This is a genomic window from Streptomyces sp. NPDC029169, from assembly GCF_055563935.1.
The window spans coordinates 147,159-204,829 of the sequence record NZ_JBVHXA010000009.1; the positions used below are offsets into that span (position 1 = coordinate 147,159).

The following is a 57,671-nucleotide window of genomic DNA, read 5'->3' on the forward strand; positions in this document are numbered from 1 at the left end:
TCGATCTGATGACCAAGGCGCCCATTTGGGGGGCGTGCGGGCATTTCCCCACACGCACTGCGCGTAGTGCGCGGGTGGTGTGCCCCATCGAGCCGGTGACGGCAGGAACAGCCTTCGGTAGTCATAGCCCGTTGGAAGATCGGATTCCGTGGAGGGTGAATGTTCGACAGGCACGGCGCGGCAGCGGCGCTGGGTTCCCTGGTCCTTGTGGGCTCGTCGATGGTGTGGGCTCCAGCTGGTCAGGCCCATGAGCCCGTGCACAGAGAGAACGTTCTGTGCACGGGCTCCAGCACCAGCACGTACAACCCGCCCTTGACTCTGCTGCCCCGCCAGACCCGCGTGCAGACACATGCCAGTTACACGTGCACGGTCGCTCCCGGCCGGACGGTGCCGGCCACCGGCTACCTGGAAGGGAAGTCACCCGCGGCGTCCTGCGTCACGGTGAACAGCCCGCGAGTCGGGGAAGTCGTCCACTACGGCGACGGGAAACGGTCGTCGATCGCGTACGAGAGCAGCACCAGCATTCGTGTCGCCGGCGTCCTCGTGGTCAGGCTGTCGGGCCGGGTCGTCGAGGGCCGCGGCGAAGGGCTGGCGGCGCATCGGACCGTTGCCGCGCTCCCCGGTGAGCTGCCCACGAAGTGCCTCTTGTCCGGGCTCAGGGGCAGCAACGGTGGGGCACAGCTGGAGATCGGGCCGTGACCCGGTTCGCGGCGGGGATTCCCACCGAACCGATCGGCAGCATCCCGAGGCCCGCCGAGCTGCTCGCCGCCATGGCGGACCATACCGCGGGCCGGATCGGCGACGAGGAACTCGCCGACGCCCAGGACCGCGCGGTCTCCGACACCGTCCGCCGCCTGGAGGAGATCGGCTCCCCGGTCGTCACCGACGGCGAACAGGCCAAGCCCAGCTTCGCCACCTACCCCCTGACCGGCCTGAACCGGCTGGCACCCGACGGCGTCGTCATCCCGTTCGCCGACGGACACCAGCGGCAGCTGCCCCGCCTGACGGCCGGACCACTGCGTTACGGCGTCCACGCCGACCGCTACCTGCACGCAGCGCTCAGGCACGCGGCCGTGCCGGTGAAGCAGGCCGTCATCGCGCCGTCGGCCCTCAGCCTGCTCTACCCACCTGACGGCATCGACGGATACCCCCGCGAAGCCTTCCTCGACGACCTCACCGCCGAGGCCGAAGCGGACATCCGCCGGTGTCTGGACGCCGGTGCGCACCGCGTCCAGCTCGACTTCACCGAGGCCCGTCTCGCGCTGAAGCTCGACCCGAGCGGGAGCCTGCTGGATCAGTTCATCGCCCTCAACAACCGCGTCCTGGAACGCTTCTCCACCGCCGAACAGGCCAGGATCGGGATCCACACCTGCCCCGGCGGCGATCAGGACTCCACCCACAGCCTGGACGTCGACTACGCGGCTCTGCTGCCCACACTGCTCCGGCTCAAGGCCGGCGCCTTCTACGTCCAGCTTTCCAGCGAGCCGGAACCGGAGAGGGTCCTCGCCGTCCTCGCTGAACATCTCCCTGACCAGGCCCAGGTGTTCATCGGGGTCACCGACCCGATCGACCCACGTGTCGAGACGCCCGAGCAGGTACGCGACCGCGTCCTGACCGCCGCCCGTCACCTGCCCCTCGACCGTCTGGGCACCTGCGACGACTGTGGCTTCTCCCCCTTCGCCGACGACACCTCCACCTCCCGCGACACCGCCTTCGCCAAGATCAGCGCCCGCATCGAAGGCACCGCCCTGGCCACCCGCGAACTGGTCGGCTGAGCGAAAGGCCCGAACGGTCGCCGGACGCTGCCGGTAGATCCGGGGCCAGCGCGACGACGGCCTGTGCGACCCGTTGGGGTTGTGCAGGCCGTCGTCGTCTTCAGGTGCGGCGGTTGTTCAAGGCGTGTTCCCGCTCTGCCTTGACGCCACCTAGGACGCCTGTCCTAGAGTGTGGTGTCAAGCGCTAGGACGCTCGTCCTAGCGAGGGGTGAGGGCTGTGGGGTTACGTGGTGGCGGAGAGCGCGGGTACGCGGGCGCAGATCGTCGATGCTGCGAACCGGCTTTTCTACGTGAAGGGTTTCGAGCACACGTCGTTCGCGGCGATCGCCCAGACGGTGGGCATCTCGCGGGGCAACTTCTACCACCACTTCAAGAGCAAGGACGAGATCCTCGTCGCGGTCATCGAGGCCCGGCTCCAGAGCACGCGCGCGATGCTCGCGGAGTGGGATCGGGACGAGCCAGGTCCCGCTGAGCGGGTGCGACGGTTCGTGGAGATCGTCGTCACCAACGGCGCGGACATCCAGAACTTCGGCTGCCCGGTCGGGACTCTGACGAACGAGCTCGCCAAACTCGGTCACCCCGCACGGCCCCAGGCCGTCGCCGTCTTCGACTTGTTCCGGACGTGGCTCCGGGCACAGTTCGAGGAGCTCGGCTTCGCCGTCGAGGCAGACGATCTCGCGATGCACGTCTTGGCCTTCAGTCAGGGCGTGGCGACCCTGTCCAACGCCTTCCACGACGGACGGTTCGTGCAGCGGGAGGTCGACCGTCTCCACGCCTGGCTCGACGAGCGCCTCGCGCACGGCCCGACACCGCGCTCCACGCACTGAACCCGACCTCGTCCACCGTCCAGCAATCGAAGGAGATTTCCGTGTTCGTCGTCCTGCTCCGCTTCGCGGCCAACAAGAGCCAGGCTCCGCAGCACATGGCAGACCATCAGGAGTGGATCCGGCAAGGCGTGGAGGACGGGGTCTTCCTGCTGGTCGGAAGCCTTCAGACCGGCCAGGGCGGTGCCGTGCTGGCCCACCGCACGACCCTCGACGAACTGCGGGACCGGGTCGAGGCGGATCCGTTTGTCGCCCACGACGTGGTCTCGGCCGAGATCATCGAGATCGCGCCGAACACGACCGATCCCCGGCTCGCGTTCCTTACGGCCTGACCATGGCCGTGTTCATCGCCCCCGACGCGCCCGGCCAGGTGGCGGCCACGGCTCTGTCGGGCCGATGCGGTGGTGCCCCTCCGGATGTCCACCGCATCGGTCCTCAGCCGCCGCCCCTCAGCTCAGCTGGTCGAGTGCGGCCAGGATGTCGGCCGGTTCGGCGCGGGTGGTGTAGTCCGTGTTCACGAAGGCCCAGCGGATCGTGCCGTCGCGGTCGATGACGTAGGTCGCCGGCAGGGGCAGGGTGCGTGGGTGGCCGGCGTTCGAGCGGTCCAGGTCGATGCCGAAGCCGGCGTAGACGGCGGCGAGATCGTCCGGCAGATCGAAGGCGAGGCCGAACTGCTTGGCGGTGTCGGAGCCGAGGTCGCTGAGCACGTCGAAAGTCAGCTCGTTCTTCTCGGCGTACGACAGGGACTCGTCGGGTACCTGGGGCGAGACGGCGACCAGCCGGGCGCCGCGGGCGGTGATGGCGTCGTGGTGCTGCTGCAGGGAGCGCAGGGCGATGTTGCAGTAGGGGCACCAGGCGCCGCGGTGGAAGGTCAGCACCACCGGGCCGTCGGCGAGCAGTTCGGCCAGGTCGACGGTCCGGCCGGTGGCCGAGGGCAGGGCGAAGGACGGCGCCTTGGCGCCGACGGCCAGGGCCTGATCCGCCTGGCCGGAGTCAGCGAGTTCTCGGGCTGCCCGCTGCATCACGGCGCGGACGTCGGCGGGGATCTGCTGGACGGCTGTCGAAGAGGGCATGGCGGACGTCAAGCACTTCGATCCGGACGCGACGCTGGACAGGGTGGTGCGGCTGTTCTGGCGGCAAGGCGTGGCCACCACCGGCATCCAGGACATCGTCAACGCCACCGGGCTCAACCGCTCCAGCCTGTACGCGACCTTCGGCGGCAAGCAGGAGTTGTACCGCGCCGCCCTCGAACGGTACGTCCAGGACCGGTCACGGCTCGGCCGGCTTGAGGAGGACGACCGCGGACTGCCGGCCATCACCGAGTTCTTCACCGGGCTGATCGAGACCCGCTGTACCGGCGAGTTCGCCCAATGGGGCTGCATGATCTCCAACGCCCACGCGGGCACCGAGAACGGCGACCCCGCCGTCCGCGCCATCCTCGACCGGCAGCACCAGCACCTGCGCACCGCCCTCCACACCGCGCTCCTGTCGGCACAGCGGCAGCGACAACTCGCCGAGGATGCCCACCCGGACTCCGCGGCCGATGTCCTGGCCCTCCTGGCGCACGGTGTGAACCTGCGCTCCCGTGCCGGAGCGGACGCCCAGCAGTTGCACAGAACCATCGCGGCGGCGATCGCCGCTGTGGCTCGCAGAGCCTGATCCCCTTGAGGGTCCTGCCCTGCCGGTCAGGCCGTGCTGTTCTCCGTGCGGGCGGGGAGCCGCCCTGCCGCTTCGAGCCGGGACAGCCGCCGGTGTTCCCGGTCGGCCCAGCGTCGGACCCGGTGGGGGTCCAGTGGGGTGCCGTGGCCGACGTGGAGTCTGGTCGGGTTCAGGGCGAGCATCTTCCGCAGGCTGGCGAGGTTGTGCAGCGGGTCGTCGTGGAAGGGAGGGTTGGCGGGTCGGCCGCGCACGAGACCGAAGAGGGAGTTGGCGATCAGGTCGCCGGCGACGAGGTCTCCCTGGTCGGTGAGGACGGAGACCGATCCGGCGGTGTGTCCGGGGGTGGGCATGATGCGCGCGGTGATCCCGTAGTCCTCCAGGTCGGTCTCGCCGGTCACGAGGACGTCGGGTTCGAGCGGCTCCACCTGGATGTGCAGGTTCTTGTTCATGGCCATGAGTCGGCCCGTCAGTCCGGTGGGCAGGTAGGGCTCGCGGGCCCGGCCGGAGCGGTAGGGGCCGAGGTCGGCGATGTGTCCTGCTACGGGAGCTCCGGTCAGGCGGTGCAGTTCGCCGGCGGAGCCGAAGTGGTCGATGTGGCCGTGGGTGATGACGATCAGTGACACGTCGGTGGGGTCCACCCCATGGGCGGCGACCTGCTCGTAGATCCTTCGGCCGCTGCCGGGCGTTCCCGCGTCGACGATGACGGGCCGGCGGCCCAGCAGCAGGTACGCGTTGATGTTGTGCCGGCCCATGACCGGGATGGGGACGACCTTGGTTCGGGACACGGTTCGCTCCTTGGGCATGGCTGTCTTCCGCCGCGCGGTGGTTCGCGGGCGGTCGGGGATGGAGGGTGTTGGGCTTATTGGAAGCGGCGCCGGTATTGGGCGGGGGTGGTGCCGAGACGGCGTCGGAAGGAACGGTGCAGGCTCTCCACTGAACCGAGGCCGCTGAGGGCGGCGATCTCGGGCAGGCCGTGGGTGCTGTCCTGGAGCAGCCGGCGGGCGGCCTCCAGCCGGACGGACTCGACGTACGCGGCCGGGGTGGTGCCGGTGCGCTCGCGGAACAGCCGGGAGAAGTGGCGCGCGCTCAGGTGCAGCCGCGCGGCCAAGGCGTCGGCGGAGAGGTCCGCGGTGAGGTGCTCTCCGATCCACATGCGCAGGTCGTCCAGCCGGTCGCCGGGCGCCGCAGGAGGCGCGAGCGGGGCACTGAACTGGCTCTGACCGCCGGCGCGTTTGACGTACATGACCATCGTCCGGGCGGTGGCCAGGGCGCGTTCGGGCCCGTGGTCCTCGGTGACCATGGCCAGTGCCATGTCCATTCCCGAGGCGATGCCTGCGCAGGTCCACAGACGGCCTTCCCGGATGAAGATCGGGTCCGGGTCGACGGTGACGAGCGGGTGGTCGGCGGCCAGCCGTGCGGCCGTACGCCAGTGGGTCGTGGCGGAATGGCCGTCCAGCAGGCCCGCCGCGGCCAGCAGGTGCGCGCCCGAGCAGATGGAGCCCAGCCGGTGGGTCCCGGGTGCCGCTTCACGCAGCCAATCGATGACCTCGCCGTCGAGAACCGGCTCCACCTCGTGGTGGTGCACACGGACGGCACCCGATACGAGCAAGGTGTCCACGTTGCCGTTCACCTCGTCCAGGGTCAGGTCGGCCATCAGCCGGATCCCACTGGAGGTGGTCACCGGCTCGCCCTGGGCTGTCGCGATGCGGACGGTGTAGCCGGGTCGGCCGGTGCCGGCGACCCGTGTGGCGACCGAGAACACCTCGGCCGGACCCGTGACGTTGAGCAGTTCGACGCCCGGGAAGGCCGCGATGACGACTCTGTGCGGTGGGAGCATGTGCCGATCATTTCGCCCCGCCACGAGGGCCGCAATGACCATGTTCTGTCAGATCCGGACATGACGTTGCCCAGGGCGCAGGTGTCCGCAGAGGGCAAGGCGGCGGCCGCGGTCGGCAAGGGCGCGGACCTTCGTCCGACGCCCACGCTGCGTGCCCGTCGGATCCGCGCCTGTGCGGTGTTCTGCGTGTCGCATCCTTGACCCCCGGTCGACGCTCCACGATGCTGTGTTGCGGCAAGTGAAGTGTGTGCCGTAATGAGCAACAGAACTCAGAGCTCGTACTAGCCGAGGAGTGGCCATGACTCACCAGGTCCGTGCTGTCGTCGCGCGGGGCAAGGGCGCCCCCGTCAGCCTGGAAACGATCATCGTGCCCGATCCCGGCCCGGGGGAGGCGCTGGTGAAGATCGAAGCCTCCGGGGTCTGCCACACGGATCTGCACTATCGGGAGGGCGGCATCAACGACGACTTCCCCTTCCTGCTCGGTCACGAGGCCGCGGGTGTCGTGGAGGCGGTGGGGGAGGGCGTCACCGATGTCGCGCCCGGCGACTTCGTCATCCTCAACTGGCGGGCGGTGTGCGGCCAGTGCCGCGCCTGCCTGCGCGGACGGCCCTGGTACTGCTTCAACACCCACAACGCCAAGCAGAAGATGACCCTCGCCTCGACCGGGCAGGAGCTGTCCCCGGCGCTGGGTATCGGTGCATTCGCGGAGAAGACGCTGGTGGCGGCCGGACAGTGCACGAAGGTCGACCGGGCCGCGTCGGCGGCCGCCGCCGGACTGCTCGGCTGCGGGTTGATGGCGGGCATCGGTGCCGCCATCAACACCGGCAACGTCGGACGCGGGGACAGTGTGGCCGTCATCGGCTGCGGCGGCGTTGGGGGCGCGGCGGTCGTCGGGTCGCACCTGGCGGGCGCGGCGAAGATCATCGCGGTGGACATCGACGACCGGAAGCTGGCCACGGCCAGGAAGCTGGGTGCGACCCACACCGTCAACTCCAAGGAGTCCGACCCCGTCGAGGCGATCCGCGAGCTGACCGGCGGATTCGGTGCCGACGTCGTCATCGAGGCGGTGGGCCGCCCGGAGACGTACAAGCAGGCCTTCTACGCCCGCGACCTCGCCGGCACGGTCGTCCTGGTCGGCGTGCCGACCCCGGAGATGAAGCTCGAGCTGCCGCTGCTGGACGTCTTCGGCCGCGGCGGCGCGCTGAAGTCGTCCTGGTACGGGGACTGCCTGCCCTCCCGCGACTTCCCCATGCTCATCGACCTCTATCTGCAGGGTCGGCTGGATCTGGACGCCTTCGTCACGGAGACCATCGGACTGGACGAGGTCGAGAAGGCCTTCGACCGGATGCACGGCGGCGAGGTCCTGCGCTCGGTGGTGATCCTCTGATGGCCGGCGCCCGCATCGAACACCTCGTCACCTCGGGGACGTTCTCGTTGGACGGCGGCACCTGGGACGTCGACAACAATGTGTGGGTCATCGGTGATGACGACGAGGTGATCGTCGTCGACGCCGCGCACGACGCCGAGGCCATCGCCGCTGCTCTCGGCGGGCGCACGCTACGGGCCATCGTGTGCACCCACGCCCACAACGATCACATCGATGCAGCGCCCGAACTCGCGGCGCGCACCGGGGCGCCGGTCCTGCTCCACCCGGACGATCTGCCGCTGTGGAAGCAGACCCACCCGGACCGGGCACCCGACGGCGAACTGGCCGACGGTCAGGTGCTCGCGGTGGCCGGTGTCGAGCTGACCGTGCTGCACACCCCGGGGCACGCCCCTGGCGCGGTCTGTCTGTACGCGCCGGCCCTGACGGCGCTCTTCAGCGGTGACACGCTCTTCGCGGGCGGTCCGGGGGCGACGGGAAGGTCGTACAGCCACTTCCCCACCATCGTCGACTCGATCAAGGGCCGGCTGCTCACGCTGCCCGCAGACACCGTCGTGTACACCGGGCACGGGGAGGCGACCACCGTCGCCGCCGAGGCTCCGCACCTTCAGGAGTGGATCGACCGGGGTTTCTGACCGCCCGGTATGCAGAGGGCGACGCGCCCGCTTCTTCGTCCCTGGCGGGCGAGGAGGCGGGCCGCCTTCATGTGCCCGAAAGGGTGGAGGCAGTCCGATGTGTTTCCTATTCCCTATGGCGCACATCGTTGCTCTCAGCGCAACGCCTTACGTCGACCTGTCCGGTCGGTGAATGCCTTGACAAGGGTTCGGGGCCGACTTCAGACTGGCGTTGCGCTTTCCGCAATCCGTTTCGTTATACGCACCGAGGTGTCATGAAGATTCCCGCGTGCCGACTCGCGGATCTCCCGCGAGGTGAGGCCTTCCGGCTCGACATCGATCCGCCGGTCTCGGTGTTCCATACCGACGACGGCGAGATCTTCGCCATCGATGACACCTGCACCCACCAGGACGCCTCGCTCGCCGACGGCTGGCTGGAGGGCTGCGAGGTGGAATGCCCCCTGCATGCCTCGAAGTTCGACCTGAGGACCGGCGCCGTCGATGCTCCGCCGGCCAAGCTCCCGGTCCGTACGCACGAGGTCGTCGTCGAGGACGGCGTGATCCATGTCCGGGTGTCGACGGACGCCCCCAACCTGCCGCCCTGTGTCGCGGCCCGGCTCGCTGGAGGTTCCGCGTGAGGACCGTGGCCGTGGTGGGCGCCTCGCTCGCCGGACTGTCGGCGGCGCGCTCGCTGCGCGCGCGGGGCTACGACGGGCGGCTGGTCGTCATCGGTGACGAGCTCCATCGCCCGTACGACAGGCCGCCGCTGTCCAAGGAGTTCCTGGTCGGCACCGTCGACGAAGCAGATCTCGCGCTGGAGACGGACGCCGAGGACCTGCGGGCGGAGTGGCTGCTCGGCACCCGCGCCACCGGGCTCGACCGCACGGATCGCGCCGTACGGCTCGCCGACGGACGGGAGGTCCGCGTCGACGGCCTCGTCATCGCGACCGGCGCCGCCGCGCGCAGGCTCCCCGGCGCCGAGGGCCTGGCCGGCGTGCACGTCCTGCGCACCCTGGACGACGCCCGGGCCCTGCGCGACGAACTGACGCGGGGCGGACGGCTGGTGGTGATCGGCGGCGGATTCATCGGCGCCGAGGTCGCCTCCACCGCCTACACCCTCGGTCTCGACGTGACGGTCGTCGAGGTGGCCCCGACTCCGCTCGCCGGACCGCTCGGCGCGACCATGGGCGGCATCGTCTCCGCGCTCCACGCGGACCACGGCGTACGGCTGTTGTGCGGCGTGGGCGTCAAGGGCCTGCGTGGTGAGCGGAGTGTGGACGCCGTCCTGCTCGAGGACGGCCGCAGCATCCCGGCCGACATCGTCGTCGTCGGTGTGGGTGCCCGCCCGTGCGTCGAGTGGCTGGAGGGATCCGGTGTCGAGCTCGACAACGGCGTCAAGTGCGGCGCCGACGGCCGCACCAGCCTGGCCGGGGTGGTCGCGGTCGGCGACTGTGCCAACTGGTACGACCCCCGCGCGGGGGCCCACCGCCGCGTCGAGCACTGGACCGGTGCGCGGGAGCGCCCGGACGCCGCCGTCGCCGCACTGCTGGCGAGGGGCGCGGTGGAACCGGGTGTGCCCCGGCCGCCGTACTTCTGGTCCGACCAGTACGGCGTCAAGATCCAGTTCGCCGGTCATGCGGCCGGCGCCGACAGTGTGACCGTAGAGGAAGGCGCCGTGGACGACCGCAACGTCCTGGCCGTCTACCGGCGCTCGGGAGAGCCGGTCGCCGTGCTCGGTATGAACCAGCCGCGGCTGTTCACGCGCTGGCGCAAGCAGCTCGCCGCCGCGACGTCTTGACATCGCACCTACGGCATCTCATGCTGCGGTTGCATATCGCACGCAGCGTTGCTCCATGCACAACAACGCCGTCCGGATTCGCTCTTCCCGGCGCGTGAATGACCCCTCCACGACGTTTCCCGAGGAGTGCACCGTGACCCCGACCAGTCTGCCGGACAGCCTGATCGCCACCCTCCCCGGCTCCTCCTACACGGATCCGGCGATCTTCGCCCAGGAGCAGGAGCGCATATTCGAGACCATGTGGTTCTGTGTCGCGCGCGCCTCGGAACTGGCGAAGCCCGGCGCCTTCCGCACCGTCGACGTGGGCCGCGAGAGCATCCTCGTCACCCGCGCGAGGGACAACTCGATCCGCGCCTTCTTCAATGTCTGCCGGCACCGTGGCGCGAAGCTGTGCACGGAGGAGTCCGGCGAGGTCAAGCGCGCCTTCCAGTGCCCGTACCACGCCTGGACCTACGACCTGAACGGCAAGCTCGTCGCGGCGCCCAACCTCACCAAGATGCCCGACGTCGGCCGGACCGAGTACGGCCTGGTGAACGTGGCCGTCCGGGAGTGGCTCGGCTATGTCTGGGTCTGCCTCGCGGAGAACCCGCCCTCCTTCGAGGAGGACGTCATCGGCGCGGTCGTCGGCCGGCTCGGCGACGTGGAGTCGATCGAGCACTACGACATCGACAACCTCTCGGTCGGTAAGCGGATCGTCTATGACGTGAAGGCGAACTGGAAGCTCATCATCGAGAACTTCATGGAGTGCTATCACTGTGCCACGATCCACCCCGAACTCACCGAGGTGCTCCCTGAGTTCGCGGACGGCTACGCCGCTCAGTACTACGTCGGCCACGGTGCCGAGTTCGGCGAGGGTGTCGAGGGTTTCACCGTCGACGGCTCCGAGGGCCTGGACCGCATTCCCGGGGTGGCGGAGGGCCAGGACCGTCGCTACTACGCGATCACCGTCCGGCCGCAGGTGTTCATCAACCTCGTCCCCGACCATGTGATCTTCCATCGGATGTACCCGGTGGCCGTCGACCGCACGATCGTCGAGTGCGACTGGCTCTATCTGCCGCACGTCGTCGAGAGCGGCAAGGACGTCAGCCGGTCCGTGGAGCTCTTCGACCGGGTCAACCGGCAGGACTTTGACGCCTGTGAACGCACCCAGCCCGGAATGAGCTCCCGGATGTATGCCAAGGGCGGTGTGCTGGTGCCCAGCGAGCACCACATCGGCGAATTCCACACCTGGGTGAACGAGCGCCTGGGCACTCCTCAGGGGTGACTCAGCCCAGGTAACCCATACGGTGGCTGATCTCCTCGGCGCCCTTGATCAGCACCGGGGAGAGCTCGTGCAGGCGCTCCTCGGTGAAGCGGTACGAGGGCCCGGAGGCGCTGAGGGCCGCGATGACCTGTCCGTCGCGGTCGCGAACCGGCGCGGCCATGGCGTGCAGGCCGAGCTCCAGCTCCTCCAGGGTCCACGCGTAGCCGCGCTCGCGGGCCTCTGCGAGGTTCTTCTCGAGCTTCGTCTTCGCGGTGATGGTGCGCGGGGTGACCTTTTTCATCCCGGCCTCGGCCAGCAGCGCGGCGCGCTCCTTGGCGGGCATGTGGGCCAGCAGGATCTTGCCGCTGGACGTCGCGTGCAGGGGGGTCAGCTGCCCGACCCAGTTGTGCGCGGTGACAGCACCCGGGCCGCGCACCTGGTAGAGGTTGATCGCGTACTGCTCCTGCATGACGGCGATGTTGACCGTCTCGCCGATCTCCTCGGCGAGTCGCTCGCAGACCGGGCGGCCCTGCTGGGTGATGTCGATGCGTCCCGTGACCGCACCGGCCAGGCGTACGATGCCGAACCCGAGGCGGTACTTGCCCCGCTCGCCCGCCTGCTCCACCAGGCCGCGTGCCTCCAAGGCCCCGAGCAGCCGGAACGCGGTCGACTTGTGCACATCGATCTCGGCCGCCACCTCGCTGACTCCCGCTTCGCCGCGCTGGGCCAGGATCTCCAGGACGCTGATGGCGCGGTCGACCGACTGCACTCCGCCGGTCTGCGACTGTGACGTTTCGGTGTCTTGACTGTAGTTGCTCATAGCAAAACTATACGCGCAGTAAACAACGCGACTGCAAGCAACGACGGCGAAGCAAAGACCTTACAAGTTGCGCGGTTCGCAACCTGGTGCGCATGGCGCTACCGGTACTAGCATGCCTCGCGTATCTGAGGCGCGAGCGAGACGAGGCATCATGGCTCCTCTGCAGTACGACTTCGTCATCGTCGGTGGCGGATCGGCCGGCAGCGCACTGGCGAACAGACTCTCCGCGGACCCGGCGAACCGGGTGCTGGTACTGGAGGCCGGTCGTTCCGATTACCCGTGGGATGTCTTCATCCACATGCCCGCGGCGTTGACCTACCCGATCGGCAGCCGGTTCTACGACTGGAAGTACGAGTCCGAGCCCGAGCCCCACATGGGGGGCCGGCGCGTCTACCATGCGCGCGGCAAGGTGCTGGGCGGTTCCAGCAGCATCAACGGCATGATCTTCCAGCGCGGCAACCCGATGGACTACGAGCGCTGGGCGGCCGACCCCGGGATGGAGACCTGGGACTACGCGCACTGTCTGCCGTACTTCCGGCGGATGGAGAACTGTCTCGCGGCCGACCCGGACGACGAGTTCCGCGGCCATGACGGCCCCCTCGTCCTCGAACGAGGTCCCGCGACCAACCCGCTCTTCGGTGCCTTCCTCAAGGCCACCGAGGAGGCGGGCTACGCTCCCACGGACGATGTCAACGGCTTTCGGCAGGAGGGTTTCGCCAGGTTCGACCGAAACGTCCACCGCGGACGTCGGCTCTCGGCCTCGAAGGCGTACCTCAAGCCCGTCAGGAAGCGACCCAACCTCACGGTCAAGACCCGCGCCCTCGTCACGCGCGTGCTCTTCGAGGGCAAGCGGGCCGTCGGCGTCGAGTACCGGCGCGGCAGGGGAGCGCCCCAACAGGTGCGCGCCAGGGAAGTCATCCTGTGCGGCGGCGCCATCAACTCCCCGCAGCTGCTGCAGCTCTCCGGTGTCGGCAACGCCGAGGAGCTGCGCGCCCTCGGCATCGACGTCGTCCACGACCTGCCCGGCGTCGGCGAGAACATGCAGGACCACCTGGAGGTCTACGTCCAGTACGCCTGCAAGCAGCCCGTCTCCATGCAGCCGTACATGGCGAAGTGGCGTGCCCCCTTCATCGGACTGCAGTGGCTCTTCCGCAAGGGGCCCGCCGCGACCAACCACTTCGAGGCCGGCGGCTTCGCCCGCAGCAACGAGGACGTGGACTACCCCAACCTGATGTTCCACTTCCTGCCCATCGCGGTCCGCTACGACGGCTCGTCGCCGGCCGGCGGCCACGGCTACCAGGTGCACGTGGGCCCCATGTACTCCGACGCCATCGGCTCGGTGAAGATCAAGAGCAAGGACCCGCGCGAGCACCCGGCGCTGCGCTTCAACTACCTCTCCACCGAGCAGGACCGCCGCGAATGGGTCGAGGCGATCCGCGTGGCCCGCAAGCTCCTCGACCAGCCCGCACTCGCCCCCTACAACGGCGGGGAGATCTCGCCCGGGCCGAAGGTGGAGACGGACGAGGAGATCCTCGCCTGGGTCGCGAAGGAGGGGGAGACCGCCCTGCACCCGTCCTGCACCTGCAAGATGGGCACCGACGAGATGTCCGTCGTCGACCCCACCAGCATGCGGGTGCACGGCGTGGAGGGCCTGCGCGTGGTGGACGCGTCGGTGATGCCGTACGTCACCAACGGCAACATCTACGCGCCGGTGATGATGATCGCCGAGAAGGCCGCCGACCTGATCCTCGGCAAGGAGCCGGAGGCGCCGTCGAAGGCCGCGTACTACCGCCACCGTGACGCCCGGACGCAGGCGGCGGGGTAGACCTTGAGTACCCCAGGGCTGAGGGCGCTGCTCGACAGCGTCCGCTACGAGGTGCTGCCCGCGAAGGCGACCGTGGACAAGGTCCTCGCCCATGTCCCGCGGGACGTCGTCGTCACCGTGACGGCGTCGCCGGTCAAGGGCCTGGAGCCGACCCTCGCTCTCACCACCCGGCTCGCGGCGCACGGCTACCGCGTCGTCCCGCACGTGCCCGCGCGGCTGCTGCGGGACGAGGTGCACCTGAAAGAGGTCGTCGAGCGGCTGCGCGATGCGGGCGTGGACGACGTCTTCGTCCCGGCGGGCGACGCAGACCCGCCGGCCGGAGCCTACGACGGGGCGCTGCCGGTGCTGCGCGGGCTGAGCGAGCTGGGCAGGCCCTTCGCCCGCGTCGGCGTCACCGGCTACCCCGAGAGCCATCCGCTCATCCACGACGACGTCACCGTCCAGGCCATGTGGGACAAGCGCGAGCACGCCACGTACATCGTGAGCAACCTCTGCTTCGACCCGCGGGTGCTGGGGGAGTGGATCGCCCGCATACGGCGCCGGGACATCACCCTGCCCGTCCACCTGGGCGTCGCGGGTCCCGTGCAGCGAGCGAAGCTGCTGGCGATGGCGACGAAGATCGGCGTGGGGGAGTCGACGCGCTTCCTGACCAAGCACGCCTCGTGGTTCGTGCGGTTCGCGGCGCCCGGCGGGTACTCGCCCGACAGGTTGCTGGCGCGTACCGAGGAGGCGCTCACCGCGCCGTCTGCGGGAGTGGCGGGGTTGCACGTGTTCACGTTCAACCAGATCGCCGAGACGGAACGGTGGCGCCGCGCTCTGCTCGACCGGCTCGGAAACTGAACTCGTATACGGAAGGGGGGCGGGGCTGGAAGTCCAGCGCCGCCCCCCTCGTGCCGTACCGCTCAGCGGAAGACGACCGTGCGGTTGCCGTGCACCATGACGCGGCTCTCGCTGTGCCACTTCACCGCGTGCGCGAGTACCTGTGCCTCCACGTCCCGCCCGACCGTGACCAGGTCCCCGGGACCGAGCGAGTGGTCCACCCTGACCACGTCCTGCTCGATGATCTGCCCCTCGTCCAGGTCCGGGGTCACGTAGTGCGCCGTCGCGCCGACGAGCTTCACGCCGCGGGCGTGGGCCTGCTCGTACGGGCGCGCGCCCTTGAAGCTGGGGAGGAAGGAGTGGTGGATGTTGATGGCGCGGCCCTCGAGCTGCTTGCACAGGTCGTCGGAGAGGATCTGCATGTAGCGGGCCAGCACGACCAGGTCGATGTCCAGCTCGCGTACCAGCTCCATCAGGCGCGCCTCGGCCTCGGCCTTGGTGTCCTTGGTGACCGGGATGTGGTGGAAGGGGATGCCGTAGGTCTCCGCCAGTCCCTCGAAGTCCCGGTGGTTGGAGACGATCGCGGGGATCTCGATGTTGAGGGCGCCGGTGCGCCGGCGAAAGAGCAGATCGTTGAGGCAGTGGCCGAACTTGGACACCATGATGAGCGTCCGGGTCGGCGTCGACGCCTCGCTCAGGGTCCAGGCGATGCGGTACGCCTCGGCGACGGGACCGAATCGGTAACGCAGTGTTCGCACGTTCGTGTCCGGATCGGAGACGTCGAAGTGAACCCTCATGAAGAAACGGCCCTGGAGCCGATCATCGAACTGCTGGCTTTCCAGGATGTTGCCCGAGTTCCTGACCAGGAAGCCGCTCACTGCGTGGACCAGTCCGGCGCTGTCGGGACACGAGAGGGTGAGGACGTACTCACGGCCGGGTTGCGTTCGAGGGGACTCAGGGGACACAGCGACCTCCGTCGGTGCGTATTGCACAACATGGTGAGCGATACGCAACATGGTCGGCCCGCCGCCGCTTGCGGTCAAGGGCGGCAGCACAAGTGCCCCATGGTGAAATCGTCATCCGCCAACCTCTTGACGCAGGTCTGTGGCGTTCGTCATGGTGTTCCACCACAAGCAATTGAATGCATGATGCGCAACGCATTTCGGCTGGAGGGCTTGGCGCGTGGCAGACCTGTATGTGGCTGGGGAATGGCGGGATCCGGTGGCCGGCGGGCGCCGGGAGATCCGCTGTCCCGCTGACGGCTCGCTCACCGCGACGGTCTCGGAAGGGACGCGTCCCGACACCGAGGCAGCGATCTCCGCGGCCCGCCGCGCCTTCGACGAGGGACCCTGGCCGCGCACCTCCGAGCGGGAGCGCGGCGCGCTGCTGCTGCGCACCGCCGACCTCATCGAGCGCGACGCCAAGGAGTTCGCCCGCGCCGAGTCGCTGGACACCGGCAAACGGCTGGTGGAGAGCGAGTACGACATCGCCGACGTCGTCGCCTGCTTCCGCTATTACGGCGGCATCGGCGGCACCGACGCCGGGCGTGTGATCGACACCGGTCGCGACGACGCCGTCAGTCGCGTCGTCTATGAGCCGATCGGGGTGTGCGCGCTGATCACCCCCTGGAACTACCCGCTGCTGCAGGCGAGTTGGAAGGTGGCCCCGGCCCTCCTCGCGGGCAACACGATCGTCCTCAAGCCCAGTGAGCTCACCCCCTCCACCTCCATCCTGCTGATGAAGGCGCTGGAGGAGGCCGGGCTCCCGGCCGGTGCCGCCAACCTCGTCCTGGGCGCCGGGCCCGAGGTGGGCGCCCCGCTCTCCGAGGACCCGGCCGTCGACATGGTCTCCTTCACCGGCGGCCTGGAGACGGGCAGGAGAATCATGGCCACCGCCGCGGCGACCGTGAAGAAGGTGGCACTGGAGCTCGGTGGCAAGAACCCCAACGTGATCTTCGCCGACGCCGACTTCGAGACGGCCGTGGACTTCGCGCTCACCGCCGTCTTCCTGCATTCCGGGCAGGTCTGCTCGGCCGGTGCCCGGCTGATCGTCGAGGACTCGCTGCACGACCGGCTCGTCGACGAGGTCGTCCGGCGCGCCCGGCAGATCCGCCTCGGCGGGCCCTTCGACCCCGAGGCCGAGACCGGAGCGCTGATCTCCGCGCAGCACCTGACGAAGGTCGAGGCGTATGTCGCGGCAGGTCTCGCCGAGGGCGCGGTACTGCGCTGCGGCGGTGAACGCCCCGACGACCCGGCCCTCGGAGGCGGCCACTACTACCCGCCGACCGTCCTCGACGAGTGCCGGCAGGACATGCGGGTGGTGCACGAGGAGTCCTTCGGCCCCGTGCTCACCGTGGAGCGGTTCACCGACGAGGACGACGCCGTACGCATCGCCAACGACACCGAGTACGGGCTCGCGGGAGCCGTCTGGACGCAGGACGCGGGCAAGGCCCAGCGGGTCGCCCGGCGGCTGCGCCACGGCACGGTGTGGATCAACGACTACCACCCCTACGTGCCGCAAGCGGAATGGGGTGGCTTCGGGCACTCGGGCGTGGGGCGCGAGCTGGGACCGACCGGCCTGAACGAGTACCGAGAGCCCAAGCACATCTGGCAGAACATCCAACCCCGGCCGCAGCACTGGTTCCGCGGCTGAACGCCGAAGAGAGGTCGATCATGACCCCCACACAGACCGAGGTGCCGCAGCGGCGCGGCACGCTCCAGGATTCGGACGGTACTCCTGTCATATCCGTGCGCAGGCTGTGGAAGGTGTTCGGACCGAAGGCCGACCGAGTGCCGGAGTCCGAGGAGTTGTGCGGCCTCACCCGCCGTGAGCTCATGGACCGTACCGGCTGCACCGCCGCCGTACGCGACGTCAACTTCGACGTCCGCAAAGGTGAGGTGTTCGTCGTCATGGGACTGTCCGGCTCCGGTAAGTCCACATTGGTGCGATGTCTGACCCGTCTGATCGAACCCACCGCCGGTGAGCTCGTCTTCGAGGGTGAGGACATCCGCGAAGCGGATGCCAAACGCCTGCGCGAGCTGCGCCGCCGCAAGTTCTCCATGGTCTTCCAGCACTTCGGGCTGCTGCCCCACCGCCGGGTCGTCGACAACGTGGGCTTCGGCCTGGAGATCCGCGGCATGAGCAGGGCCGAACGCACCAAGCGCGCCCTGGAGGTCGTCGAACTGGTCGGCCTCGCCGGCTACGAGAACTCCTACCCCGACCAGCTCTCCGGCGGTATGCAGCAGCGCGTCGGCCTCGCCCGGGCGCTGGCCGGCAACCCGGACGTGCTCTTCTTCGACGAGCCGTTCTCCGCGCTCGACCCGATGATCCGCCGCGACATGCAGAACGAGGTCATCCGCCTGCACCACGAGGTCGGCAAGACGATGGTGTTCATCACCCACGACCTCTCCGAGGCACTCAAGCTGGGCGACCGCATCCTGATCATGCGCGACGGGAAGATGGTCCAGTGCGGCACCGGCGACGAGCTGGTGGGCGCCCCGGCCGACGACTACGTCCGCGAGTTCGTCAAGGACGTGCCGCGAGGCGACGTGCTCACCCTGCGGTGGATCATGCGCCCGGCGAAGCCCGATGACGCCCTGGACGGTCCCGAGCTGGGCCCGGACGTCGTGGTGAAGGAGGCCACCCGGGCGGTACTGGCGGCCGACAGGCCGGTCAAGGTCGTGGAGGACGGCAGGCTGCTCGGCATCGTCGGCGACGAGGAGATCCTCGCGGTGGTCGCCGGGCAGGAAGGCGACGCGTGATGGCCGTCGCCCTGGAGAAGTCCGCACCCCTGGCCGGCGCACGCAAGATCGGCCGGCGCACGGTGGTGGCCGCGATCCTGGCCGCCTGGCTGGTGCTCTTCGTGGTCTTCCGCGGACAGCAGACCCTGACCCTGGCGGCGGCGGACCTCACTGACCTGCACCGGTGGTTCAACGACGTCAACGACTCGATCGGCGCGGGCCGCAACTCCAACCCGCTCTTCCTCTACTTCTTCAACGAGATCCGCCTGGTCATCGACAACCTGGTGACCTTCATCCAGCAGCTGATCTCACAGCCCTCCGCCGGCCGACCCGTCCCGCAGATCGGATGGCTCGGCGTCGTCGGCATCGTGGGCTACGTCTCCTGGGCCATGGGCAACTGGCGGGTCGCCCTCCTGGCCGTGGCGGGCTTCACCTTCCTGGGGCTGCAGGGTCTGTGGCAGGAGAGCATGGACACCCTGTCGCTCACCCTCTCCGCGGTTCTCGTGGCGCTGCTGTTCGCGATCCCGCTGGGCGTGTGGGCGGGGCTGTCCGACCGGGTCAACCGGATCGTGACGCCCTTCCTGGACTTCATGCAGACCATGCCGACCTTCGTCTACCTCGCCCCACTGACGCTCTTCTTCCTCATCGGCGGGGCCTCCGCCACGATCGCCACCGTGATCTACGCGGCACCGCCCGCGATCCGCATCACCGCGCACGCCATCCGCTCCGTGCCGGAGACCACCGTCGAGGCCGCCGACTCGCTGGGCGCGACACGACGGCAGGCCCTGCTGAAGGTCCTGCTGCCCATGTCCAAGCGGACCGTGGTGATGGGCGTCAACCAGTCGATCATGGCCGCCCTGGCCATGGTGACGATCGCGGCCCTGATCGACGCGCCCGGCCTCGGCAAGACCGTCGTCCAGGCCCTTCAGTCGCTGGACGTGGGAACGGCCTTCAACGCGGGACTCGCCATCGTCGTCATGGCGATCGTCCTCGATCGGGTCACCACCGCGGCCAGCGCCCGCGAGGAGGCGGCCCGGCGTTCGAAGAACCGCTTCCTTTGGTGGCGCAAACCCCTGCTCGGCGCGGGTGCGGCGGTCACAGCGGTCCTCGTTTACCTGTCGCACACCTATGTATGGGCAGCGGAGTTCCCCGGCGAAGGCGGCATCGGCAGCTCCGTCGCGAGCGCGGCGGACACCGCGACCACCTGGGCGCAGGACAACCTCTCGGGCCTCACCAACGCCTTCCGCGACGGCATCACCAACGGTCTGCTCAACCCGTTCCAGACGCTGCTCACCGACTCCCCGTGGTGGCTCGTCGGCGCGGTGTTGATCGCACTGGGCGCTGTGCTCGGCGGCCGGCGCGCCGGAATCACCACGGTCGTGTGCGTGAGCCTGCTGGTCGGCACCGGCCTGTGGTCGGACGCCATGACGACGTTGGCGTCGACCCTCGTGGCGACGGTGCTGGTCATGCTGCTCGGCATCGTCTTCGGGGTGTGGATGGGGCGCAGCATGGTCGTGGACCGGGTGCTGCGGCCCTCCCTGGACGCGGCACAGGTCATGCCGCCGTTCGTCTACCTCGTGCCGTTCCTGGCGCTGTTCGGCGCGACACGCTTCACGGCCATCGTCGCCGCGATCGTCTACGCGGTGCCGGTCGCCATCAAGATCATCGCGGATGGTGTGCGGGCCGTGCCCGGGACCACCGTCGAGGCGGCCACGTCCGCCGGGTGCAACACCTGGCAGATCATCGCCAAGGTTCAACTGCCGATGTCACGCAGTGCCCTGACTCTTGCGACCAACCAGGGCCTGATCTACGTGCTGTCGATGGTTGTGGTGGGCGGCCTGGTAGGAGCGGGCGCCCTCGGCTACGACGTCGTGGCCGGATTCTCCCAGGGGCAGCTGTACGGGAAGGGACTGGCGGCGGGGCTCGCCATCGTCCTGCTCGGAGTCATGTTCGACCGGATCACTCAGGCAGCGGCGCGACGCGCGAGCGCGTAAGGAGCACCATCATGGCAACACGAGTACGACAGTGGAGAATCGGCCCGGCTGGCACAGCCGTCGCGACCGTCATCGGGCTGACCCTCACCGCCTGCGGCGGCGCGAAGGTCGGTGACGACTCCGCGGGTTCGGGCAGCTCGGGCAAGTGTGGCACCTTCAACCTCGCGGTCAACCCGTGGGTGGGGTACGAGGCGGACGCGGCGGTCGTCGCCTACGTCGCGCAGAACGACCTCGGCTGCAAGGTGGTCAAGAAGGACCTGAAGGAAGAGATCGCATGGCAGGGCTTCGGGACCGGCGAGGTCGACGCCGTCATCGAGAACTGGGGGCACGACGATCTGAAGAAGAAGTACATCACCGACCAGAAGACCGCCGTCGATGCCGGCCCGACCGGCAACAAGGGCGTCATCGGCTGGTACGTACCGCCGTGGCTGGCCAAGGAACACCCCGACATCAAGGACTGGAAGAACCTGAACAAGTACGCGTCCAGGTTCAAGACCTCCGAGTCGGGCGGCAAGGGCCAGCTCCTCGACGGCGACCCGTCGTTCGTCACCAACGACGAGGCGTTGGTGAAGAACCTGAAGCTGGACTTCAAGGTGGTGTACGCGGGCAGCGAGACCGCGCTCATCCAGGCATTCCGGAAGGCCGAGAAGAACAAGGAATGGGTGATCGGCTACTTCTACGAGCCGCAGTGGTTCCTGTCCGAGGTGCCGTTGGTCAAGGTTGATCTGCCCCCTTACACGACGGGATGCGACGCCGACGCGGCGAAGATCGCCTGCGACTATCCCGTCTACGACCTCGACAAGATCGTCAGCGCGAAGTTCGCGAAGTCCGGCAGTCCGGCCTACGGCCTGGTGAAGAACTTCAACTGGACGAACGACGACCAGAACACCGTGGCGAAGTACATCACGGTGGACAAGATGTCGCCCGAGGCGGCGGCCAAGAAGTGGGTGGAGGCCAACCGCGACAAGGTCGACGCCTGGATCAAGTAGCCCACGTCGAGAAGACCTTCCGAGATGCCCGGCGGGCGGTGTGCACCTGTGTGCGCCGCCCGCCGGGCATTGCCGCGTTCCGGGCTGTTCCCCGACGTCACCGACCCCTTGACACCCCTCCCCGCGTACAGGCACATTGAGTTGCGCAACCTGAATCATGTTGCGCAGAAAGCAACTCGACTGGTTTTGAATCCGGAGGTGCGGCGATGGCGGGACCCCGAGTGGTGATCATCGGAGCGGGGGTCGTGGGAGCGGCGCTCGCGGACGAGATCTCCGCGCGCGGCTGGACCGAAGTGACCGTGGTCGATCAGGGCCCGCTCCCCGCGACCGGGGGCTCCACGTCACACGCCCCGGGCCTGGTCTTCCAGACGAACTCCTCGAAGACCATGACCGAGCTGGCCCGCTACACCGTCGAGAAGTTCTGCTCCCTCGACGTGGACGGCAAGCCCTGCTTCCTGCAGGTCGGCGGCCTCGAAGTGGCGACCACCCCCGAGCGCCTCGCCGAACTGCAGCGCCGCCACGGCTGGATCAGCGCCTGGGGCATCGAGGGCCGGCTGCTGAGCGCCGACGAGTGCGTCGAGCAGCACCCGCTGGTCAACCGGGACAGGGTCCTCGGCGGCCTCCTGATACCGACGGACGGCCTCGCGAAGGCCGTTCTCGCGGTCGAGGCGCAGATCCGCCGGGCCACCGAGCGCGGCGTCACCTTCCTGGCCCGCCACGAAGTGCTCGACGTCCAGCAGAGCGAGGGCCGGGTGACCGGTGTCCTCACCGACCAGGGCGAGATCGCGGCCGACATCGTGGTGTGCTGCGCCGGCATCTGGGGCCCGAAGATCGCCCGCATGGTCGGCATGAACCTCCCGCTGACCCCGCTCGCCCACCAGCTCGCCTGGACCGGCCCGGTCCCGGCGCTCGCGGGCCAGACGGAGGAGGCCGTGCGGCCGATCCTGCGCCACCAGGACGCCGACCTCTACTACCGCGACCGCTTCGACGGCATCGGCATCGGCTTCTACGGCCACCGCCCGATGCCCATCTCGGCCGACGACATCCTCTCCTTCGACGAGGCCGACCAGATGCCGTCGGTCCTGAAGTTCACCGAGGAGGACTTCGAGGACGCCTGGACCGAGACCCGGTCGCTGCTCCCCGCGACGGCGGAGGCCAAGGTCGAGGAGGGCATCAACGGCCTGTTCTCCTTCACCACCGACAACTTCCCGCTGATGGGCGAGTCCCCGGACGTCAAGGGCTTCTGGGTGGCCGAGGCGGTGTGGGTCACCCACTCCGCGGGCGTGGGCCGCGCCATGGCCGAATGGCTCGTCGACGGCCACTGCTCGTCCTTCGACCTGCACGAGTGCGACGTCAACCGCTTCGAGCCGCACCAGCTGTCCCCGGAGTACGTTCTGGCCCGCGACTGCCAGAACTTCGTCGAGGTCTACGACATCCTCCACCCCCTCCAGCCGTCGGGGGACCCGCGGCCGATCCGCACCAGCCCCTTCCACGCCCGCCAGCAGGAGCACGGCGCGTTCTTCCTGGAGGCGAGCGGCTGGGAGCGCCCCCAGTGGTACGAGGCCAACGCGGGGCTGGTCGAGGGCCGCAGCATTCCCACCCCCAACGACTGGGCGGCGCAGTTCTGGTCACCCATCGTCGGTGCCGAGGCACAGGCCACCCGTGAGACCGTCGCGATGTACGACATGACGGCCCTCAAGCGACTCGAGGTCAGCGGCCCGGGTGCCGCGGACTTCCTGGAGAGGCTGACCACCGGCAAGGTCGCCAAGTCGGTCGGCTCGGTGACGTACACCCTGCTTCTGGACCACGACGGCGGCATCCGCAGCGACGTCACCGTCGCCCGCCTGGCCCGTGACCTCTTCCAGGTCGGCGCCAACGGCAACCTGGACCTCGACTGGTTCACCCGACACCTTCCCGCCGACGGCACGGTTCAGGTGCGCGACATCACCCCCGGCACGTGCTGCATCGGCCTGTGGGGCCCCCTGGCCCGCAAGGTCCTGCAGCCGCTGACGGACGAGGACTTCTCCAACGACGGCCTGAAGTACTTCCGCGCCAAGCGCGCCCACATCGGCTCGGTGCCCGTCATCGCGATGCGACTGTCGTACGTCGGCGAGCTCGGCTGGGAGCTGTACACCACCGCCGACCAGGGCCTGAAGCTCTGGGACACCCTGTGGCAGGCGGCGGGGCCCCTCGGCGGCGTCATCGCCGGCCGCGGCTCCTTCAACAGCCTCCGCCTGGAGAAGGGCTACCGCTCCTTCGGCACCGACATGACCTACGAACACGATCCCTACGAGGCCGGCGTCGGCTTCGCCGTCAAGCTCGACAAGGGCGACTTCATCGGCAAGGCCGCCCTGGAGCGCCGCAAGGAAGACGTACGGCGCAAGCTGACCTGCCTCACCATCGACGACCCGCGGTCGGTCGTCCTGGGCAAGGAGCCCGTCTACGACGGCGACCGAGCCGTCGGCTACGTCACCAGCGCCGCCTACGGCTACACGATCGGCAAGGGCATCGCCTACGCCTGGCTCCCGGCGGAACTCACCACCCCCGGTACCACCCTGCACATCGGCTACTTCGACCAGCGCGTCGAGGCGGTCGTCGCCGAGGAGCCCCTGTTCGACCCGACCATGTCCCGCCTCCGTGGCTGACCGTGAGGAAGAGGTACCGCCGGTGACCGCACACGTCCTCGACGGCAAGGCGACCGCCGCCGACATCCGCCACGAACTCGCCGAGCGCGTAGCCAAGTTGACCGCGACAGGCGGACGCCCGCCAGGGCTCGGCACCGTACTCGTCGGCGACGACCCGGGCAGCCACGCCTACGTCGCCGGCAAGCACCGCGACTGCGCCCAGGTGGGCATCGCCTCCCTGCGCCGCGAACTGCCCGCCGACGCCACCCAGCAGCAGGTCGAGGCCGTCATCGACGAACTCAACGCCGACCCGGCCTGCACCGGCTACATCGTCCAGCTCCCGCTCCCACGACACCTGGATGCCAACGCCGTACTGGAACGCATGGACCCGGCCAAGGACGCCGACGGCCTGCACCCCGTCAACCTCGGCCGGCTGGCCCTGGGAGTCGACGCCCCACTGCCGTGCACCCCGCGCGGCATCGTCGAGCTGCTCCGCCGGTACGAGGTGCCGATCGCCGGAGCACGCGTGTGCGTGGTCGGGCGCGGCATCACCGTCGGACGGCCCATCGGACTGCTGCTCACCCGCAGGTCCGAGAACGCCACCGTCACCCTGTGCCACACCGGAACCAAGGGCCTGGCCTGGCACGTCCGCGAGGCGGACATCGTCGTCGCGGCCGCCGGCTCGCCCGGACTGATCACCAAGGACATGCTGCGCCCCGGCGCGGCGGTCCTGGACGTCGGCATCACCCGCACCGACCACGGGCTGGCCGGCGACGTACATCCGGACGCCGCGCTGGTCGCCGGATGGCTCGCGCCGATGCCCGGAGGAGTGGGACCCATGACCCGAGCGATGCTGCTCGCCAACGTCGTCGAGGCCGCCGAAAGGAACGCGAACACCGTATGAACGCGCTGAACACCCCCCTGGCGGAACTGGACCCCGAGGTCCACGCCGCCCTCGCCGCCGAGCTGCACCGCCAGCAGTCCACCCTGGAGATGATCGCCTCCGAGAACTTCGCGCCCTCCGCGGTGATGGAGGCCCAGGGGTCGGTCGCGACCAACAAGTACGCCGAGGGCTACCCCGGCCGCCGCTACTACGGCGGCTGCGAACACGTCGACGTCACCGAGCGCCTGGCCATCGAACGCGTCAAGTCCCTCTTCGGCGCGGGATTCGCCAACGTCCAGCCGCACTCGGGCGCCCAGGCGAACACCGCCGTCTTCTTCGCCCTCCTCCAGCCCGGCGACACCATCCTCGGCCTCGACCTCGCGCACGGCGGCCACCTCACCCACGGCATGCGCCTCAACTACAGCGGCAAGATGCTGGGCGTCGTCCCGTACCACGTCTCCGAGGCGGACAACCTCGTCGACATGGACGAGGTCGAGCAACTCGCCAAGGCACACCGCCCCAAGATGATCATCGCGGGCTGGTCGGCGTACCCGAGGCAGCTGGACTTCGCGGCCTTCCGCCGCATCGCCGACGAGGTCGGTGCCCTCCTCATGGTCGACATGGCGCACTTCGCGGGCCTGGTCGCCGCCGGACTGCACCCCAGCCCCGTCCCGCACGCGCACGTGGTCACCACCACGACGCACAAGACGCTCGGCGGTCCCCGCGGCGGAGTCATCCTCACCAACGACGCCGACCTCGCCAAGAAGATCAACTCGGCCGTGTTCCCCGGGATGCAGGGCGGCCCGCTGGAGCACGTCATCGCCGCGAAGGCCGTCTCCTTCAAGGTGGCGGCATCACCCGAGTTCGCCGAACGCCAGGCCCGCACCCTGGCCGGGGCCCGCATCCTCGCCGAGCGCCTCACGCGGCCCGACGCGGCCGCGGCCGGAGTGAAGGTCCTGACGGGCGGCACGGACGTCCACCTCGTCCTCGTCGACCTCCGTGACTCCGAACTCGACGGAAGGCGCGCCGAAGACCTGCTGCACGAGATCGGCATCACCGTCAACCGCAACGCCGTCCCCTTCGATCCCCGCCCGCCCATGGTCACCTCCGGCCTGCGCATCGGCACCCCGGCACTGGCCACCCGAGGCTTCACCGAGGAGGACTTCGCCGAAGTCGCCGACGTGATCGCGGCGGCCCTCAAGACCGAGCCGGACGTCGCCGCACTGCGCGCCCGCACGGAGGCACTCGCGGCCAAGCACCCGCTCTACCCGCACCTCTCGCAGGACGGAGACGTCCGATGAGCCCCATCGCCCCAGGCGCCGACCTCCCCGACCACCCCGACTGGCTCTGGCGCAATCCCGAGCCCAAGCGGTCGTACGACGTGGTGATCGTGGGGGGCGGCGGGCACGGCCTGGCCACCGCCCACTATCTGGCGAAGAACCACGGCATCACCAACGTCGCGGTCCTGGAGAAGGGCTGGCTTGCCGGCGGCAACATGGCCCGCAACACCACGATCATCCGCTCCAACTACCTCTGGGACGAGAGCGCCGGCATCTACGAGCACGCCCTCACACTGTGGGAAGGGCTGGCGGAGGAGCTCGACTATCCGATCCTCTTCTCCCAGCGCGGCGTGCTGAACCTGGCCCACAGCCTGCAGGACGTCCGCGACAGCGTGCGCCGTGTCGAGGCCAACCGGCTCAACGGCGTCGACGCCGAGTGGCTCGACGCCGAGCAGGTCAAAGAGGTCTGCCCGATCGTCAACATCTCACCCGACGTGCGCTACCCGGTCCTCGGCGGCACCTACCAGCCGCGCGCCGGCATCGCCAAGCACGACTACGTGGCCTGGGGCTTCGCCCGCTCCGCGGACGCCGCCGGCATCGACATCATCCAGAACTGCGAGGTCACCGGCCTGGACGTGGTCGGCGGCCGGGTGGTCGGCGTCCAGACCACGCAAGGTCCCATCGCCGCGGGCAAGGTGGCCCTGTGCTCGGCCGGCCACACCTCGGTCCTCGCCGCCATGGCAGGCATCGAACTCCCGATCCAGAGCCACCCGTTGCAGGCCCTGGTCTCCGAACTCCTGGAGCCGGTCCACCCCACGGTGGTCATGTCCAACGCCGTCCACGTGTACGTCAGCCAGGCGCACAAGGGCGAGCTGGTGATGGGCGCCGGCATCGACGCGTACAACTCCTACACCCAGCGCGGCGCCTTTCACATCATCGAAGAGCAGATGTCCGCCGCGCTGGAACTCTTCCCCGTCTTCGCCCGCGCCCACGTGCTGCGCACCTGGGGCGGCATCGTCGACGTCAGCCCGGACGCCTCGCCGATCGTCGGCCTCAGCCCGGTCGACAACCTCTACCTCAACTGCGGGTGGGGCACGGGCGGTTTCAAGGCCACCCCGGGCGTCGGCTCGGTCTACGCCCACACCATCGCCCACGACACCCCCCACCCCCTGAACGCCCCCTTCTCGCTCGACCGTTTCACCACCGGCGCGCTCGTCGACGAGCACGGCGCGGCCGCGGTGGCCCACTAGGGAGCCGAACCCATGCTGCTCATCCCCTGCCCGTGGTGCGGGCCCCGCGACGAGGCCGAGTTCCATTACGGCGGCCAGGCGCACGTGCCCTACCCCGAGGATTCCGCCGCCCTCACCGACGAGGAGTGGGCGCGCTACCTCTTCTTCCGCGACAACCCGAAGGGCCCGTTCGCCGAGCGGTGGAGCCACGCGGCGGGCTGCCGCAAGTGGTTCAACGCGGTGCGCGACACGTCGACGAACGAGATTCTGGCGGTGTACAGGGCGGGGGAGGCGCGCCCGGAGACGCTCGAACGGCGTCCGGTCACGTCTCAGCCGCGTCCGGCACAACCAGCACCTGTGGGGAAGCTTGCGGACGAGGCCCGGCCAGGGCCGATCGCGGGTCCGGGGGCGATCGCGGGTCCGGGGGCGGAGCCCCCCGTACGCCTCGCGGGCCAACCGCAGCGCCTGGCCACAGGTGGCCGAGTCGACCGCGGCCACCCCCTCACCTTCACCTTCGACGGCACCGCGTACCAAGGCTACCGCGGCGACACCCTCGCCTCCGCCCTCCTCGCCAACGGCGTGATCGCGGCAGCGACCAGCATCAGACTCGGCCGCCCCCGCGGCATCTTCTCGGCCGGCGTGGAAGAACCCAACGCGGTGGTCCAGATCGAGGCCCCCTTCCCCGAGCCCATGCTCCCCGCCCCGACGGTCGAGCTCTACGACGGCCTGGTCGCGAGCAGCCTCCCGGGCCAAGGACGCCTCGCCACCGAACCGGACCCCGCCCGCTACGACGCCGTCCATGCCCACTGCGACCTGCTGGTCGTCGGCGCGGGCCCCGCCGGCCTCGCGGCCGCGGCGGCGGCAGCGCGGAGCGGCGCACGCGTCATCGTCGCCGACGACCAGCCGGAACTCGGCGGCAGCCTGCTCGGCACCGGCGAACACCTCGACTGGGTGGAGTCGACGCGCGCACAGCTCGAAGCCGCCCCCGAGGTACGCGTCCTGCGGCGCACCACCGTCTTCGGCCACTACGACGACAACCACCTCCTCGCCGTCGAGCGCCGCACCAACCACCTCGGCGCCGAAGCCCCGGACCACGTCTCCCGCGAGCGCGTCTGGCGGATCCGCGCCCGGCGGGTGGTCCTCGCGACCGGCGCCCACGAGCGCTCCCTGGCGTTCGGCGACAACGACCGCCCCGGCGTGATGCTGGCGTCGTCGGCCCGGACGTACCTGCACCGGTACGCCGTCGTGCCCGGTCGGCACGCGGTCGTGTTCACCACCAACGACAGCGCCTACGCCGCCGCACTCGACCTGGCGGCGGCGGGAGTGGACATCGCGGCGATCGTCGACACCCGGTCCGAGCCGGGGGAGTGGGCCGAGCGTGCCCGGTCCGCCGGGATCGAGGTGCTGGCCGGACACGCGGTCACGGACGCGGAGGGCGGGGCCCGCCTCACCGCCGTGACGGTCGCCCCGTACGGGGAGTCCGCAGGACAGCGGGAGTTCGCCGTCGATCTGCTCCTGGTCTCGGGCGGCTGGAACCCGGTCGCGCATCTGTTCAGCCAGGCGGGCGGCAAGCTCCGCCACGACGACGTGCTCGGCACGTTCGTTCCCAGCAGCTGCCGTCAGGCGGTGGAGGTCGCGGGCAGTGCGAACGGGGCCTTCGATCTCGCCACGACCCTCGCGCAGGGCGCGGCGGCCGGCGCCCGCGCGGTCGAGGCGGAGGGCTACACCGCCGAGACACCGGCCCTCCCGGCCGTCGCCGCCCAGCCGCACACCCCGCCCATGCAGGTGTTCGCCGTCCCCACCTCCACCGGTGCCCCCCGGTTCGTCGACCTCCAACGCGATGTCACCGTCGACGACCTGGCGCGGGCGACCGGGGCCGGTCTGCGCTCGGTGGAGCACACCAAGCGCTACACCACGGCTGGTACCGGGGGCGACCAGGGCAGGACGGCCGGTGTCCTGGCGAGCGGGGTCGTCGCCGAACTCCTCGGCGTGGACATCTCGGCGCTGGGCCTGCCCACGTTCCGGCCGCCGTACACCCCCGTCTCCTTCGCCACCCTCGCCGGCCGCGACCGCGGCGCGCTGCACGACCCGATCCGCACGACCGCCGTCCACGAGTGGCATGTCGAGCACGGCGCCCTGTTCGAGAACGTCGGCCAGTGGAAGCGGCCCTGGTACTACCCGCAGGACGGCGAGGACATGGAGACCGCCGTGCTGCGCGAGTGCCGCGCCGCCCGCGAAGGTGTGGCCTTCATGGACGCCTCCACGCTTGGCAAGATCGACGTGCAGGGCCCGGACGCCGCGCTCTTCCTCGACCGGCTCTACACCAACATGATGAGCACCCTGAAGGTCGGCATGATCCGCTATGGCGTCATGAGCCGCCTGGACGGCATGATCTTCGACGACGGCACGGTCATCCGCGTCGCGCAGGACCGCTTCCTGGTCACCACCACGACCGGCAACGCCGCAGCCGTCCTGGACTGGATGGAGGAGTGGCTGCAGACCGAGTGGCCCGAACTCCGCGTCCACTGCACTTCGGTGACCGAGCAGTGGGCCACCGTCGCCCTGGTCGGCCCGCGTTCCCGGGAGGTCCTCGGCTCGCTGGCGCCCCGGCTGGCCGTGGCCAACGACGACTTCCCGTTCATGGCCTGGCGGGAGACGGCCGTCGCCGGCATCGACGCGCGCGTGTGCCGGATCAGCTTCTCCGGTGAACTCGCCTACGAGATCAACGTGTCGCCCTGGGACGCCCTCGCCCTGTGGGAGGCGCTGTACGAGGCCGGCGCCCCGTACGGCATCACCCCGTACGGCACCGAGACCATGCACGTCCTGCGCGCCGAGAAGGGCTACCCGATCATCGGCCAGGACACCGACGGCACGGTCACCCCGCACGACCTCGGCATGAGCTGGGCAGTGTCGAAGAAGAAGCCCGACTTCATCGGCAAGCGTTCCTACGCCCGCGCCGACGCCGTCCGCCCCGACCGCAAGCACCTTGTCGGCCTCCTCCCCGAGGACCCGGCCGCCTTCCTCCCCGAGGGCACCCACCTGGTCGCCGACAGCGAACTGCCCGCCCCGCCCGTCCCGATGCTCGGTCACGTCACCTCCAGCTATCGCAGTGCGGCGCTCGGCCGGACCTTCGCGCTCGCCCTGATCAAGGGCGGCCGGGGCCGCATCGGCGAACGCCTCTACGCATCTGTCGGCGACCGGCTGCTCCCGGTGACCGTCGCAAGCCCCGTCCTCTACGACCCCGAGGGAGCCCGCCGCGATGGCTGACACCGCCCCGACCGCACGGCAGCGCAGCCCTCTGGCGCATGCCGCCGACCGCCTGGCCGCCGCGACGCGCTCCTCCGGGGGCGCGGTCCGCCTGGCCGAAGTCCCCTTCCTGGCCCAGTTGAACGTCCGACTCGACGCCAAGAGTCCGGCGGCGGATGCCGTAGGACTCGCCCTGGGGCTCCCGCTGCCCCTGGAACCCGACACCGTCGTGCGCGCGGGGGAGCTGACCGCGGTGTGGCTCGGCCCCGACGAATGGCTGGTGGTGGGCCGGCCCGGCGTCCAGCGGGACCTGGAGAGCCGGATCCGCTCGGCGGCCGGGGACGACCCCGTCTCCGTCACCGACGTCTCCGCCCAGCGCACCACCCTCCTGGTCGGCGGACCGCGAGCCCGCGACCTGCTGTCCCACGGCTGCCGGTTGGATCTGCACCCGCGCGCCTTCGGCCCCGGCCGCTCGGCCCAGACCACCCTGGCCCGCACCCAGGTCGTCCTGGTGGCCCGCGACGAGCCCAGGGCCGGTTTCTGGGTGCTGGTGCGCTCCTCCTTCGCCGGCTACCTGACGGACTGGCTGCTGGACGCGGCCGTGGAATACGGGTGAACGGCTAGGTATGGCGGGCGCACCCCTCGCCTGGGTGAGCCGAGGGTCGATCAGTCCTGGCCCATGGCCGGTGTCATGGGCGAGGAACATCCCGGCCCCGCTGCCCGCCCGTTCGGACAATGAGCACGAGAGACGCCCGCAGCCGTGCGACCTTGCCCCCTGGCCCGCTTCGGCGCCGCGTCATGACCGTGGACCTGGTCCGCAACGACATCGGCGGAGGAGGCGGCCCCGGCGCAGAGGGCCGGGGCCCGGTGACCAAGACGGCCCACGCCACCACCCCGCCGTGCCCGGGAATGCCGGAGCTCCATCCGCAGGGGCTTCCGCGGCCCGGCCGGACGCTGGTCATGGGCGTCGTGAACGTCACGCCGGACTCGTTCTCCGACGGCGGGCGGTCCTTCGCTCCGGAAGCGGCCGACGATGCGGCCTCGACGCTCGACGCGGCACGGGTGACTGCCCGTTGGGGCGTCGATGCAGCGGCCTCGGCGCAGGCGTCACCGCACTGAGCCGTTGTCGCGCATCGCGCGCCCGACATTTTCGTGACAGCAGTCCCATCGATGAGGAGAGGCACACATGGCACGCAAGGCGCCGCGCGAGGACCCCGGCGAGGACGCCCTGGAGGTGACCGCGCCCAAGAACTGGGCGGCCGGGATCCCCGCGGTGACCCATGCGCTGCGCATGGGATACGACCAGATGGGCGTACGGCGCACCGCGCTGACCCTGCTCAAGGTCAACCAGAAGGACGGCTTCGACTGCCCCGGCTGCGCCTGGCCCGAGGGCGACCACCGCAGCAGGGCCGAGTTCTGCGAGAACGGCGCCAAGGCCGTCGCCGAGGAAGCCACCGTACGCCGGGTGACGCGGGAGTTCTTCGCCGCGCACCCGGTGGGCGAGCTCGCGGGCCGCAGCGAATACTGGCTGGGCCGGCAGGGCCGCCTCACCGAGCCGATGTACAAACCGGCCGACTCGGAGACGTATGTGCCGGTCACCTGGGAGACGGCCTTCGACATCGTCGCCCGGGAGCTCAAGGGACTGCGCAGCCCCGACGAGGCCGCCTTCTACACCTCGGGCCGTACCTCCAACGAGGCGGCGTACCTCTACCAGCTCCTCGTACGGCAGTTCGGCACCAACAACCTGCCGGACTGCTCGAACATGTGCCACGAGTCGAGCGGCTCGGCGCTCACCGAGACGATCGGTATCGGCAAGGGCAGCGTCCACCTCGACGATCTGTACTGCGCCGACCTGATCTTCGTCGTCGGACAGAACCCCGGCACGAACCACCCGCGGATGCTGTCCGCGCTGGAGAAGGCCAAGCGGCGCGGTGCGCGCATCGTCGCGGTGAATCCGCTGCCCGAGGCCGGGCTGCTGCGCTTCAAGAACCCGCAGAACGCCCGCGGTGTCGCAGGTGCCGGCACATCCCTCTCGGACCGGTTCCTGCAGATACGGCTCGGGGGCGACCTGGCGCTCTTCCAGGCGCTGTCACAGCTGTTGCTGGAGGCCGAGGACGCGGCGCCCGGTACGGTCCTCGACCGCGACTTCATCGCCGCGCACACCGACGGCTTCGAGGGATACGCCGAAGGCTTGCGCAAGCTCGACCGGGGCGATGTGTCCGAGGCGACCGGGCTTTCGCGCGATGCCATCGAGGCCACCGCCCGCGACGTCATGTCCGCCCGGTCGATCGTGGTGTGCTGGGCCATGGGACTGACCCAGCACAAGCACTCCGTGCCCACCATCCGCGAGGTGGTGAACTTCCTGCTGCTGCGTGGCAACATCGGGCGCCCCGGCGCCGGAGTGTGCCCCGTGCGCGGTCACTCCAACGTGCAGGGCGACCGCACGATGGGCATCTACGAGAAGCCGGCGCCGGAGTTCCTCGACGCGCTGCGGAACGAGTTCGGATTCGACCCGCCCCGCCACCACGGGTTCGACGCGGTGGAGACGATCCGGGCGATGGGCGCCGGTGAGGTGAAGGTCTTCTTCGCCATGGGCGGCAACTTCGTCTCCGCCGCCCCGGACACGGCCGCCACCGAGCGGGCCCTGCGGAACTGCCGGCTGACCGTCCAGGTCTCCACCAAGCTCAACCGCTCCCACGCGGTCTGCGGACGCGAGGCCCTCATCCTTCCCACCCTGGGCCGCACCGAGCGGGACCGGGGACCGGACGGGGCGGACCGGTTCGTCACCGTCGAGGACTCGATGGGGATCGTGCACGCCTCCCGGGGCGGCCTGCGACCCGCCTCCCCGCATCTGCTCTCCGAGCCGGCCATCGTCGGCGGGCTGGCCCAGAGCCTGTTCGGTCCGGGCGGCGATGTTCCGTGGGCGGCCTTCGAGGCCGACTACGACGCCGTCCGCGACAGCATCGCCCGGGTCGTGCCCGGCTTCGCCGACTTCAACACGCGGGTACGGCGTCCCGGCGGCTTCACCCTGCCGCACGCCCCCCGCGACGAGCGGCGCTTCCCCACCAGTACGGGCAAGGCCAACTTCACGGTCAACCCGGTGGAAGTGCTGAGCGTCCCGCCCGGCCGTCTGCTGCTGCAGACACTGCGCAGCCACGACCAGTACAACACCACGATCTACGGACTCGACGACCGCTACCGCGGCATCCACCAGGGACGCCGGGTGGTCTTCGTCCACCCCGACGACCTCGCGGAGCGCGGGATCGCCGACGGCGGTCTTGTGGACATCGTCAGCGAGTGGCCGGACGGCCTGGAACGGCGGGCCGAGGCATTCCGCACGGTCGCGTACGACACGCCCCGTGGATGCTGCGCGGCCTACTTCCCCGAGGCCAACGTGCTCGTTCCGCTCGACTCCGTTGCCGATACCTCCAACACGCCGACGTCCAAGAGCGTCGTGGTACGCCTGGAGCGCGGTGGCGCCCCCTCCACGTCGAACGGGGGAGCTCAGCTCACGTAGCCCATCCGGTGGCTGATCTCCTCAGCGCCCTTGATCAGCAGGGATGCGAGCTCGTGGATGCGCTCCTCGGTGAAGCGGTACGCGGGGCCGGAGGCGCTGAGGGCGGCGATGGCCTCGCCGTGGTGGGAACGGATCGGGGCCGCGACGGCGTGCAGTCCGATCTCGAGTTCCTCCAGCGTGACCGCGTACCCGCGCTCCCGCGCCTCGGCGAGGTTCTTCTCCAGCGTGGTCCTGGCGGTCAGGGTGTGCGGCGTCAGCTTCTGCAGCCCGGATGCCGCGAGTACCGCGGCGCGCTCCTTCGCCGGCAGGTGGGCGAGGAGGATCTTGCCGCTGGAGGTCGCGTGCACCGGGGTGAGCTGCCCGACCCAGTTGTGCGTGCCCGACCGCGCCCGGGCCGCGCACCTGGTAGAGGTTGACCGCGTAGTGCTCCTGCAGGACGGCGATGTTGACGGTCTCGCCGATCTCCTCGCTGAGTCGTTCGCACACCGGCCGGCCCTGCTGTGTGATGTCGAGACGGCCCGTGACCGCCCCCGCCAGGCGTACGATCCCGAAGCCCAGCCGGTACTTGCCCCGCTCGGCCGCCTGCTCGACCAGACCGCGCGCCTCCAGCGCCCCGAGCAGGCGGAACGCGGTCGACTTGTGGACGTCGATCTCGGCGGCAACCTCGCTGACGCCCGCCTCACCGCGCTGGGCGAGGATCTCCAGGACGCTGACGGCACGGTCGACGGACTGCACCCCGTTCACCGCGGGAGCAGGCGTTTCGCCATCTGCCGTGTAGTTGCTCATAGCGCAACTATACGCAAGGGGGTCGTGTTGCGGGAGTGGTGAGCAGCAGGCAGCGAGCGGGTACGACAAGCCGGTATACCACAGTCAGCGGAAGACGACCGTGCAGTTGCCATGGACGAGCACACGGCTCTCGCTGTGCCACTGCACGGCGCGGGCGAGTGCCCGGGCCTCGACGTCACGGGGGGCGTGCGAGTGGTCCACGCGGACGACGTCCTGTTCGATGATCGGGCCTTCGTCGAGGCCGGACGTGACGTAGTGCGCCGTGGCCCCGACGAGCTTGACGCCGCGCTCATGCGCCACGAGGTCGATGTCGAGCTCGTCGACGAAGCGGTCCTGCCGGTCGTCGAACTGTTGGCTCTGCAGGATGTTGCCCGAGTGGCTCACGCTCACTGCTGATCGGAGCCGGCATCACCTTGGTGGGCTTGTTGGTGTCCCTGGCATGGGCCGAGGAGACGCGGGGCCGCACTCTTGCGGAGACCAGTGCCCTCCCCGGCCGCTCCCGACGGCCCTCGGTGGCCGACGGGAATCCCCGCGACAGCGTGCGGGAGAGCGACCTCGAACGATCCTGACGGCGCAGGGACGCCGAAGCGGGTGACACGCAGCCGGCCGGCCCCTCCGGGGGGCGGCCGGCTGCGTATTGCCGGGACGTCGTCCGGTGGTGGCCGGGGTTTCGTAAGTTCGCTCGACCACCACCCTTGACAGTGGCCGCCCGCGGGCAAGACAGTTTGACTGTTGCTCATCCCGAAGTTCATCGCGTATTACGCAACAGTAGGGAAGGCTCGATCTCGGCCCTCTCCAGGCCCCGGGCTCGTCGGTCCGGAATCGGTTCGCAGAGCCGTCACGTACGTCTCCGTCGCTCGTGCGGACCTTCGCGAACAGTGAAGTCCACCCTCTTCCGCCTCGATCGCTCCGGTGGAGCGACCCGAACGCCCCGCCAGCCAGAACGTCCGGCCGAAGCGTGCATTCGGCCGTCCCTCAGCAAGGAGATCGGCAGTGACACACGAAGTACGCGCCGTCGTCGCGCGGAAGAAGGGCGCCCCGGTCTCGGTGGAGACCATCCTGGTGCCGGACCCCGGGCCGGGTGAGGCGCTGGTCCGGGTGCAGGCCTGCGGCGTCTGCCACACCGACCTGCACTACCGGGAGGGCGCGATCTCCGACGAGTTCCCGTTCCTGCTCGGCCATGAGGCCGCGGGTGTGGTGGAGGCGGTCGGTGAGGGCGTCACCGACGTCGAGCCCGGCGACTTCGTCGTACTCAACTGGCGTGCGGTCTGCGGCCGGTGCCGGGCCTGTAGCAAGGGCAAGCCGTGGTACTGCTTCGCCACCCACAACGCCACCCGGCAGATGACGCTGACTGGGGGCACCTCCCGGACGAAGTCTGGGGGAGGCACCCGGCTGTCCCCGGCCCTGGGCATCGGCGCCTTCGCCGAGAAGACCCTGGTCGCCGCCGGCCAGTGCACCAAGGTGGACGCGACCGCCTCGGCCGCCGCGGCGGGGCTGCTCGGCTGCGGTGTGATGGCCGGGTTCGGCGCCGCGGTCAACACCGGCGGAGTCGGCCGCGGCGACTCGATCGCGGTGATCGGCTGCGGCGGCGTGGGCATGGCCGCCATCGCGGGCGCCAAGGTGGCGGGTGCCGGCCGCATCATCGCCGTCGACGTCGACGAGCGGAAGCTGAAGTGGGCCGAGCAGTTCGGTGCCACCGACACCGTCGACTCCTCCAAGACCGACGCCGTCGAGGCCATCCGTAGCCTCACCGGCGGCTTCGGCGCCGACGTCGTCGTGGACGCGGTGGGCCGTCCCGAGACCTACAAGCAGGCCTTCTACGCCCGCGACCTGGCCGGCACCGCCGTCCTGGTGGGTGTTCCCAGCCCGGAGTCGACCGTCGACCTGCCCCTGCTGGACGTCTTCGGCCGCGGCGGGGCACTGAAGTCCTCCTGGTACGGCGACTGCCTGCCCTCCCGGGACTTCCCCGCCCTGATCGACCTCTATCTGCAAGGCCGCTTCGATCTGAAGGAATTCGTCAGCGAGACGATCTCCCTGGACGAGGTGGAGTCGGCGTTCGCCAAGATGCACCGCGGCGAGATCCTGCGCTCGGTGGTGGTCCTGTGACGGCGCGGATCGAGCATCTGGTCACCTCGGGAACCTTCCAACTGGACGTGGGTAGCTGGGAGGTGGACAACAACGTCTGGCTGATCGGCAACGACGACGAGGTCCTGGTGATCGACGCCGCGCACGACGCCGAGGCGATCGCCGCCGCCGTCGGAACCCGGCGCCTGACGGCCATGGTGTGCACCCACGCCCCACAACGACCATGTGAACGCCGCTCCGGCTCTGGCCCGCACCGGGGTGCCCATCCTGCTGCACCCGGCCGACGAGGTGCTGTGGAAACGGCGCACGCCCCGAGGGAGCCTGACTACTGGGCCCTCTGTTCTCCGGCGACACCCTTTTCCAGGGCGGTCCCGGAGCCATCGGCCGGTCCTACTCCGACTTCGACACGATCATCTCCTCCATCCGCGAGCGGCTGCTCACACTCCCCGCCGACACCACCGTTCACACCGGTCATGGCGCCGGCAAGGCCGCAGATCTACGGCTTCCCCTCGCTCGACGGCCCCGACGGCGGGGCCAAGGTCGCCTTCTTCCGCAAGGGCGTACCCAGCGACCCCGACACCCTCGACCGCAGCATCCACCCGGACGAGATCGCGGGGAGGGCCGAAGGCGTCACCGACCATCCCATCGCCCTGTTCGACCCCGCCGCGTGCGCGTCTGACATCTTCCGAAGGTGACACGATGACCCTCACGAATCTGCCGCCCAGCCTGATCCCCACGCTGTCCGGCGAGTACTACACCGACCCCGAGGTCTTCGCCCAGGAGCAGGAGCGGGTCTTCGAGGCCATGTGGTTCTGTGTGGCCCGCGCCGCCGAGCTGGCCAAGCCCGGCGCCTTCCGCACCTACCAGGTAGGACGCGAGAGCGTGCTGATCTCCCGCTCCCGGGACGGTTCGATCAGGGCGTTCCTGAACATCTGCCGGCACCGCGGGGCCAAGCTGTGCACGGAGGAGTCCGGCGAGGTCAAGCGCGCCTTCCAGTGCCCGTACCACGCCTGGACCTATGGGCTGGACGGCAAGCTGGTGGCCGCGCCGAACCTGACGTCGATGCCGGACATCGACCGGACCGAGTTCGGCCTGATCAACGTCCATGTGCGGGAGTGGCTCGGGTATGTGTGGGTGTGCCTGGGCGACAACCCGCCCTCCTTCGAGGCGGACGTGATGGGCGCGGTCGTCGAGCGGCTCGGCGACCTCGAGTCGATCGAGCGCTACGGGATCGATGACCTGAAGGTGGGCCGCCGTATCACCTACGACGTGAAGGCGAACTGGAAGCTCATCATCGAGAACTTCATGGAGTGCTATCACTGTGCCACGATCCACCCCGAACTCACCGAGGTGCTCCCTGAGTTCGCGGACGGCTACGCCGCTCAGTACTACGTCGGCCACGGTGCCGAGTTCGGCGAGGGTGTCGAGGGTTTCACCGTCGACGGCTCCGAGGGCCTGGACCGCATTCTCGGGGTGGCGGAGGGACAGGACCGTCGCTACTACGCGATCACCGTCCGGCCGCAGGTGTTCATCAACCTCGTCCCCGACCATGTGATCTTCCATCGGATGTACCCGGTGGCAGCCGACCGCACGATCGTCGAGTGCGACTGGCTCTATCTGCGCCACGTCGTCGAGAGCGGCAAGGACGTCAGCCGGTCCGTGGAGCTCTTCGACCGGGTCAACCGGCAGGACTTCGACGCCTGTGAACGCACCCAGCCCGGAATGAGCTCCCGGATGTATGCCAAGGGCGGTGTGCTGGTGCCCAGCGAGCACCACATCGGCGAATTCCACACCTGGCTGCAGAACAAGCTCGAGGTGCGGCCCGCGCACTGACCCCCACCCCCAATACGCCGTCGTACGACACGGAGGCGCTGAAGGCCCGCGTCACCGCCCTCGCGGAGAAGCCCCCGCTCCACCCAGGCCCGTAACCGACAACCCTCCCGCAGGGGCGTGCCCGTGACATGCGCGGCTCGCCTCTCCCATCCCACGGAGTATGGCGTGGCAATCAGCGTCTTCGACCTGTTCTCCATCGGCATCGGCCCGTCCAGCTCGCACACTGTCGGACCGATGCGCGCCGCCGCGATGTTCGCCGCCCGGCTGAAGAAGGATGGCCTGCTCGCCCAGACCGCCGCGGTGCGGGCGGAGCTGTTCGGCTCCCTCGGCGCCACCGGGCACGGCCACGGCACCCCCAAGGCCGTGCTGCTCGGCCTGGAGGGCAACGTGCCGCACACGGTCGACGTCGCCCAGGCCGAGCTGGACGTCGAGCGGATCCGCACCCATGGGCGCATCCGCCTCCTCGGTGCCGAGATCGGCCCGGCCCACGAGATCGACTTCGACATCTCGACCCAGTTGGTCCTGCACCGTCGGCGCTCCCTGCCGTACCACGCCAACGGCATGACCCTCTTCGCGTACGACGCCCACGGTCTGCCGCTGCTGGAGAAGACGTACTACTCGGTCGGCGGCGGCTTCGTCGTCGACGAGGACGCCGTCGGGGCGGACCGGATCAAGGTCGACGACACGGTGCCGGCCTACCCGTTCCGCACGGGTGACGAGCTGCTGCAGCTCGCCCGGGAGACCGGACTGTCGATCTCCGCGCTGATGCTGGAGAACGAGAAGGCCTGGCGCACCGAGGAGGAGATCCGCGCGGGTCTGCTGGAGATCTGGCGGGTCATGGAGGGCTGCGTGTCGCGCGGGCTGTCCCGCGAGGGCATCCTCCCCGGCGGCCTGAAGGTCCGCCGCCGGGCCGCGGCGGCGGCCCGCCAGTTGCGCTCCGAGGGCGACCCGGTGGGCCGCGCCATGGAGTGGGTGACCCTCTACGCGATGGCGGTGAACGAGGAGAACGCCGCCGGCGGCCGGGTCGTCACCGCCCCGACGAACGGCGCGGCGGGCATCATCCCCGCCGTTCTGCGCTACTACCTCGACTTCGTACCGGGCGCCGACGAGGAGGGCATCGTCCGCTTCATGCTCGTGGCGGGCGCCATCGGCCTGCTCTTCAAGGAGAACGCGTCGATCTCCGGCGCCGAGGTCGGCTGTCAGGGCGAGGTCGGCTCGGCCTGCTCGATGGCCGCCGGCGGCCTCGCCGAGGTGCTGGGCGGCAGCCCGGAGCAGGTGGAGAACGCGGCCGAGATCGGCATGGAGCACAACCTCGGCCTGACCTGCGATCCGGTCGGCGGACTGGTCCAGATCCCGTGCATCGAGCGTAACGGCATGGCCGCGGTCAAGGCCGTGACCGCCGCCCGGATGGCCCTGCGCGGCGACGGCCGCCACCACGTCTCCCTCGACAAGGTCATCAAGACCATGAAGGAGACCGGCGCCGACATGAAGGTCAAGTACAAGGAGACCGCCCGCGGCGGACTCGCCGTCAATGTCATCGAGTGCTGAGGAAGTGGCCGGAGCCGTGCTCATCGACACGTTGGGCCGCGCACCCACCGACCTGAGTTCGGCTACCAGCACCTACAGAACCGGGAGTGAGGCCATGGGACGGGTTACCGAGCGACGGCGCGTGCTGCGGATCCGGGACGGAGCGGTGAGCATACGGCCGGACACACTGGTGGCCGAGGAGCCGCTGGAGATCCGGCTGAGCGGCAGGCCGCTGGCGATCACCATGCGCACGCCCGGTGACGACTTCGCGTTGGCCGCCGGGTTCCTGGTGAGCGAGGGCGTCGTTCGCCGGGCCGAGGATGTGGCGAACATCGTGTACTGCGCGGGCGCCACCGAGGACGGCTCGAACACGTACAACATCGTCGACGTCCAGCTCGCGCCCGGCGTGCCGCTGCCCGACATCACGCTCGAACGGAACGTATACACCACCTCCTCCTGCGGGCTGTGCGGGAAGGCCGGCCTGGAGGCCGTGCGGACCACCGCCGGGTGGCCGATCTCCGACAGGCCCCCGGTCAGAGTCGCCCCCGAGCTCTTGGCCGCCCTGCCCGACCGGCTGCGGGCCGCGCAACGGGTGTTCGACCGGACCGGGGGCCTGCACGCCGCCGGGCTGTTCTCGCCCGAGGGTGAACTGCTGGATCTGCGGGAGGACGTGGGCCGGCACAACGCCGTGGACAAGTTGATCGGCCGCGCGCTCCAGTCCGGCGAACTGCCGCTGTCCCAGAGGATTCTGCTGGTATCCGGGCGGGCGTCCTTCGAGTTGGCACAGAAGGCGGTCATGGCAGGCATCCCGATGCTGGCGGCGGTCTCGGCACCGTCCTCCCTGGCGGTGGACCTGGCGGCGGAGACCGGGCTCACGCTCGTCGGCTTCCTGCGCGGCGGCTCCATGAACGTGTACGCGGGCGAGCAGCGCCTCGACCTCCAAGGAGGACTCGCGAGGTGAGCCAGTACGTGCCCCGGCTCGGAGGGCTCCGCAGCCGTCCCCCCGGCAGCACCCTTGTCGTCCCGCCCAGGTTGCGGCCATCTGGCGCCCGCAGCCGCCCTCGCCGCATCGCCATGATCAGCGTGCACACCTCACCGTTGCACCAGCCCGGCACCGGCGACGCCGGTGGGATGAACGTCTACATCGTCGAGCTCGCCAAGCGCCTCGCCGCCATCGACATAGAGGTGGAGATCTTCACCCGGACCACCTCTGCCGCGCTCCCGCCCAGCGTCGAACTCGCGCCCGGAGTTCTGGTTCGGCACGTGGACGCCGGCCCCTACGAGGGCCTGACCAAGGAAAGTCTGCCCGCGCAACTGTGCGCCTTTACGCGTGGCGTGACGCAGGCCTGGGCCGGCCACCGTCCCGGCCACTACGACCTGCTCCACTCGCACTACTGGCTCTCAGGCCACGTCGGCCGCCTCGCTGCCGAGCGCTGGGGCGTCCCGCTCGTCCATGCCATGCACACCATGGCCAAGGTCAAGAACGCCTCCCTCGCCGAGGGCGACACGCCTGAGCCCGTGACCCGCGTGCTCGGCGAGACACACGTCGTATGGGCGGCCGACCGGTTGATAGCGAACACCGAAAAGGAAGCGGAGGAGCTCCTCCGCCACTACGACGCCGACACCGGCCGGATCGCCGTCGTCCACCCGGGGGTCGATCTGGAGCGATTCCGGCCCGACACATCCGGCGTCGCGGCCGGCCGGGCCGCGGCCCGGGCCCGCCTCGGGCTGCCGCAGGACGCGCTCATTCCGCTGTTCGCGGGTCGCATACAGCCGCTGAAAGGGCCGGACATCCTGTTGCGCTCGGTGGCCCGGCTGCTGGAGGAGCGGCCGCAGCTACGTGAGCGAATCACGGTGCCGGTTGTGGGCGGGCCCAGCGGCAGCGGTATGTCCAAGCCGGAGGGACTGCAGAAGCTGGCGGCCTGGCTCGGTATCTCCGACGTCGTGCGGTTCCGGCCGCCGGTCGGCCAGGATCAACTCGCCGACTGGTACCGGGCGGCGTCCGTCCTGGTCATGCCGTCCTACAGCGAGTCCTTCGGCCTGGTGGCCGTCGAGGCTCAGGCCTGCGGCACCCCGGTGATCGCTGCCGAGGTCGGCGGCCTGTCGGTGGCAGTAAGACATGGCGTGAGCGGCGTGCTCGTACCGGGCCACGACCCGGACGACTACGCGCGGGCACTGTGCGGCTTTGCCGACGACCCGGCACTCTCCGCCCGGATGGGCGCAGCCGCGGCTCGGCACGCCCGGTCCTTCGGCTGGGACGCGGCTGCAGTGGCGACGGCGGACGTGTACGCGGCGGCGATGCACGAGCGCAGTCTCCGCTCGCTGTACGGCGGCCTGGACGGCCTGCAGGCCGGCAACCGCACCCCCGGGAACGACCTCGCCCCCTAAAGCCAATCCCTGCGCTTGAAAATCACGTACAAACTGACGCAGACCATCCCCATCAAGCCGATCGCGAAGGGGTATCCGAAGCGCCAACTCAACTCAGGCATGGAGTCGAAGTTCATGCCGTAGATAGTTCCAACGAGTGTGGGTGCAAAGAGAATTGCGGCCCAGGCAGAAATCTTCTTGATTTCCTCGTTCTGTTCGAAGCCCGCCTCCGCCAACGCGCGCATCTCCGCGTTCTGTTGCTGGGTCACCAGGGTCGCGTTCACCGTCAGGATTTCCGTCAGGGCCTGGCGGAAGCCGTCCACGCGTTCGCTGGTGTGGGTGACGTGGTCCGCCACGTCGCGGAGGTAGCGCTGGAGTTCCTCGTCCGTGCCGTACTTCGCGAAGCCTGCCATCAGGCCGTGCAGCATGCCCACCAGGGGGCGGGTGGCGCGTTGGAACTCGACCATTTCGCGGGAGAGTTCGTAGATGCGGCGGGAGACCGCCGGGTCGCCGCCGAAGACCTCGGTCTCGATCTCGTCGATGTCGTTCTGGACGCCCGCCACCACGGGGGCGTAGCCGTCCACGACCGCGTCGAGGATCGCGTACAGGACCGCCTCCGGGCCCAGGGCCAGGAGGTCCGGGTTCTCCTCCATGCGGTGGCGGACCGCCGAGAGGTCCGGGGCCGCGCCGTGGCGGACCGTGATCACGAAGTCCTGGCCCACGAAGATGTGGAGTTCCCCGAAGTCGACCTCCTCCTGGGCGTCCAGGTAGCGGGCCGCGCGCAGGACGACGAAGAGGGTGTCTCCGTACCGTTCCAGCTTCGGGCGCTGATGCGCCTCCAGCGCGTCCTCGACCGCCAGCTCGTGAAGGTCGAACTCGCCTGCCAGTGAGTGGAGTTCGGCCTCGGTCGGCCGGTGCAGGCCGATCCAGGCCATGCCGTACGGGTGTTCACGCAGCTGACGGAGCGTCTCAGCCAGCGAATCGGGCGAGGCCACCTTGCGGCCGTCCCGATAGAGCGTGGCCTGCACCACGCTCGCCGAGCCGGGCCCGGACGGCTCCGGCTCCTGGCGCGGCGCGGCCGGCGGCTCCGGCTGGCGGCGCCAGGCTGCGCGGGGGCGACGGTCCGACATCGTGGGTCCATCTCCGTATACGTGATCGGGGCCAGGGTCTCCCGGGCAGGATATACGGGGTGAATTACGGCAGCGCGGCGGCTTCGGGGCCCCGCCCATCCCAGGCGCCGAGGCGGCTCCGGGCCCGTCCATCCCGGCCCGTCGCCTCCCGGGCCGTCGGCTCCAAGCCCGGCGGCTCCTGGGCCGGCCCGGCGGCTTCGGGCCCGCCCCCGCCCGGAGGCTCCAGTCCCGTCCACCCCCGCCCGCCCGCATCATCGCGGACCGTAACTGTCCGCAAGCCCGAGTAGCGTGCCTCCCATGGCCTCCACGACGACCCACCCGGTTCTCTCCACCCGCGCCCTGGGCCGCGCCACGCTCGCCCGCCAGCTCCTCCTGGAGCCTGCCGCGATGTCCGCCAAGGGTGCCGTCTCCCATCTCCTCGGGCTCCAGGCGCAGAACACCAAGCCGCCGTACTACGCACTCGCCGCCCGCCTCGCCGGCTTCCGGCCCGAGCACCTCTCCGACCTCATGGAATCCCGGGAGGCCGCCCGGATCGTCACCATGCGCTCCACCATCCACACCCACACCGCCGACGACGTCCTCACCCTCCGCCCCCTCGTCCAGGCAGCCCGCGACCGCGAGCTCAAGATCTTCCGCAAGGGCCTCGACGGCGTCGACCTCGACCGCCTCGCCGCCCTCTCCCGCGAGCTCGTCGAGGAGGAGCCCCGCACCCCCAAGGAGATCCGCGAGGCACTCCTCCTCCACTGGCCCCACGCCGACCCGCAGGCCCTCTCCGTCGCCGCGCGCTGCCTCCTCCCGCTCGTCCAGGTCACCCCGCGCGGCCTCTGGCGCCGGAGCGGGCAGGTCCGGCTCACCACCGCCGAGATCTGGCTCGGCCGCCCCGCCGAACCCGCCCCGGCCCCCGACGACACCGTCCTCCGGTACCTCGCCGCCTTCGGGCCCGCCTCCGTCAAGGACATGCAGACCTGGAGCGGCCTCACCCGCCTCCGTGACGCCTTCGAGCGCCTGCGACCCCGGCTCGTCACCTTCCAGGACGAGCACGGCGTCGAACTCTTCGACCTCCCCGACGCCCCGCGCCCCGACGCCGACACCCCGGCCCCGCCGCGCTTCCTCCCCGAGTACGACAACCTCCTCCTCTCGCACGCCGACCGCACCCGCCTCGTCCCCGCCGAGGCCAGGAACCGCACCTGGAAGGGGAACCAGGCCCACTGCGTCTTCCTCCTCGACGGCTTCCTCGCCGGGCTGTGGCGCCTGGACGAGACCAAGGAGCGCTCGACGATGACCATCCAGCCCTTCGGCCGTACGACCAAGGCCCAGCGCGCCGCGCTGACGGAGGAGGCGGAGCGGACGGTACGGGTGATGGCCGTGGAAGGAGTCCCGTACGAGGTGGGATTCGGCGTCGTCGACGAGTAGTCCTGCCGAACTACGGGCCTCGCGGTTCGGCCGCCCCCCTACGGCAACACCCCCGCCCTCCGCGCCGCCACCACCGCCTCCAGCCGCGTGTGCGCGCCCAGCTTGCGCATCGTCGAGCGGAGGTAGCCCTTCACCGTCTCCGGGCGCAGCCCCAGCCGTTCCGCCGCCGTCGCGTTCGTCGCCCCCGACGCCACCGCCGCCAGGACGTCCAGCTCGCGCGGCGTCAGGATCACTCCCGGCGCGCGTTCCGGCCCGGCCGCGGCCGTCTCCAGGCGGCCGCACACCGCCAGGAGCCGGGCCCGGAGGCGGGGGTCCGCGATCTGCGGGGCCAGTTCGCGGAGCTCCCCGTGCGCCTCGCGGACCTCCTCCCATGAGGGGCCCGGCGCCGGCACCTCCCGTACCGCCAGTGCCTGCTCCACGTCCCTGGCCGCCGCCACCGCCGCGTCGAAGACGCGCTCGCCCAGCGGCAGCGCGTCCCGCAGCGCGCCGTACAGCACCCCCCGCACCTTCCGCCGTACGACGACGGGCACCGCGATCACCGAGCGCAGACCCTCCGCCGACACCGGACCGTCGTACTCGTGCGTGATGTGCCGCGCCGACGGATAGTCGACGACCGCGCAGGGCCGCGACAACGCCAGACACCTTCCGCCCAGGCCGCTGCCCGCCGAGACCGCGAGGCCCTGGAGGGCGGGGGTGAGCGCTCCGTTCAGCTCCGCGATCCTCAGCCGGCGGCCGTCGTGCAGCAGACCGCCGAAGACGACCTGAAGGCCGGTGGCGCGGCGCATCCGCAGCAGCGCCGCACGCAGCTCCACCGATTCGATCCGCTCGGGCACGCGACCACTCCTTCACCCCCGAACGGGGGTAGTGAGACCTGGGTCACTGATTACACGATGTCCGTGACCGGTCCCGCAACGAGGAGGACACATGACGTCTACCACCGCGACGGAGAGGTTCCGGGCCGCCCGCGACTTCCTGCTCCAGCACCGGGAGGACTACGAGACGGCGTACGAGGGGTTCGCCTGGCCCCGCCCCGACCGGTTCAACTGGGCCCTCGAATGGTTCGACGTCATCGCGACCGGCAACGACAGGACCGCGCTGCACATCGTCGAGGAGGACGGCACCGAGACCCGCCTCAGCTTCGCCGAGATGTCCGGGCGCTCCGATCAGGCCGCCAACTGGCTGCGCGCCCAGGGCGTGCGGGCCGGTGACCGGATCATCGTCATGCTCGGCAACCAGGCCGAGCTGTGGGAGACCGCGCTCGCCGCGATGAAGCTGCGGGCCGTCGTCATCCCCGCCACCCCGCTCCTCGGCCCCGCCGACCTGCGCGACCGCGTCGAGCGCGGCCGGGCCCGGCACGTGATCGTCCGCGCCGAGGACACCGCCAAGTTCGACGACGTGCCGGGGGAGTACACCCGGATCGTCGTCGGCGGGGAGCGGAGCGGCTGGCTCCCGTACGAGGAGGCCTACCGCGCGTCCGGCGCGTTCGAGGCCGACGGCGTCACCCGCTCCGACGACCCGCTGATGCTGTACTTCACCTCCGGCACGACCGCCCGCCCCAAGCTGGTCGAGCACACCCACACCTCGTACCCCGTCGGCCATCTCGCCACCATGTACTGGATCGGGCTCAAGCCCGGCGACGTGCATCTGAACATCTCCTCGCCCGGCTGGGCCAAGCACGCCTGGTCCAACCTCTTCGCCCCGTGGAACGCCGAGGCGACCGTCTTCATCCACAACTACACGCGCTTCGACCCGGCCCGGCTGATGGCCGAGATGGAGCGGAACGGCGTCACCAGCTTCTGTGCGCCGCCCACCGTGTGGCGCATGCTGATCCAGGCCGACCTCACGCAGCTGAAGCACCCGCCGCGCGAGGTCGTCGCGGCCGGCGAGCCGCTCAACCCCGAGGTCATCGAGTCCGTGCGCCGCGCCTGGGGCGTCACCATCCGCGACGGATTCGGGCAGACCGAGACCGCCGTCCAGGTCTCCAACAGCCCCGGCCAGCGCCTCAAGGAGGGCTCCATGGGGCGGCCCAGCCCCGGCTTCCGCGTCACCCTCGTCGACCCGGTGAGCGGCAAGGCGGACGTGGAGGAGGGCGAGATCTGCCTCGACCTGTCCACCGACCCGGTCGGCCTGATGACCGGCTACCACGGCGACCCGGAGCGTACGGCCGAGGCGATGGCGGGCGGCTACTACCGCACCGGCGACATCGGCTCCCGTGACGCCGAGGGCTACATCACCTACATCGGGCGGGCCGACGACGTCTTCAAGGCCTCCGACTACAAGATCTCGCCGTTCGAGCTGGAGAGCGCGCTCCTGGAGCACGAGGCGGTGGCCGAGGCGGCCGTCGTCCCGGCCCCCGACCCGCTGCGGCTCGCCGTCCCGAAGGCGTACGTCGTCCTCGCGGACGGCTGGGAGCCGAACGAGGACACGGCGCAGGCGCTCTTCGCCCACTCGCGCGCGGTCCTCGCCCCGTACAAGCGGCTGCGGCGCATCGAGTTCGCCGAGCTGCCGAAGACGGTCTCGGGGAAGATCCGCCGGATCGAGCTGCGGGAGCGTACGGCGAAGGGCGAGGGCACGGAGTACGCGGAGGGGGAGCGGGCGTGAGTCTGTCCTACGCACACGGCGCGAGCTCCACCGAGCTCCTCGGCGACACCATCGGCGCCAACCTCGACCGGGCGGTCGCGGCCTGGCCGGAGCGCGAGGCCCTCGTCGACGTTCCCTCCGGCCGCCGCTGGACGTACGCCGAATTCGGCGCGGACGTCGAGAAGTTGGCCGACGCCCTGCTCGGCAGCGGGGTCGCGAAGGGCGACCGGGTCGGGATCTGGGCGGTCAACTGCGCCGAGTGGGTACTCGTCCAGTACGCCACCGCCCGCATCGGCGCCGTCATGGTGAACATCAACCCGGCCTACCGCGCCCATGAGGTCGAGTACGTGCTGCGGCAGGCGGGCATCTCTCTGCTCTTCGCCTCCCTCGCGCACAAGACGAGCGACTACCGGGCCATGGTTGATCAAGTGCGCGGCAACTGCCCGGAGTTGCGGGAGGCCGTCTACTTCGGTGACGTGAGCTGGGACGAACTGCTCTCCCGTACGGCGGGGGAGCTGCGCCCCGCCGCGCTGTCCTGCGACGAGCCCGTCAACATCCAGTACACCTCGGGCACCACGGGCTTCCCCAAGGGAGCGACCCTCTCCCACCACAACATCCTCAACAATGGTTACTTCGTGGGCGAGATGATCGCCTACACCGAGCAGGACCGGATCTGTATCCCCGTCCCCTTCTACCACTGCTTCGGCATGGTGATGGGCAACCTCGCGGCGACCTCGCACGGCGCCTGCATGGTCATCCCCGCGCCGTCCTTCGACCCCGCGGCCACCCTCCGCGCGGTCCAGGAGGAGCGGTGCACCTCGCTGTACGGCGTCCCGACCATGTTCATCGCCGAGCTGAACCTCCCCGACTTCGCCTCGTACGACCTCTCCACCCTCCGCACCGGGATCATGGCGGGCTCGCCCTGCCCGGTGGAGGTCATGAAGCGGGTCGTCGCCGAGATGAACATGGCCGAGGTGTCGATCTGTTACGGCATGACCGAGACCTCGCCCGTCTCCACGCAGACCCGGCGCGACGACGACCTGGAGCGCCGGACGGGCACGGTCGGCCGGGTCATGCCGCACGTCGAGGTGAAGATCGTCGACCCGGCGAACGGACTCACCGTGGAGCGCGGGACGGCGGGCGAGCTGTGCACCCGCGGCTACAGCGTCATGCTCGGCTACTGGAACGAGCCCGGGAAGACCGCCGAGGCCGTCGACGCCGGCCGCTGGATGCACACCGGCGACCTGGCCGTGATGCGTGAGGACGGCTACGTCCAGATCGTCGGGCGCATCAAGGACATGATCATCCGCGGCGGGGAGAACGTGTACCCGCGCGAGATCGAGGAGTTCCTCTACGGGTACGAGAAGATCGCCGACGTCCAGGTCGTCGGCGTCCCCGACGTCCGCTACGGCGAGGAGATCCTGGCCTGCGTGATCCCGCGCGACCCCGCGGACCCGCCGAGCCTGGACGACATCACCGCGTACTGCCGCGACCGTCTCGCGCACTACAAGATCCCGCGCCGGGTCGAGATCCTCGCCGAGTTCCCGATGACGGTGAGCGGGAAGGTGCGGAAGGTGGAGCTGCGCGAGCGTTACGGGGACGGGTAGGAGGCCCCCGCCAGGAGGTCGCGGCGCATGCAGACCCGGGGCCAGGTCGCCAGGCCGTGGGCGGCCTCGGCCCGCTGGATGGCGCGGAGGCCGGTGGTCAGCTGCGGATCGGACTCCGCGAGGGGGCGGAAGCCGAGGCGGGTGTAGTACGGCGCGTTCCAGGGGACCTCGGTGAAGGTCGTCAGGGTCAGCGCCGTCAGCCCCCGCTCGGCCGCCTCCGCCGCGAGGTGCTCGATGAGCGAGCGGCCGATGCCCCGGCGGGCGGCGGCCGGGTGCACGGAGACCTGTTCGATGTGGGCGGCCCCGTCGACGGTGTCCGTCAGCAGATACGCGACCGGGTCGTCGGCCTCGTCGGCGGCCACCCAGGCGCGACCGGCCCGCCGGTAGGAGTCCAGGACGTCCAGCGGAAGCGGCTCGTCGTCGGCGATGACCGCCATGCCGAGGGAGCGGAAGGGTTCGCCCGCGGCCCGCTCGATGTCCTGGAGCAGCGGGAGTTCGGCCGGTGCGGCCGCTCGGATGCGCATGGGACGAGTATGGCGCGCGCCCTCAGTCCGAGCCGCCGCCCCCGCCTCCTCCGCCGCCCTCGCCGCCGGTCCCGCCGGTCCCGCTGGTCCAGCTTCTGTCGCCTCCGCCGAACCAGCCGCGTCCGGTGGCGTAGCCGTCCGTCCCGCCGCCCCGGCCGAGGAGACCGCCGTCGCGCGAGAAGCGGGGGAGGAAGAGGGCGAGCGCGGGGTCGCCGTAGAGGGCGACGTACAGCAGGACCAGATTGCCGTCCGTCACCTCGCGGCGGTGCGCGGGCAGCGGGTACCGCGCGCGGAGCCCGGCCAGTTGTCGGCGGGCGGCGCGGGTCGTCGGCGGCAGGAAGAGGAGGGCGAGCCCGGCGACGGCCGGTACGGCTCCGAGGCCGAGCGCGAGCGCCAGCTCCACGCCGGACGGGTGCGTGACGAGCAGGCCCGCCGCGACCGTGGCGACCGTGGCGACGAGCAGCAGGCGGGCGACGCGCAGCCGTCCGTACGGACGGAGCAGCCCGGCCCGGCCGAGCTCGGCCCGCAGCGCGTCGACGGCCTGCCGCGCTCGGGGCTGGGCGGCGAGCACCCGCAGGCCCAGCGCGCGGCGCAGCGAACTGTGCACGCCCAGCTGAACCGGGTCACGGGTCCGGCCGGGACCGCCGTTGGCCCGAATCGTTCCCCTGCGACCCGCCGCGACCGCGCCGCGCTGGTGCAGCGCGACAAGCGCCACGACGACCGCGGCCCGCCGCCCGCCCCGCAGCAACGCCAGTGCCTGCGGGGCGAGTTCGGTCCGCTGCGGGCTGCGCGTTCGCAACAGGACGAGCGCGACCAGCAGTTGTGCGCAGGACGCACCGATGAACCACCACGTGTCCGCCCCCATGACGACCCACCCCCCGAGGGTGTTGTGCCCGGGGGAGTGTGATCGTCACGCGTGAATGGCCGAATTCTGAGGTTCTTTTGAGCTGCGGGGGCGTCCGCGGTGGTGGCGCCGAGGCTGACGAGCCTAGGCTCCCGTGGTGATCAGTTCGTCCGCCGGGGTGTTGACGGGCTGGGGCGTGCCGGTGAGGTCCAGGACGAAGAGCGGAATGCCGAGTTCGTCGGCGCGGGACCGGGCGTCCGGGGTGTAGCCGGCGAGGGAGAAGAAGACGCTCACGGCGGAGTTGCTCAGGCCGTTGAGCCAGAGGCACTCGACGGCCCGCAGGGCGGCGGGTCGGGTGCTCGGGTCGACCTGGGCGACGAGGCCGGGCGCCCGCAGGTCGATGCCGGACGCCGACCGCTCCTCGGGCTGGACGACGTCCCGGAACCCCAGCCAGCGCAGATAGCCGGCCGACGCGGCGACGGCGTCACGGGCGGTACGGATCGTCACGGGCCGGAACGAGGGCCTCGGGGGCGCGGGGTGCGGCGCGGTGGGCGGTGGCGGGATGTGCGCGGGGTAGCGCTCGGCGAAGGTCCGGTGCCCGCCGTTGCCGGGGACGGCGCGCGCACGACCGGGCTCCGCCTCGGGGTTCGTCGGGTCAGGCCACCAGCCGGTGTCGGGGCCCCCGGCAGGGGCCGGCCGGCCGTCGGGCAGGGCGCCAGGGCCTGCGGGGGCGGTCGACATGTCCGTACCGGAGCCCGATCCGGGCCCACCGGCTACTGGTCCCTGGCCGGGGTCCGTACCGGCGGGGCGGGAGCCCGACGCGGCCCCACCGGCCGCGTGCCCCTGCCCCCGATCTGCGGACCCCGCGGCGCCGGGTCCCTGAGCCATCCGGGAGGCTGCGTCCGCGCCGGGTCCCTGAGCCGTCCGGGAGGCTGCGTCCGCGCCGGGTCCCTGAGCCGTCCGGGAGGCTGCGTCCGGACCGGGTCCCGGGGCCGTTCGGGAGGGTGCGTCCGGACCAGGTCCCTGAGCCATTCGGGAGGGTGCGTCTGCGCCGGGCCTGGTGCCCGCCGTGGCGTCCGAATCCGGACCGGGACCGGCCTGCCGCCCCACCGGGCCCTGGCCGTGGGCCGCTCGGGGGCCGCCTGCGGCTCGGGCGTCGCCTTCTGCGCTCGGGTTGCCTCCTGCGCTGGGGTCCGCTCCCGGCCCGGGGTCGCCTCCTGCGCCGGGGGCGGCGTCTGTGCTGGGGTCCGTTCCCGGCCCGGGCTCGGCCCCCACACGGGGGCCCGCGCCTGCGCCGGGGTGGCCTCCTGCCTGGGGCTCGGTCTCCACGCGTGGGCCCGTGCCTACGCCGGGATGGCCTCCCGCCCCTTGGTCGGTCCCCATGCGGGGGTCCGTGCCTGCGCCGGGGTGGCTTCCCGCCCCGGGGTCGGTTCCCCAGCGGGGGTCCCTTCCCGCCCGGGGTTCGGCTCCTGTCCGGGGGTCGGTTCCTGCCCCGGGGGCGGTCCCCATACGGGGGTCAGGGCCCGCCCAGGGGTCGATCCCCATACGGGGGTCCGTGCCTGTCCCAGGGGCGTCTCCTGCTCCGGGGGCGGTCCCCATACCGGGGGCCGTGTCTGCCCGGGCGTCGGTTCCTGCCCCGGGGGCGGTCCCCATGCGGGAATCCGTTCCCGTACCGGGGGCCGTGGTGCGCCAGGGGCCGGTGCTCACCTCGGCGGTGCCCGGAACCCGTGCCGTACCGCCCGCACCCCGTCCCGTACCGCCCCCGTCGTCCCCCGGCGGGCGGACCGGGACGCGGAGGACTGTGCCGCACTGGCAGCCCAGCTCCGGGTGGGGCCATTCGTCCTCGCGGCCGCAGGCGACGCAGCGGATCGCGACCCACTCGTCCGTCCAGTTGCGGTGCGTGACCGGCTCTCCCGTCGCCCCCGCGATCACCGGCGGCACGACCGGCGTCCCGCACGCGCACGGGAAGACCGGTGCCGCGTACGGCTGCGTACGGAGGCATTCCGGGCATCGCACCGGAACCGAGTCACCCACACCGAACCCCACGCCGGACCCCCTGTCTTCCCGCCCCCATCGTCCACCAATCCGCCACGCGAGGGGAGGGAGTTCGGCCAACGTCCGAGCCCCCTCCCTTGACGGCCCTCGACCCCCCGACCTACATTGCTTCCGTATAGCAGAACAATACTTCCGCAATACGGAAACGGCCCGCCGAGAAGGTGGCGGACCCGCTTCCGCCTGGCCGAAGCAGGAGCCCTCCATGCCCCGTATGACCGCCGCCGCAGCGGCCGTTGAGATCCTCAAGCGCGAAGGCGTCACCAACGCGTTCGGCGTGCCCGGCGCGGCGATCAACCCCTTCTACCGCGAGCTCAAGAACGTGGGCGGCATCGCCCACACCCTCGCCCGCCACGTCGAGGGCGCGTCCCACATGGCCGAGGGCTACACCCGTGCCAAGGCCGGCAACATCGGTGTCTGCATCGGTACCTCCGGCCCCGCCGGCACCGACATGATCACCGGCCTGTACTCGGCGATCGCCGACTCGATCCCGATCCTGTGCATCACGGGCCAGGCCCCGGTCTCGAAGCTCCACAAGGAGGACTTCCAGGCCGTCGACATCGCCACGATCGCCAAGCCCGTCACCAAGGCCGCCACCACGGTCCTGGAGGCCGCGCAGGTCCCCGGCGTCTTCCAGCAGGCCTTCCACCTGATGCGCTCCGGCCGCCCCGGCCCGGTCCTCATCGACCTGCCGATCGACGTCCAGCTGACCGAGATCGAGTTCGACCCGGAGACCTACGAGCCCCTGCCGGTCTACCAGCCGCGGGCCACCCGCGCGCAGGCCGCGAAGGCCCTGAACTTCCTCCTGGAGTCCGAGCGGCCCCTGATCGTCGCCGGTGGCGGCATCATCAACGCCGACGCCTCCGACCTGCTCGTCGAGTTCGCCGAGCTCACCAACATCCCGGTCATCTCCACCCTCATGGGCTGGGGCACCATCCCGGACGACCACGAGCTCGCCGCCGGCATGGTCGGCGTCCAGACCGCGCACCGCTACGGCAACGCGACCTTCCTGGAGTCGGACTTCGTCCTCGGCATCGGCAACCGCTGGGCCAACCGCCACACGGGTTACAACCTGGAGGCGTACACCAAGGGCCGGAAGTTCGTCCACGTCGACATCGAGCCCACCCAGCTCGGCAAGATCTTCGCCCCCGACTACGGCATCGCCTCCGACGCCAAGGTCGCGCTCGAGCTCTTCATCGAGATCGCCAAGGAGCTGAAGGCCGCGGGCAAGCTGCCCGACTTCTCCGCCTGGGCCGCCTCCGCGCAGGAGCGCAAGGCCACCCTCCAGCGCCGTACGCACTTCGACAACATCCCGATGAAGCCGCAGCGCGTGTACGAGGAGATGAACAAGGTCTTCGGCCAGGACACGCGCTACGTCACCACCATCGGCCTCTCCCAGATCGCCGCGGCCCAGTTCCTGCACGTCTACAAGCCGCGCCACTGGATCAACTGCGGCCAGGCCGGTCCGCTCGGCTGGACCATCCCGGCCGCGATCGGCGCCGCCACCGCCGACCCGGAGACCCCGGTCGTCGCGCTCTCCGGCGACTACGACTTCCAGTTCATGATCGAGGAGCTGGCGGTCGCCGCCCAGCACAAGGTCCCCTACGTCCACGTCCTCGTGAACAACGCCTACCTGGGTCTGATCCGTCAGGCGCAGGGCGGCCTGGGGATCAACTTCGAGGTCAACCTCGAGTTCGAGAACATCAACACCCCGGAGATCGGCGTCTACGGCGTCGACCACGTCAAGGTCGCCGAGGGCCTGGGCGTCAAGGCGATCCGCGTCGAGGACCCGAACAAGCTGGGCGAGGCGCTGGAGCAGGCCAAGAAGATGGCCGTCGAGTTCCAGGTTCCGGTCGTCGTCGAGGCGATCCTGGAGCGCATCACGAACATCGCGATGAGCAAGACGGTCGACATGAGCGACGTCACCGAGTTCGAGGAGCTGGCCACCGAGCCCGGCCACGCGCCGACCGCGATCAAGCCGCTGAAGGTCTGATCTCGCGGATCACCGATCGGCCCCCGCCCCGAGAGCACCGGAGCGGGGGCCGCTCTGTGCCCGTACCAGGGCCGCTCCCGCCTCCGTCCAGTCGTAGAGCACCGACCGCCCGGCCCGCCTCCGCCGTACGAGCCGGGCGTCGAGCAGCACCTTCAGATGCCGGCCCACCGACCCGAGCCCCTGACCCGTCAGCGCCACCAACTGGCTGGTGGACAGCGGCGATTCCAGCCGTACGAGCACTCCGGCCCGCGCGCTCCCGAGCAGCGCCCCCAGTGCCTCCGGTACGGCCGGCCCCTCCGCGTCGGCCAGCGCGCCCGCACACGGGTAGACGATCGCGTACCGCTCCGTACCCTCCCACGACACCCACCCCCGGCTCGGCGTCACCGGCACGAACAGCAGCCGCCCTCCGGCGACCGATCTCGGCGGATAGTCACGGGTGTTGATCTGGAGTCGCCCGTCGCCCAGCCAGCGCGTGCGGCCCGGACTCAGCTCGTCGAGGGCCGCCGCCCACCCGCCCCGGGTCAACCGCGCCGTGCGCGCCAGTACGTCGGCCTCCAGGATCCGGCGGCGTCGCGGCCAGGTCGGAAGGACGGTCTCCCGCCATACCCAGGTGAGCAACTCGGCCATCCGGTACGGGAGATCGGTCGCCGAGGCGAGCGGCTCGGGCACCGGGCCGCCCAGTGACACCGCCAGATCGGCGACGGCCGCCGCGGGCGGGGTCGCGCGCATCCGGGTCAGCTCCTCCTCGAAGCTCCGCTCGCCGTCGCCCAGCGGCGTGGGCGTGACGAAGTCGGCGTTCCACGACGTCCCGAGCGCGGCCCGGACGAGCAGGGCGTCGAGCGGTTCGTCCGCCAACCGGGCCCGGTAGGCGGGCAGATGGGCCTCCAGCCATGCCCGCTCGCCCGGGTGGGCGGTCTTCCTCAGGTCCAGGGTCTGGAGCGCGGCGGTGGCCTCGGCCAGCGGGGAGATCAGAAACCGCCCACCCGCAAGCGCGTCCGCGTCGACCTGCCACCAGCCCATATCCGCCCCGCCCCCGCCGCTGTCACGCTCTCATGGACGCGCCCACCGCACGCCTGCCCCCACCCGCGCCCACCCATGCGCCCGCCGTCACACCGCCAGCCGCCACGCCGGCCCGCGCCCCGGCGCCCTCCGTCCGTTGCCGGTCGCCCGGCCGCCGCCCACCGCACGCCTGCCCCCCACCCATGCGCCTGCCGTCCGTTGCCGGTCGCGCCGCCCTCCGCCCGCCGTCCGTTGCCGGTCGCGCCGCCCGCCTGCCCTCACCCGCGCCCGCCCATGCGCCCGCCGCCCCTCCGTCCGTTGCCAGTCACGCCGCCCGCCGTCGCGCCGCCCTCCGCCCGCCCTCGCCGCCCGCCCCCACGCGCCCCTCGTTTCGCCTCCGCGCGAAACACTACCGGCCGTGCCGCCCGCCCTCGCAGACTCCGCCGCATGCGCAGCTACCGCGAGCTCCTCCGTACGCCCGAGTTCATCCCGCTCTTCCTCACCTGCTCCGTCCAGGTCGCCGCCCAGACGGTGTCCGGGCTCGGCCTCGCCGTCCTCGTCTTTCGGCAGACCGGTTCCCCGCTCCTCTCCTCCCTCGCGCTCTTCGGGCCCTCGCTCGCCCAGCTCGTCGGTGCCGCCACGCTCCTCTCGGCCGCCGACCGGCTCCCGCCGCGCGCGGCGCTCGCCGGCATGGCGCTGTTCTTCGCCGTGGGTACCGCCGCGACAGCCGTCCCCGGCCTGCCGGTCGGGGCTGTCTTCGCCATCCTGTTCGCGCACGGCCTCGTCGGATCGGTGGGCGGCGGGGTGCGGTACGGACTCCTCGGGGAGATTCTGCCCAAGGACGGTTATCTGCTGGGCCGTTCGGTGCTGAACATGGCGGTCGGCTGCTGCCAGATCGCCGGGTTCGCGGCCGGCGGCCTGCTCGTCGCCCTGCTCTCGCCGCGCGGAACCCTGCTGACCGGTGCCGCCCTGTACCTCGCCGCGGCCCTCCTGGCCCGCTCCGGACTGTCGCGGCGCGCCCCGCGCGCCACCGGCCGGGCCTCGGCCGCCGAGACCTGGCGGACGAACGCACGGCTCTGGTCCTCCCGCGCCCGCCGGCGGGTGTACGTCGCGCTGTGGGTGCCCAACGGGCTGATCGTGGGCTGCGAGTCGCTGTTCGTGCCGTACGACCCCGAGCACGCCGGGCTGCTCTTCGCGTGCAGCGCGTTCGGGATGTTCGCGGGCGACACCGTCCTCGGCCGGTTCGTACCGAAGGGGGTCCGCGGCCGGCTCGCCGCCCCGCTGCAGGCCCTGCTCGCAGCCCCGTTCCTGCTGTTCGCGCTGGATCCGGGGCTGCCCTTCGCCCTCGCGGCCGTCACCGTCGCCGCGGTCGGCTTCGGCGCGAGCCTGCTGTACCAGGAGCGGCTGATGGCCCTCGTACCGGACGAGCTGAGCGGTCACGCCCTCGGGCTGCACACCTCGGGCATGCTCGCCCTCCAGGGCCTGAGCGCGGCGCTGGCCGGCGCCGTCGCCCAGTACACCTCGCCGCGTACGGCGATCGTCGTGCTCGCCGTCGCCTCGCTCGCCGTGACGCTGACGCTCACCCTCACCGAGGGGCCTTCGAGCGGACGACGACCGTCTCCTCGCAGGGCCCGTCAGCGAACAGCTTGAGCGCCTCCACCTCGTCCTTGTCGGCGCTCAGGCCCCAGCGCAGCTTGGTCCCCACCCACTCGGCGACGTAGCGGCAGTACTGGGTGGAGGCCGAGGGCACCCAGTCGGCAGGGTCGCGGCCGGCCTTGTCCTTCTGGCTGCGGGCGGTGACGGCGACGAGCGTGCCGGGCGAGCCCTGGTC

General features: G+C 70.7%; 45 protein-coding genes and 4 pseudogenes (1 of these 49 only partly in view). 35 read left to right on the forward strand and 14 right to left on the reverse strand.

Annotation, left to right across the window (positions count from 1 at the left end):
- Window positions 1-312: 312 nt before the first annotated feature.
- The 4 genes from ACZ4VI_RS19085 to ACZ4VI_RS19100 all read left to right on the forward strand — a co-directional run bounded on the left by ACZ4VI_RS19085 (window position 313) and on the right by ACZ4VI_RS19100 (window position 2,931).
- Complete coding sequence (locus ACZ4VI_RS19085) at window positions 313-699, forward strand: hypothetical protein (protein ID WP_468000532.1); 387 nt, start codon at window positions 313-315, stop codon at window positions 697-699.
- A complete protein-coding gene (locus tag ACZ4VI_RS19090) occupies window positions 696-1,775 on the forward strand; it encodes a cobalamin-independent methionine synthase II family protein (protein WP_468000534.1) in 1,080 nt (359 codons plus the stop codon). The genes ACZ4VI_RS19085 and ACZ4VI_RS19090 overlap by 4 nt, the downstream gene beginning before the upstream one ends.
- Window positions 1,776-2,005: 230 nt before the next feature.
- Entirely contained in the window at window positions 2,006-2,602 is a 597-nt protein-coding gene (locus tag ACZ4VI_RS19095) for a TetR/AcrR family transcriptional regulator (protein WP_468000536.1), read from the forward strand.
- A gap of 41 nt (window positions 2,603-2,643) precedes the next feature.
- Window positions 2,644-2,931 (forward strand): YciI family protein, encoded by a 288-nt coding sequence (locus ACZ4VI_RS19100; protein ID WP_468000537.1) that lies wholly within the window; start codon window positions 2,644-2,646, stop codon window positions 2,929-2,931.
- Window positions 2,932-3,048: 117 nt separating this feature from the next.
- Here the strand turns inward: ACZ4VI_RS19100 and ACZ4VI_RS19105 are convergent, their stop codons facing one another.
- On the reverse strand, window positions 3,049-3,672 hold the full coding sequence (locus ACZ4VI_RS19105; protein WP_468000539.1) for a peroxiredoxin-like family protein: 624 nt from the start codon (window positions 3,670-3,672) through the stop codon (window positions 3,049-3,051).
- Between ACZ4VI_RS19105 and ACZ4VI_RS19110 the strand changes: the two genes are divergently transcribed.
- Window positions 3,671-4,258 carry a TetR/AcrR family transcriptional regulator gene (locus ACZ4VI_RS19110; protein WP_468000541.1) on the forward strand — a complete coding sequence of 196 codons (588 nt, stop codon included), beginning with the start codon at window positions 3,671-3,673 and terminating at the stop codon, window positions 4,256-4,258. The genes ACZ4VI_RS19105 and ACZ4VI_RS19110 overlap by 2 nt on opposite strands.
- A 26-nt stretch (window positions 4,259-4,284) precedes the next feature.
- On the opposite strand, the gene ACZ4VI_RS19115 is transcribed toward ACZ4VI_RS19110, so the two are convergent.
- Both ACZ4VI_RS19115 and ACZ4VI_RS19120 read right to left on the reverse strand, forming a co-directional pair.
- A complete protein-coding gene (locus ACZ4VI_RS19115) occupies window positions 4,285-5,043 on the reverse strand; it encodes an MBL fold metallo-hydrolase (RefSeq protein ID WP_468000543.1) in 759 nt (252 codons plus the stop codon).
- A gap of 74 nt (window positions 5,044-5,117) precedes the next feature.
- Window positions 5,118-6,095 (reverse strand): GlxA family transcriptional regulator, encoded by a 978-nt coding sequence (locus ACZ4VI_RS19120; RefSeq protein WP_468000545.1) that lies wholly within the window; start codon window positions 6,093-6,095, stop codon window positions 5,118-5,120.
- A gap of 298 nt (window positions 6,096-6,393) precedes the next feature.
- Between ACZ4VI_RS19120 and ACZ4VI_RS19125 the strand changes: the two genes are divergently transcribed.
- The 5 genes from ACZ4VI_RS19125 to ACZ4VI_RS19145 all read left to right on the forward strand — a co-directional run bounded on the left by ACZ4VI_RS19125 (window position 6,394) and on the right by ACZ4VI_RS19145 (window position 11,155).
- Window positions 6,394-7,482: an S-(hydroxymethyl)mycothiol dehydrogenase gene (locus tag ACZ4VI_RS19125; RefSeq protein ID WP_468000547.1), complete on the forward strand. Its 1,089-nt coding sequence runs from the start codon at window positions 6,394-6,396 to the stop codon at window positions 7,480-7,482.
- Complete coding sequence (locus ACZ4VI_RS19130; RefSeq protein WP_468000548.1) at window positions 7,482-8,114, forward strand: MBL fold metallo-hydrolase; 633 nt, start codon at window positions 7,482-7,484, stop codon at window positions 8,112-8,114. The genes ACZ4VI_RS19125 and ACZ4VI_RS19130 overlap by 1 nt, the downstream gene beginning before the upstream one ends.
- Window positions 8,115-8,368: 254 nt before the next feature.
- Window positions 8,369-8,731 (forward strand): bifunctional 3-phenylpropionate/cinnamic acid dioxygenase ferredoxin subunit, encoded by a 363-nt coding sequence (locus ACZ4VI_RS19135; RefSeq protein ID WP_468000549.1) that lies wholly within the window; start codon window positions 8,369-8,371, stop codon window positions 8,729-8,731.
- On the forward strand, window positions 8,728-9,891 hold the full coding sequence (locus tag ACZ4VI_RS19140; protein ID WP_468000551.1) for an NAD(P)/FAD-dependent oxidoreductase: 1,164 nt from the start codon (window positions 8,728-8,730) through the stop codon (window positions 9,889-9,891). The genes ACZ4VI_RS19135 and ACZ4VI_RS19140 overlap by 4 nt, the downstream gene beginning before the upstream one ends.
- A gap of 133 nt (window positions 9,892-10,024) precedes the next feature.
- Complete coding sequence (locus ACZ4VI_RS19145; protein WP_468000553.1) at window positions 10,025-11,155, forward strand: aromatic ring-hydroxylating oxygenase subunit alpha; 1,131 nt, start codon at window positions 10,025-10,027, stop codon at window positions 11,153-11,155.
- Between the two features lies 1 nt (window position 11,156).
- Here the strand turns inward: ACZ4VI_RS19145 and ACZ4VI_RS19150 are convergent, their stop codons facing one another.
- Window positions 11,157-11,954, reverse strand: coding sequence for an IclR family transcriptional regulator (locus ACZ4VI_RS19150; RefSeq protein ID WP_468000555.1), 798 nt, complete (start codon window positions 11,952-11,954; stop codon window positions 11,157-11,159).
- Between the two features lie 151 nt (window positions 11,955-12,105).
- On the opposite strand from ACZ4VI_RS19150, the gene betA reads away from it, so the two are divergent.
- Both betA and ACZ4VI_RS19160 read left to right on the forward strand, forming a co-directional pair.
- Window positions 12,106-13,779 (forward strand): choline dehydrogenase, encoded by a 1,674-nt coding sequence (gene betA / locus ACZ4VI_RS19155; protein ID WP_468000556.1) that lies wholly within the window; start codon window positions 12,106-12,108, stop codon window positions 13,777-13,779.
- A gap of 3 nt (window positions 13,780-13,782) precedes the next feature.
- The gene (locus ACZ4VI_RS19160; RefSeq protein WP_468000558.1) at window positions 13,783-14,619 is read left to right on the forward strand and encodes a methylenetetrahydrofolate reductase; all 837 of its coding nucleotides are present in this window, start codon (window positions 13,783-13,785) and stop codon (window positions 14,617-14,619) included.
- 62 nt (window positions 14,620-14,681) lie between these two features.
- On the opposite strand, the gene purU is transcribed toward ACZ4VI_RS19160, so the two are convergent.
- Complete coding sequence (purU, locus tag ACZ4VI_RS19165; RefSeq protein ID WP_468000560.1) at window positions 14,682-15,563, reverse strand: formyltetrahydrofolate deformylase; 882 nt, start codon at window positions 15,561-15,563, stop codon at window positions 14,682-14,684.
- 217 nt (window positions 15,564-15,780) lie between these two features.
- Here purU and ACZ4VI_RS19170 point away from each other — a divergent pair, with 217 nt between their 5' ends.
- The 12 genes and pseudogenes from ACZ4VI_RS19170 to ACZ4VI_RS19225 all read left to right on the forward strand — a co-directional run bounded on the left by ACZ4VI_RS19170 (window position 15,781) and on the right by ACZ4VI_RS19225 (window position 34,100).
- Window positions 15,781-17,250, forward strand: a complete 1,470-nt coding sequence (locus ACZ4VI_RS19170; RefSeq protein ID WP_468000561.1) for an aldehyde dehydrogenase family protein — start codon at window positions 15,781-15,783, stop codon at window positions 17,248-17,250.
- A gap of 20 nt (window positions 17,251-17,270) precedes the next feature.
- Entirely contained in the window at window positions 17,271-18,359 is a 1,089-nt protein-coding gene (locus ACZ4VI_RS19175) for a quaternary amine ABC transporter ATP-binding protein (protein WP_468000563.1), read from the forward strand.
- Window positions 18,359-20,332 (forward strand): ABC transporter permease, encoded by a 1,974-nt coding sequence (locus tag ACZ4VI_RS19180; protein WP_468000564.1) that lies wholly within the window; start codon window positions 18,359-18,361, stop codon window positions 20,330-20,332. Before ACZ4VI_RS19175 ends, ACZ4VI_RS19180 begins: the two co-directional genes overlap by 1 nt.
- Before the next feature lie 11 nt (window positions 20,333-20,343).
- A complete protein-coding gene (locus ACZ4VI_RS19185; RefSeq protein WP_468000566.1) occupies window positions 20,344-21,321 on the forward strand; it encodes an ABC transporter substrate-binding protein in 978 nt (325 codons plus the stop codon).
- A gap of 206 nt (window positions 21,322-21,527) precedes the next feature.
- Window positions 21,528-23,966: a GcvT family protein gene (locus tag ACZ4VI_RS19190; protein WP_468000568.1), complete on the forward strand. Its 2,439-nt coding sequence runs from the start codon at window positions 21,528-21,530 to the stop codon at window positions 23,964-23,966.
- 22 nt (window positions 23,967-23,988) lie between these two features.
- Entirely contained in the window at window positions 23,989-24,849 is an 861-nt protein-coding gene (locus ACZ4VI_RS19195) for a bifunctional methylenetetrahydrofolate dehydrogenase/methenyltetrahydrofolate cyclohydrolase (RefSeq protein WP_468000570.1), read from the forward strand.
- Complete coding sequence (glyA, locus tag ACZ4VI_RS19200; protein WP_468000571.1) at window positions 24,846-26,129, forward strand: serine hydroxymethyltransferase; 1,284 nt, start codon at window positions 24,846-24,848, stop codon at window positions 26,127-26,129. Before ACZ4VI_RS19195 ends, glyA begins: the two co-directional genes overlap by 4 nt.
- Entirely contained in the window at window positions 26,126-27,358 is a 1,233-nt protein-coding gene (locus ACZ4VI_RS19205) for a sarcosine oxidase subunit beta family protein (protein ID WP_468000573.1), read from the forward strand. The genes glyA and ACZ4VI_RS19205 overlap by 4 nt, the downstream gene beginning before the upstream one ends.
- 12 nt (window positions 27,359-27,370) lie before the next feature.
- Entirely contained in the window at window positions 27,371-30,604 is a 3,234-nt protein-coding gene (locus ACZ4VI_RS19210; protein WP_468000575.1) for a sarcosine oxidase subunit delta family protein, read from the forward strand.
- Window positions 30,597-31,199 (forward strand): sarcosine oxidase subunit gamma, encoded by a 603-nt coding sequence (locus ACZ4VI_RS19215; protein WP_468000577.1) that lies wholly within the window; start codon window positions 30,597-30,599, stop codon window positions 31,197-31,199. The genes ACZ4VI_RS19210 and ACZ4VI_RS19215 overlap by 8 nt, the downstream gene beginning before the upstream one ends.
- 293 nt (window positions 31,200-31,492) lie before the next feature.
- Window positions 31,493-31,612: pseudogene (locus ACZ4VI_RS19220) on the forward strand (dihydropteroate synthase); the annotation flags it as partial.
- A gap of 157 nt (window positions 31,613-31,769) precedes the next feature.
- Window positions 31,770-34,100, forward strand: a complete 2,331-nt coding sequence (locus ACZ4VI_RS19225; protein ID WP_468000579.1) for an FdhF/YdeP family oxidoreductase — start codon at window positions 31,770-31,772, stop codon at window positions 34,098-34,100.
- On the opposite strand, the pseudogene ACZ4VI_RS19230 reads toward ACZ4VI_RS19225, so the two are convergent.
- Window positions 34,088-34,886, reverse strand: a pseudogene (locus ACZ4VI_RS19230) (IclR family transcriptional regulator). The gene ACZ4VI_RS19225 and the pseudogene ACZ4VI_RS19230 overlap by 13 nt on opposite strands.
- An 84-nt stretch (window positions 34,887-34,970) precedes the next feature.
- Window positions 34,971-35,183: pseudogene (locus ACZ4VI_RS19235) on the reverse strand (formyltransferase family protein); the annotation flags it as partial.
- A gap of 696 nt (window positions 35,184-35,879) precedes the next feature.
- Between ACZ4VI_RS19235 and ACZ4VI_RS19240 the strand changes: the two are divergent.
- The 6 genes and pseudogenes from ACZ4VI_RS19240 to mshA all read left to right on the forward strand — a co-directional run bounded on the left by ACZ4VI_RS19240 (window position 35,880) and on the right by mshA (window position 42,719).
- A complete protein-coding gene (locus ACZ4VI_RS19240) occupies window positions 35,880-36,992 on the forward strand; it encodes an S-(hydroxymethyl)mycothiol dehydrogenase (RefSeq protein ID WP_468000581.1) in 1,113 nt (370 codons plus the stop codon).
- Window positions 36,989-37,650 (forward strand): annotated as a pseudogene (locus ACZ4VI_RS19245) (MBL fold metallo-hydrolase). Before ACZ4VI_RS19240 ends, ACZ4VI_RS19245 begins: the two are co-directional and overlap by 4 nt.
- Window positions 37,651-37,670: 20 nt before the next feature.
- Complete coding sequence (locus tag ACZ4VI_RS19250; RefSeq protein ID WP_468000583.1) at window positions 37,671-38,804, forward strand: aromatic ring-hydroxylating oxygenase subunit alpha; 1,134 nt, start codon at window positions 37,671-37,673, stop codon at window positions 38,802-38,804.
- A 165-nt stretch (window positions 38,805-38,969) separates the two neighbouring features.
- Entirely contained in the window at window positions 38,970-40,352 is a 1,383-nt protein-coding gene (locus ACZ4VI_RS19255; protein ID WP_468000585.1) for an L-serine ammonia-lyase, read from the forward strand.
- A gap of 94 nt (window positions 40,353-40,446) precedes the next feature.
- Complete coding sequence (gene fdhD, locus ACZ4VI_RS19260; protein ID WP_468000756.1) at window positions 40,447-41,292, forward strand: formate dehydrogenase accessory sulfurtransferase FdhD; 846 nt, start codon at window positions 40,447-40,449, stop codon at window positions 41,290-41,292.
- Window positions 41,289-42,719: a D-inositol-3-phosphate glycosyltransferase gene (mshA, locus tag ACZ4VI_RS19265; RefSeq protein WP_468000587.1), complete on the forward strand. Its 1,431-nt coding sequence runs from the start codon at window positions 41,289-41,291 to the stop codon at window positions 42,717-42,719. Before fdhD ends, mshA begins: the two co-directional genes overlap by 4 nt.
- On the opposite strand, the gene ACZ4VI_RS19270 is transcribed toward mshA, so the two are convergent.
- Complete coding sequence (locus ACZ4VI_RS19270) at window positions 42,716-43,828, reverse strand: magnesium and cobalt transport protein CorA (protein WP_468000589.1); 1,113 nt, start codon at window positions 43,826-43,828, stop codon at window positions 42,716-42,718. The genes mshA and ACZ4VI_RS19270 overlap by 4 nt on opposite strands.
- Window positions 43,829-44,125: 297 nt before the next feature.
- Here ACZ4VI_RS19270 and ACZ4VI_RS19275 point away from each other — a divergent pair, with 297 nt between their 5' ends.
- Window positions 44,126-45,241 (forward strand): winged helix DNA-binding domain-containing protein, encoded by a 1,116-nt coding sequence (locus ACZ4VI_RS19275; protein WP_468000591.1) that lies wholly within the window; start codon window positions 44,126-44,128, stop codon window positions 45,239-45,241.
- Window positions 45,242-45,279: 38 nt separating this feature from the next.
- Here the strand turns inward: ACZ4VI_RS19275 and ACZ4VI_RS19280 are convergent, their stop codons facing one another.
- The gene (locus tag ACZ4VI_RS19280) at window positions 45,280-46,074 is read right to left on the reverse strand and encodes a helix-turn-helix transcriptional regulator (protein WP_468000593.1); all 795 of its coding nucleotides are present in this window, start codon (window positions 46,072-46,074) and stop codon (window positions 45,280-45,282) included.
- 91 nt (window positions 46,075-46,165) lie between these two features.
- On the opposite strand from ACZ4VI_RS19280, the gene ACZ4VI_RS19285 reads away from it, so the two are divergent.
- Both ACZ4VI_RS19285 and ACZ4VI_RS19290 read left to right on the forward strand, forming a co-directional pair.
- The gene (locus ACZ4VI_RS19285) at window positions 46,166-47,842 is read left to right on the forward strand and encodes an AMP-binding protein (RefSeq protein WP_468000595.1); all 1,677 of its coding nucleotides are present in this window, start codon (window positions 46,166-46,168) and stop codon (window positions 47,840-47,842) included.
- Complete coding sequence (locus ACZ4VI_RS19290) at window positions 47,839-49,428, forward strand: AMP-binding protein (RefSeq protein WP_468000597.1); 1,590 nt, start codon at window positions 47,839-47,841, stop codon at window positions 49,426-49,428. Before ACZ4VI_RS19285 ends, ACZ4VI_RS19290 begins: the two co-directional genes overlap by 4 nt.
- Here the strand turns inward: ACZ4VI_RS19290 and ACZ4VI_RS19295 are convergent.
- The 3 genes from ACZ4VI_RS19295 to ACZ4VI_RS19305 all read right to left on the reverse strand — a co-directional run bounded on the left by ACZ4VI_RS19295 (window position 49,413) and on the right by ACZ4VI_RS19305 (window position 51,537).
- Window positions 49,413-49,952 carry a GNAT family N-acetyltransferase gene (locus tag ACZ4VI_RS19295; protein WP_468000599.1) on the reverse strand — a complete coding sequence of 180 codons (540 nt, stop codon included), beginning with the start codon at window positions 49,950-49,952 and terminating at the stop codon, window positions 49,413-49,415. The genes ACZ4VI_RS19290 and ACZ4VI_RS19295 overlap by 16 nt on opposite strands.
- Window positions 49,953-49,974: 22 nt before the next feature.
- Window positions 49,975-50,817, reverse strand: coding sequence for a TIGR04222 domain-containing membrane protein (locus ACZ4VI_RS19300; RefSeq protein ID WP_468000600.1), 843 nt, complete (start codon window positions 50,815-50,817; stop codon window positions 49,975-49,977).
- A gap of 123 nt (window positions 50,818-50,940) precedes the next feature.
- Window positions 50,941-51,537, reverse strand: coding sequence for a hypothetical protein (locus tag ACZ4VI_RS19305; protein WP_468000602.1), 597 nt, complete (start codon window positions 51,535-51,537; stop codon window positions 50,941-50,943).
- Window positions 51,538-53,053: 1,516 nt separating this feature from the next.
- Here ACZ4VI_RS19305 and gcl point away from each other — a divergent pair.
- On the forward strand, window positions 53,054-54,841 hold the full coding sequence (gene gcl / locus ACZ4VI_RS19310) for a glyoxylate carboligase (protein WP_468000604.1): 1,788 nt from the start codon (window positions 53,054-53,056) through the stop codon (window positions 54,839-54,841).
- A gap of 9 nt (window positions 54,842-54,850) precedes the next feature.
- Here gcl and ACZ4VI_RS19315 read toward each other — a convergent pair whose 3' ends face one another.
- Entirely contained in the window at window positions 54,851-55,861 is a 1,011-nt protein-coding gene (locus ACZ4VI_RS19315; RefSeq protein ID WP_468000606.1) for an ArsR family transcriptional regulator, read from the reverse strand.
- A 426-nt stretch (window positions 55,862-56,287) separates the two neighbouring features.
- Here ACZ4VI_RS19315 and ACZ4VI_RS19320 point away from each other — a divergent pair, with 426 nt between their 5' ends.
- Window positions 56,288-57,490, forward strand: coding sequence for an MFS transporter (locus ACZ4VI_RS19320; protein ID WP_468000607.1), 1,203 nt, complete (start codon window positions 56,288-56,290; stop codon window positions 57,488-57,490).
- Here ACZ4VI_RS19320 and ACZ4VI_RS19325 read toward each other — a convergent pair.
- Window positions 57,426-57,671, reverse strand: partial view of a GmrSD restriction endonuclease domain-containing protein gene (locus tag ACZ4VI_RS19325; RefSeq protein ID WP_468000609.1) — the 3' end only. Its footprint extends 420 nt past the window's final position; 246 of the gene's 666 nt are visible here — the last part of the coding sequence; the start codon falls outside the window, past its right edge — the gene reads right to left on this strand; the stop codon is at window positions 57,426-57,428. The genes ACZ4VI_RS19320 and ACZ4VI_RS19325 overlap by 65 nt on opposite strands.

Excerpts from the sequence above, each read along its gene's own strand:
- ACZ4VI_RS19110 (WP_468000541.1), top strand. The coding sequence starts at position 3,671 with ATGGCGGACGTCAAGCACTTCGATCCGGACGCGACGCTGGACAGGGTG.
- ACZ4VI_RS19105 (WP_468000539.1), bottom strand. The coding sequence starts at position 3,672 with ATGCCCTCTTCGACAGCCGTCCAGCAGATCCCCGCCGACGTCCGCGCC.
- ACZ4VI_RS19120 (WP_468000545.1), bottom strand. The coding sequence starts at position 6,095 with ATGCTCCCACCGCACAGAGTCGTCATCGCGGCCTTCCCGGGCGTCGAA.
- ACZ4VI_RS19125 (WP_468000547.1), top strand. The coding sequence starts at position 6,394 with ATGACTCACCAGGTCCGTGCTGTCGTCGCGCGGGGCAAGGGCGCCCCC.
- ACZ4VI_RS19130 (WP_468000548.1), top strand. The coding sequence starts at position 7,482 with ATGGCCGGCGCCCGCATCGAACACCTCGTCACCTCGGGGACGTTCTCG.
- ACZ4VI_RS19135 (WP_468000549.1), top strand. The coding sequence starts at position 8,369 with ATGAAGATTCCCGCGTGCCGACTCGCGGATCTCCCGCGAGGTGAGGCC.
- ACZ4VI_RS19150 (WP_468000555.1), bottom strand. The coding sequence starts at position 11,954 with ATGAGCAACTACAGTCAAGACACCGAAACGTCACAGTCGCAGACCGGC.
- betA (WP_468000556.1), top strand. The coding sequence starts at position 12,106 with ATGGCTCCTCTGCAGTACGACTTCGTCATCGTCGGTGGCGGATCGGCC.
- ACZ4VI_RS19175 (WP_468000563.1), top strand. The coding sequence starts at position 17,271 with ATGACCCCCACACAGACCGAGGTGCCGCAGCGGCGCGGCACGCTCCAG.
- ACZ4VI_RS19180 (WP_468000564.1), top strand. The coding sequence starts at position 18,359 with ATGGCCGTCGCCCTGGAGAAGTCCGCACCCCTGGCCGGCGCACGCAAG.
- ACZ4VI_RS19185 (WP_468000566.1), top strand. The coding sequence starts at position 20,344 with ATGGCAACACGAGTACGACAGTGGAGAATCGGCCCGGCTGGCACAGCC.
- ACZ4VI_RS19190 (WP_468000568.1), top strand. The coding sequence starts at position 21,528 with ATGGCGGGACCCCGAGTGGTGATCATCGGAGCGGGGGTCGTGGGAGCG.
- glyA (WP_468000571.1), top strand. The coding sequence starts at position 24,846 with ATGAACGCGCTGAACACCCCCCTGGCGGAACTGGACCCCGAGGTCCAC.
- ACZ4VI_RS19205 (WP_468000573.1), top strand. The coding sequence starts at position 26,126 with ATGAGCCCCATCGCCCCAGGCGCCGACCTCCCCGACCACCCCGACTGG.
- ACZ4VI_RS19210 (WP_468000575.1), top strand. The coding sequence starts at position 27,371 with ATGCTGCTCATCCCCTGCCCGTGGTGCGGGCCCCGCGACGAGGCCGAG.
- ACZ4VI_RS19215 (WP_468000577.1), top strand. The coding sequence starts at position 30,597 with ATGGCTGACACCGCCCCGACCGCACGGCAGCGCAGCCCTCTGGCGCAT.
- ACZ4VI_RS19225 (WP_468000579.1), top strand. The coding sequence starts at position 31,770 with ATGGCACGCAAGGCGCCGCGCGAGGACCCCGGCGAGGACGCCCTGGAG.
- ACZ4VI_RS19250 (WP_468000583.1), top strand. The coding sequence starts at position 37,671 with ATGACCCTCACGAATCTGCCGCCCAGCCTGATCCCCACGCTGTCCGGC.
- fdhD (WP_468000756.1), top strand. The coding sequence starts at position 40,447 with ATGGGACGGGTTACCGAGCGACGGCGCGTGCTGCGGATCCGGGACGGA.
- ACZ4VI_RS19270 (WP_468000589.1), bottom strand. The coding sequence starts at position 43,828 with ATGTCGGACCGTCGCCCCCGCGCAGCCTGGCGCCGCCAGCCGGAGCCG.
- ACZ4VI_RS19275 (WP_468000591.1), top strand. The coding sequence starts at position 44,126 with ATGGCCTCCACGACGACCCACCCGGTTCTCTCCACCCGCGCCCTGGGC.
- ACZ4VI_RS19285 (WP_468000595.1), top strand. The coding sequence starts at position 46,166 with ATGACGTCTACCACCGCGACGGAGAGGTTCCGGGCCGCCCGCGACTTC.
- ACZ4VI_RS19295 (WP_468000599.1), bottom strand. The coding sequence starts at position 49,952 with ATGCGCATCCGAGCGGCCGCACCGGCCGAACTCCCGCTGCTCCAGGAC.
- ACZ4VI_RS19300 (WP_468000600.1), bottom strand. The coding sequence starts at position 50,817 with ATGGGGGCGGACACGTGGTGGTTCATCGGTGCGTCCTGCGCACAACTG.
- ACZ4VI_RS19305 (WP_468000602.1), bottom strand. The coding sequence starts at position 51,537 with ATGTCGACCGCCCCCGCAGGCCCTGGCGCCCTGCCCGACGGCCGGCCG.
- gcl (WP_468000604.1), top strand. The coding sequence starts at position 53,054 with ATGCCCCGTATGACCGCCGCCGCAGCGGCCGTTGAGATCCTCAAGCGC.
- ACZ4VI_RS19315 (WP_468000606.1), bottom strand. The coding sequence starts at position 55,861 with ATGGGCTGGTGGCAGGTCGACGCGGACGCGCTTGCGGGTGGGCGGTTT.
- ACZ4VI_RS19320 (WP_468000607.1), top strand. The coding sequence starts at position 56,288 with ATGCGCAGCTACCGCGAGCTCCTCCGTACGCCCGAGTTCATCCCGCTC.